Below are 43363 nucleotides of genomic sequence, written 5' to 3'. Positions count from 1 at the left end.
AATTAACAATTAACAATTAACAATTAACAATTAACAATTAACAATTAACAATTAATCATTACTAAAACACCTTATTTATCTCTGCAATAGAAATTCCCAATAATTGTTGCGTAATTTCATCCAAAGCATTTTCGTTTCCGGTGAAGTGGTATACGTTGTGGAAATGCTCCATGCTTTGGCCGGGAGAAAGAAAGGCTCCGGGAGAAACACTCTCCAATTCGTAAAACGGCCCCATCTGACTGCCATCCTCCAAGGGGCCATCATTATAGGCATTGACCGCATCCCCTTTGAAAGGATCAGCCTCGGTGTTCCACTCCTGATTAAGGTAGGGCAATTCAGATGATATATTGAAGGTAGTGATGGTCAATAATTTGTTGATATGGTCATAGCTGGCGGCCATAGGAAGCCCTCTTTCAGGGGATACGCCCACTTTGCCTCTGCTTAAGCCATCGGCCTTTAAGAACAGGTACTTATCTGTAATCGCAATTCTTTCCTCCGGAATTTCCCCAAAATAGTTGGTGGTGATCCCTTCCTTGGTTTCATTGGGCTTGAGAGGTAATACGATGGTGGTTTTCGCGCTTGGCCTAAACATGTCCAAAACCCAAAGGCAGGGGGCTCCTGTTTCTTGAGTCCATGGAAAATCGCCTGTGTTTTGAATGGAATTGATGGTGGAATAGCCTACCATTTTGATGTCAGCCACATCAGCTGTCAAAGCAGTGTTTTTTAAGATTTCCTCCTTTTCCAGAAGTGCAACAGTTCGTTGAAGCTTTAATTGAAACTCGGTACCCTGATAGTTGGTAATGGAGGTTGATTTGGCCATGGCTATTTCTCTCGGGCTGGCCTTTGTTTTCTCCCAGGGTTCGTGATCAATGGCTGCAGGGGTGTGCCAATTCTCAAAAACCATATTTTTTCCCGGTTCAAAGTACAAAGAGTACTTGTTTCCTTCCGGTCCTAGCCATAGGCGACTTTCTCCTCCATAGGCATTCATGTGTTGGTCTAATGGGCCTTCAAATGCTTTATAGTTTATCCAGCCAAAGCTTTCTCCATTTTCTCCTGCTGCGGTAGAGGTGAAAACTTTTCCTTGGTACTTAGGGGATACCAGAATTTTGGCCTGCTTGTCTTCCGTGCTTAGCTCTACAAGATTTGGATCAAATTTTTCTAAAAACGCTTTGTCATGCAAAAAGTTATTTGGACTATCTTCCGTAGCCTGATTATCTTTTTGGCCTTCTGAACAGGAAATAGTAAAGGTTAAATTGCTGAGAAAGGCAAAAGCAAGGATATATTTGTTCATCTTGGGTTAATTCTTGTGTGTTTTAACCACAATAATAGCATTAAACCTTAAAGGCTACAATTGAATTTATAAAAACAATAGATACCCAACGTATTTATAAGGAGTTATAGAAAGAGCTTTAATGTGACAGGAGTTTGGTTTATCAATGAAAGGGCTAAAATGGCAATGCTATTTGGATGGACTTTGGAAAGCTAGTAAGTTGTAATTATAACTCTCCAAACACCTCATCCAAATCCAATTCAAATCCGGGGAGAGCCTGCGACTTGACCCAATCTCCCAAGGTAAAGAGTCGGGAAGGTTGGTATTTTTCGGCTTCCAGGGTATAGATCAGCAAGGTTCGCTCGTCAGGATGGATCACCCAATATTCCTTCACTCCGGAGGCCTCGTACACTTCATATTTCAATTGTAATTCTTTTTTATTATTTCCTGGAGAGAGAATCTCTACGACCAAGTCCGGAGCACCTACACAGCCTAACTCGTCCAGCTTTTCCGGATCGCAGACCACACAGAGATCCGGCTGCACCACCGTATCAATGTCCTTATGGTTTCTGGAAGAGATCGGAAGACGCACATCAAATGGGGCGGTATACACTTTACAGTTTCCTCCTTTTAAAAATCCATGAATTCTCGTAACCAAGGCTACCGTAAGCTCTTCATGGATTCGACGAGGAGCTGCCGCCTGCCTGAATACTTTTCCCCGAATCAATTCTACCATTTCATCCAGCTGCCAAGAGAGGTAGTCTGAATAGGAATAGCTGCCATAGGTAGAAAAGGGTTCTTTGACTTTATCTTTTGTTTTTTCCATATTTTGCGCAAACCGAAGTTGACTATTAAAGATAGCAATAATTGGGCAAATCTACCAATGTAGGGGAAGGCTGTGTTGCAAAGCTCAGTAACACCAGAAAGCTACAAATTGAGTTTTTTCCGGGATTAGGTCCTATCATAGGCTATTCTTTATAAAATGGGAAAAGCCCAAGGTTTTTGGGCCTTGGGCTTATATTTTTCTAAGAACCGGCTATTCCTTGAAACGCTTATTTTTCTACCTTTTTCTTAACCACCAAGTTCATAACTCCCTCAGGTGAATTGGCCTTTCCAATTACTTTTTCACCCTTTTGTTCCAGTACCGTTTTCACCATATTTCCTTCCACATATACCTCAAAGGATAATTTCCCTTCTTTAATCTTTACATTTTTCCCTGAAACGGATTGTCCGTTTTTAAAAGTAAGCTTTACTGTGGTTGACTTGTCCTTGTTAGCAATAAGAACAGTGCCTTCGTGATAGGGGTAGGGAGCATCATAGCATTCGTATGCCCATATGCCTTCATATTTAGAAGGTATTTCAAGGGCCTTTACCTCTTGATTAAAAAATGATACAGCGAATAATAACAGTAATAATGCACTTAAATTTTTCATGATAGGATGTTTTGGTTATACATAATGAAACAAAGGTAAGTGCTGTGCAGCTGCAGTATGAAAAATAGGGTTTTAAGCCACTATTTAGGGGTGAATGACAAGTGTTAGTGTAATAAGTGATCGAACTCAGGGGTGAATTTGCGTGATACAGGGACGATTGACGCGCTTCCTTCCAGGTGAAGGCTGACTTTACCGGAAGCTTTTTTTGCCAATTTTACATTTTGCACATTGACCAGATAAGATCTATGGCACCTTTTTATGGGGTAGTTTTTAAGTTGTTCCGAAAGGGCTTTTAAAGAATTCCGAAGCATCTCTTTTTTGATTGTATCCCTGTCCTTATAGTAAATGACAGAATAGTTATCTGCCGCTTCGATAAATAAGATGTCAGAGGATTTCAAAGATAACCTGTGGTTTCCGTACTCATCTTTCAAGCTTATTATCTTATGGAAGGAGGTGATCGATTCCGGTTGATTTTGACCTTCATTTTGATTACGGAAAATGAAGATGAAACATAAAGCTAATGTATAGGGGATCAATAATCCCAGAAAAGTATATTTCAGGCTGATAAGATATTCAGAAAAGAAATTGGAACTATGGCTGCCATACAATCCATAGAAAACAAGGGCAAGGGCCAAAACTTCTAGTAATGTCCAGTAAATAAAATAAAGCACTTTAGGTTCCCTTTTTAGAATTAAAGGTTTAAAGGCGAACTGAGAAAGACTCAAAACTATTCCCCCAATAATTCCAAACCCTGAAAGTCTGATAAATTGGGACAATCCTTGGTCAGCTTCCCATTGATCTATCCTGAAAGGGGTGTAAAGATTAATGAAAAGGATAGAAAAGAGGGTGCAAAAACCAATTAAAACCAGTTTTTCCAAGTTATGGTTGAGAAGGTTAAATTCAGAATTTATAAGCTTGTTTTTCTCATTCATCGCCTTAAATTTAATCAATGGGAAGTTGAAAACCCTCATAAACTATAAGACAATTTTCTTAAAAATGGAGCAAAAGGTAATGAACAATTTTTAAGTGGGGAATTGTTAAAAAAAAGTTAATTTATTGTGTTTAACTATTATTTTATGAAGAGAAAGTAACTGAAGCGTTGAATAAAAGTAACTTAATACTTCAAAAGATCATATTAAAATAAAATGTTAACATTTATTTCAATAAATCAATTTCACCAGTCAAATGACCAAGATTCTACTGTTTGTTTTTATCATTCAATCCCTACCACCAACATGTTCTGGCGTAAAATCAGAAGCTGAGAAACCTAAAATTCACATTCCTTATTAAACCCTTAAAATGATTTTTTATAGACTTATCAATAATCCTCCAGAACCTGTAAAAGAATCTAATGCAAAAAAAGTAGGAAAAAAGTAATAATAATATTACTATTGTAGCATAAAAATACCTCTCCGCAGCAACAGAGAGGTATACCTTAAAACAAATTGCCCTCATCAAAGTGTTTTTGCTCTTCAAAGCGCCATAAGGGGGGCATAATTACATGTAAATTATCTTTCTAAATGCAGCTGGGCCGATACATTTGACCAAGCTGCATTTTTTCATGCAGCATGTCAAAAATATCCATTACAAGCTTAGCAATAGAAAGAAGAATACTAATTTCTTCTACCATTTAATCTTGATTATTTTTTAAATTACATTTTGGTTACCATCCAACTCCGTATGGGTTGTACCTCGAAGGATCAATTCTTCCTTCATTTTGTTTGTTACCCAAATTTACTAAGTATATTTTAAAATCGTCATATGACCATCATTAATATATTTAATATTATACTTGTTATAGTTTTTAAAGTACCCCCCAAGTTTTAGATGAGTTTGTTTCTTTCATAACTAACTTTGATACTACAAACCTATGCCATTTAATACATAGTTAAAAACCTGAAATTAAATTAGATAGTCAATTTCAATTAAATAGAAAATATACGCCCATCCTTCATTTTTTCAAGCAAGTGGTCAGTTTTTGATGCCTCTCATATAAATTTAAAATTTCACAAATTTTATCAATATTTCTAAATCTCTTTTAATTGATACAGATAACTTCACTTTCCCCACTCGATTTAATTTCTTTTCGTTCTCATCTCCCCAAATCAACACATTATCCTATTATTGAATTTTATCTAGTTATTTATTGATGTATAACTATTTTCTAAATGCAGCTAGGACGATAACTTTTACCTAGTTGCATTTTTTCGTGTAGCCAGTCAAGAATTTCCATCACAAGTTTAGCAAAAGAAATAATTATTTTAGTTTCTTCAATCATTTAGTTTTTTATTTAATTTAAAATTTATTTTTATAACATTTACCACCCGATTAATGATTAAGTAATCAAGGAGTAAATTCTTTTTTATTATTTTTATATATACAAATATAAAACTGTGATTTTACAATTCATTGATTTTATTAAATAATTATATAACACATAATGTGTTATGATTTATAATTTTCGAAAAGGAAACTATTTTCTATGATCCAAAGATAGTTGTATCCAAAGTAGGGTTTTGATTTGCTTATTTAAAACAAGGAATTAATAAAGCCAATATTTTCTCCAATATAAAAGCACCCTTCGAGCTTCCTGTGTCTAAATCCCATAGTTTTCAAGTCTCTAAGCCCCCACCTCCCCATTAGGTCTTGACTCAGTACAAAAGCGAGCAAACAAAGGGATTCTCGTACACCTTTTCGTTTGCCTTCAACAAGCTCATGCACCGGTACAGAAGTTCAAAAAATGGGGTCAACTCTAACAGATCCATGAATTATAAACCTCAATTAATACTTTCCCTAGGTCTTAGCATTTATTTGTTAAAAAAAGTTAATTGCTTGTATTTTTTTTCTTTCCATTTTAAAATTGAAGCCGCTATCAGAATAGCTATCATACGATAAATAGACAGAGATTTTACTTTATTAATTTAATTTATAAACTTCACTTATTTATTATTATGTCAGCCGTTTATTTACAAAAAAAAGGCCTTAGAAGAGGCAAAGAATGGTTTCTTCCATTGTTAATAGTTCTTTTGTTTCAGTTTTTTTCGTTTGCCGTTTCTGCGCAAGGTTCAAATGCTGAATCCTCATTAACAGCGCGTTTATTCAATATAGAGGCACCGGTTAATGAGACTTTTCGTTTTCAGACCACGCTAAAAAACAATTCAGACAAGACAAAAGTATACGATCTCAATGCTGAACCTCCTGAAGGTTGGAGGCTGGTTTTTAAAGCTCGAGGTAGTCAGGTCACCTCTATTAACTTGGAACCAAATAAATCAGAGAGTATTACTGTTGAGGTGAAACCGGCCCATGGTGCTAAACCTGAAAAATACATTTTCCCTATTGAAGCTACATCCGGGAATGAGACCTTGGACTTGGAACTTGAGGCAGTTGTGGAGGGTGCTTATGAGATCGAGTTAACAACTCCTTCCGGTCGTTTAAGTGAAAGTATTACTGAAGGGAAAAGTACTGAAATCCACCTGAAAGTAAAAAATACAGGTTCACTCCCTTTAAACGAAATATCACTTACTTCAAATACGCCTCCAAAATGGGAAGTGAGCTTTTCTCCTTCCGAGTTGGAAGAGCTTGCTCCAGGAAAGTCAGCGGATGTGATCGCTACTTTGTCAGTCCCAAATAAAACATTATCAGGAGATTATGTAAGTAAATTCACTGCCAAAAATGCTACAAGCACAAGTACGGCTACTTATAGGGTAACCGTCAAAACATCCCTATTGTCCGGTGGTATCGGTATTTTAATAATATTGATAGCTGTTGGTTTTGTTTATATACTGATTCGAAAGTTCGGAAGAAGATAAAAAGGTCATGGATAAGCAGGTAATAGCGTTGAGAGGGCTTACGAAAAAATATGGCACTTTCACTGCGGTTGAAAAGTTGGATCTCACCATTAACAAAGGTGAAATATTTGGCTTGCTAGGACCAAACGGGGCGGGAAAGACCACCACCATTCTGATGATGATGGGACTTACGGAACCCGGTGCAGGAACTGCTCATGTATGTGGAATCAATTCAACCAAGGATCCTATAGCCGTAAAGAAAGTCGTCGGCTATATGCCGGACAATGTTGGGTTTTATGACAGCATGTCTGCCTTGGAAAACCTGATGTTTATTGGGGAGTTGAACGGGATTCCACGAAGTGAAGTCCAAAAAGAGGCGATAGCCGTAATGGACCTTGTTGGCTTGCCGGCAGAGGCCATTCATAAAAAAACGGCAGCCTATTCAAGGGGTATGAAGCAACGTCTGGGTTTGGCAGAAGTACTTATCAAAAAACCTGAGGTTGTGGTATTGGATGAACCTACATTAGGGATTGACCCGAGTGGGGTGAAGGAGTTTCTGTCTCTAATTTTACGTCTAAGCAGGGAAAAGGGGCTTACGGTATTGCTTTCTTCCCATCACCTTCATCAGGTCCAACAAGTATGTGACCGGGTGGGGATCTTTGTCAAAGGTAAACTGCTGATAGAAGGGGATATAGCTTCGCTTTCTAATAGCTTGTTTTCAGGTAAATCCTTTGAAGTAAATGTAAGCTTTAAAAACCCTATTGACCTGCCGTGGAAGGACGAAGCAGCATTACTTCAGTTACCTACTGTTAAAGAAGTTTCGGTATATGATCATGCTATTTGGGTCTCAGGAAGCGAGGATATTACACCTGATATTGTCCGGTTTTTGGTGGAAAAAGGATATCCTATTACAGGGGTTCATAAGAAAGAGTATGGGCTAGAGGATATTTATCAAAAGTATTTTGACAACAATATAAAGGAGAATGTAAATCAATGAAAGCAATAATAAATTCCTTGGATAAACAAAGGTCTGCGGCCGACGATAATCAGCAAAATCCCTTCTGGATATTGGTAAGAAAAGAAATATCGGGTCATATTCGAAGTTGGCGGTTTATCATTTTATTGGTGCTTGTCCTGCTTACCTTTTGGGGAGCTACTGCCGTGGCAATGAATAATATTAGGGATGCCGTAGCCAAGGTCAAAGATTTGGACAGCCTTTTCTTGTACCTTAAAATACTGACTACTACTGAAGGAACATTGCCTCCATTCCATGTTTTTCTGAATTTCTTGGGGCCATTGTTAGGGATCAGCCTAGGGTTTGACGCCATTAATTCTGAACAACAAAACGGTACCTTGACGAGGATTATGGCTCAGCCCATTTATCGTGACAATTTGTTGTTATCCAAATTTGTGGGCGCGCTTATTCTTGTCGGGACATTGCTTTTTTCTCTCGCCCTGCTGATGATTGGAGGGGCGGTGGTGATTACCGGAGTAATGATAGAATTGGAAGAGCTGCTAAGAATTCTAAGTTTTATGGTGCTCTGCACTGTATATGTAGGTTTTTGGTTGGGGCTTTCTATTTTACTTTCCATTTTCTTTAAGCAGTCATCCACTTCTGCCCTTACAGCAATTGGTATCTGGTTGTTTTTTACGGTATTCTATCAGATTGTTATCAATATGCTGGTTACCGTGCTTACTCCGGATTCAGCTGAATTGAATCCAATCCAAGTAATGCACCTAAACGACTTAATATTGAACTTACTAAGACTGGCTCCCAGTCAACTCTATGCAGATGCAACAACCACCTTGTTAATGCCTTCTGTTCGGAGTTTGGGGCCTGTTACCATGGAACAAATGGCAGGGGCAATCCCTTCTCCATTGCCTTTCAAGGAAAGCCTGATGATCGTTTGGCCACAGTTAACAGGGCTAATAGCCGCTACCTTGCTCTGTTTTGCATTTTCTTATTACCTTTTTATGAGGAGAGAAATCAGAACCTAAGCAATTCATTATCCCGTGGTATATAAATCAAGCTGTTTGGAGATTTTAACCCGGATTATGTAATAGGATTCGTGATGAGTGTTGCAATCGCAAGAAAATCAGGCTGTTTGGAGATTTTAGCATAGCACCGCTATGGTGAAATTGAAAACAGCAACGAAGTGGCTGATTTTGAAGCGATTTCAGCACGTAATAGATTGTCTATTGCATATTTCGGGTTTAACTTTGCACTGCATTGATAAAATTTTCAAACAGCAATTAAATGGACAAATTTAATGGCATAACTACTGCTGTGATTGATTAATCCATGATGTATTTCTATGGTGATTATCATTTATCCTATAGGTAAACAGTCCTTTTCGGCTAGGTTTTAAAACCCAAAATAGACCATGGTTCCTTTATTACCCTGTGATCCGCCACGGCGGACAAAATAAGTCTTTCTGTTGCTATTTTTTGCTTTACCTTTTGGATAGACAAATTTACCAATGCTAAACCTTAAGTTTTCAATAGCCTTATTTTCTTTTTCCCCGCCATATTACTGATTCTGTTAAATAATTTGGGCTAAAAGATTAAGAATTCCATAACTTTGTCCAGCAAATTAACTAATGCGGAAATTTCATTTCCAATCATTTGGCATGCAGAGAATCGAACAAAAGAACAAAAAGCACCTTTTTAGCATGAGATTGGTCATAGCCATTATGCTACCCATTGTGCTGTCGCTTTCATTACTTCCTTGTTGCCCTCCCGCGGACAATTGTTCAGATGATAATGGACGAGCTTGTGCTGATGCTACTGAACAGGGAACTTTGCCCAATTCAGGATTATGTTCTCCCTTCTTTACCTGTGGCCATTGCCCGGGTTTTGTACTTCAACAAGTGGAGTTTCCACCTTTACCATTTCAGAAAGTAAGCCAAACGACTTTTAGTAAAATAACGGAATTCAAACCTTTTTCTCTGGTCAAATTATTTTTCAAGCCACCAAAGGTTTAACCTACCTATTTACATTGAGGTAATTTAAACCAGATTTCTAAGACATCGGAAAGCATCATTTTGAAGCTGATTTATATCAATGCTATTTTCATCTATCTGGCCTTATGGAAATTAGTAAAATGGATTGCTCAATGGCGTTAAGAACAAAAAAGCTGTCTGACGCCTTTTCGGCGGAGTTTTTTTTGTTTAGCCAGTGAGTATTCATTTTGCGTTAAGATTTACATACAGCCTTGATCTTGTTGGTTCGTTTTTGGATCAAGCCAAAAATGAACAGGAAGAGATATCAATAACCAGTAGCTAAAGTCTTAAAATTATTTAATACGGTTAAATATCCTTGCAATTAGATGAGATGGAAGGAATAGCCATTGCTTATTTCAGGTTTAATTACCAAATACAATTTTTCAATCAATTAACTATTAATTAATTACCGTGAAACACATTGTCTCAATACTGATTTTGCTTTGCCTTTATGGTACGGCTATGGCACAGAGCACATTTACAGCTACGATCAAGGATGAGGAATCAAAGGAAGCCCTATTTGGTGTGTCCGTTTACTTTCCGGAGTTGGAGAAAGGAGCTTCCAGTGATATCCAAGGAAAGGTTAATATAGAGGGAATCCCTAATGGGACTTATGCTATCCTAATAACGCACTTGGGATATGAAGCTATAGCATTAGAAAAATCCTTTCCCATCAATCAACAAGAGGAGCTGACCCTATTTTTGGAACATGGCCATGAAGAAATGGAAGAGATAGTCGTCTCATCCACCAGGAGTGGCAGGACCATTGAAGATATCCCTACAAGAGTAGAGGTTATTGCAGGCGAGGAATTGGCGGAAAAAGGAAACATGAAACCGGGGGATATTCGAATGCTATTGAATGAAAGCACGGGAATCCAGACCCAGCAGACCTCAGCCACCAGTTATAATTCAAGCATCCGGATCCAAGGGTTGGATGGGAAATACACCCAATTGCTTAGAGATGGTCTTCCATTGTATTCCGGTTATTCGGGGGGATTAAGTCTGATGCAGATTGCTCCCCTTGACCTCAAGCAAGTAGAAGTGATTAAAGGGGCTTCTTCTACACTCTATGGTGGAGGAGCCATTGCAGGCTTGGTAAACCTTATTTCCAAAACCCCCGGGGAAGACAGAGAATTAAATTTTATGGTCAACGGGACCTCAGCTTTAGGCTTGGATCTGAGTGGCTTCTATTCGGAAAGATACGGTAAAATTGGAACCACTGTATTTGCCTCTTACAACAAGGGGACAGCCTATGACCCCGCAGGTATTGGGCTGACAGCGATTCCTGAATTTGAGCGGTATACCATCAACCCCCGCATGTTTTGGTACCTGGATGAAGCAACGGAAATTAACCTTGGCTTTAATTTCACTACTGAAGATAGGCTAGGGGGCAATATGGATTATGTCGAAGGCAATACGGAATCAGGATATTTTGAATCCAATGAAACGGATCGCTTGTCTACCCAGTTTGATGCTACCCATCGTTTTTCCGACCATTCCCGCATTCAGCTGAAAAACAGCATTAGTTTTTTTGATAGGACCATCGCTATACCCAGCTATGTTTTTAGTGGAAAGCAGGTGTCCTCCTTTTCAGAACTGAATTATGTCACCTTCGGTGAAAAGGTGGAGTGGATTGTAGGAGGGAACCTATGGACTGAAAACTTCGATCAAAGTCAAGGCGATCCGAACAATGACCTGGGGTTTTCCAATACCACTACCGGAGCCTTTGTTCAAAACACTTGGAACATGGCTGAGCAGTGGACCTTGGAAACTGGCTTGCGAGGAGATTACCAAAGTCAATATGGAGCTTACCTGCTTCCTAGATTTTCATTTTTGTTTGAGCCAAGTGAAAGGCTTACTTTCAGGACAGGAGGGGGGCTTGGATATAAAACACCCACCCAGTTTACCGAAGATACGGAAAGGCTGCACTTCCGGAATATTCTACCCATAGACTTTTCAACAACCAGTGCAGAGCGTTCTACAGGGGTTAATTTAGATGTCAATTACAAATGGCCGGTGACAGATGAATTAAGTTTAAGTACCAATGCACTCTTGTTTTACACACAGATCGATGATCCGATGCTATTGCAGTCAAACGGAAATGGCATGTATGCGTTCACCCAACCTAAAGGCTATATCAACACCCAAGGTTTGGAAGCCAATATGAAGTGGAGTTACCATGATTTCAAACTGTTTGTGGGGTATACCTTTGCAGATGTAAACGAACATTATGACAATGAAACCACTGAATACCCTTTGGTGGCCAAACACAGGTTGAACAATGTACTGATGTATGAAAAGCATGGCAATTTCTGGATTGGAATGGAAGCTTACTATTTCAGCCCTCAAAAGCTTTCAGATGGCAGTACCGGGCAATCCTATTGGATCATGGGTATCATGTCTGAAAAGAAAATAGGGAAGTATTTTTCCCTTTTTCTAAATTTTGAAAACATGTTGGATACCCGTCAGACCAGGTTTGACACCATTTACACCGGCAATATTAGCGATCCCCAGTTCAGGGATATCTATGCTCCCGTGGATGGTTTTGTAGTCAATGGAGGCTTTAAGCTTAGTCTGTAATTGTATTTTTCCTGATAAAAGGAGGCTTGTCAAAATCAACAGACAAGTCTCCTTTTTTGTTGCCGGATCCTGGGCGCTGCTTCACCCTGCTTGAATACATTCCAACGGATCAATTCTACCATTTCGTCCAACTGCCAGGAGAGGTAATCTTCATAGGAACAGTGTCTATATGCGGAAATGAGATCTTTGACTTTTCCATGTCTTCCAAATCTATCCCCAAAGACAAAAAGGATTGCCCAGTTCCACCAGAGGTCAAAATCTTATATATTTAGTTTACGGGGTGGGTCGATGGCAATAGATATTATAGTTGTATTAATCTGGTTTACCCAGAAGTAATTAGAATAAGTTTTACAATTGAATCCTTAAAACTTTTCCAGATCGTATTTTTACAAGTGATTTAATTGGGTTTTTTTGGCAAAAAAAATCCCAAGTTGAAGGATTCAACTTGGGATTAGGACTGTTGGCCGACCAGGGCTCGAACCTGGACTCTTCTGGACCAAAACCAGACGTGTTGCCAGTTACACCATCGGCCAATCATAAGATTAAAAAAGACTTGCTCTTTTTTAGTGTCACAAATGTAACAGGACTTTTTTTTTAATGCAAATCCCCTTCAAAAGAATTTTCTCTCTAAAGCTTTAAAGTACTTATTGTCAGAAACAAATTTTACCTATTTGTTGAAATTAAATGGGTATTTATTTTCCATTACGAGATTTTGAGGTCTTTTAATGATGAATTTTTGATTTGCTCTGGAAAACGATTCCTTTAATTATCTAGGTAATTTGCCTTACAAACCCGTCATGGTCACTTTGGCATAATTGTCATTTGAATGTTATCAATTCATTGTCAATTTGCCTAAGATTTAAAATCAAGCCAATTGTTATTTCTATAATTTATTACTTCATGTCGATCAAGTCACCCCTATTTATTACCCTTCTTTTCATCCTTAGTATTTCCAGTGTTTTTGCACAACAGCAGTTCACCGGAACCATCATAGACAGTCAAACCAAAGAACCGCTGTTCGGTGCGTATGTTTTTTTAAAAAACCAGGATGGTGAAACTTTGAAATCAACCTACACAGATTTTGACGGGAAATTTAAAGTTGACAGACCTATAATGAAAGATTTTCTAATCGAACTTTCATTTATTGGTTACCAAACATTTCAAAAACAGATAACCTCCCCTGAGGGAAGTGATCTGGGCGTTTTTGAGATTGTAAGTGATGGTCAGGAACTTGAGGCCTTTGAATTGTCCGCCGACGCGCTAACCGGAGAGGTGAGAGGAGATACTGTGGCATTCAATGCAAATGCTTTTAAAACCAGGCCAGAGGCTGATGCAGATGAATTGGTGCGAAAAATGCCCGGTGTGGTGATTCAAAACGGTGTGATTGAAGTGCAGGGTGAAGAAGTGATGGAGGTTTTGGTTGATGGAAGACCTTTCTTTGGAGACAATCCTGCAGCTGCATTAAAGAACCTTCCTGCACAGGTCGTATTAAAGATTGAATTTCTGGACCAAAAAAGTGAAGAATCAAGGTTGACAGGTTTCGATGATGGGGAGACCATTAAAACAATAAATATCATAACCAAGCCCGACATGCGAGCGGGTAGGTTCGGTAAATTTTACGGAGGCTACGGTACAGACAATAATTATATTGCTGGAGGAAACATGAATTTCTTCAATGGGGCAAAAAGGCTCTCTATTTTAGGTTTGAGTAATAATATTAACCAACAAAATTTTGGAGGAGAGGAGTTGGGAAGTCTTGAAAGTAGTAGTGGAGGGTCAAATGATGGTTTAACGGTAGGTGAACTTCCTGGAATTACAAATACCAATGCCCTGGGAGCGAATTTTTCTGATGAGTACCTAGATGAGAAATTAAAGGTTTCAGGGAACTACCTTTTTAACGACAGAGACAATGTATTGAACAGAACGTCTTCCAGAGAATATATTCTACCAGATGATAGTCTTCAATTGTACAATGAGGACAGGAATTACCATACAAAAACGCAAAGCCATAGGTTTAGCGCAAGAATAGACTATGAAATTAATGAAAAACATGCTTTGGTTTTGAAGCCCAGAATAGGTTTAGACTTTAGGAATTCTGTTAACCTCAGGGATGCATACAATCTTTATGATGAGAATACCTTTATAAACAGGAATCAAAACGAGACCAGCTCTTCTAGAGAATCCATGAGTTTTGCCAATTCTTTGAATTACAGGTATAAATTTGACAAAGAGGGGAGGGCATTCTCTACCTATATTTATACAAGTAAATATAAAAGCGATAGCAATTCTGATTTGGTGGCTGTCACTACTAATTTTCAGGATGCCAGTGTAGATTCCCTTATACAATTCAAAGAAAATAAATACAATAGCTTTTACTATAATGCGGGCTTGAGTTTTTATGAGCCTATAAGTGAGAAATCAAGGCTTCGTTTTGGATACCGAGTTTCAAACAACAATTCTGACACCAACCAAGACGTAGAAATTCAGGAAGCTGAAACAGGTCTGATAGCGATCGACAGCACCTTGACCAATAGGTTTGAAAACAGTTATGTTACCCATAGGGGAGGGGCTGGATATAGTTATAAGACGGAAAAGCTTTCCATTTTCACTAACTTAAATTATGAGGCTGCATACATCGACAGCGACAGGTTATTCCCAGGTTTTGAAAATACCCAACGATCGTTTTCAAATATTCTTCCGCGAGCAGTGATTAATTACCAATTAGGGGAGTTCAGTAATATTAGAATTGATTACAATACTGATACCGACACGCCTTCTATAGGACAATTGCAAGATGTGATAAGCAATGCCAACCCTTTGCAACTTTCGACTGGTAATCCTGACCTTAACCAAGAGTACAGCCATAGACTGTTTACCAGGTATAGGATTATCAATCCTGAAACCAATCGCTCTTGGATGTTTTTCCTTTATGGAAATATCAGAAATGATTATATTGGTAATGAAACCTTTATTGCTACTCAGGATACCCTTATCCAGAATGATGTGACTTTGGCCCAGGGAGGGCAATTTACAAAGCCGGTAAACCTTGACAATTACTATGTTTTCCGGATATATGGAAGTTATGGCTTTCCGCTAAAATTCATGAAAAGTAACCTGAGTGTTAATTCTAGTTTTACCACGCGTAACCGTCCGGGAATTATCAATGGCCAATTGAACAACAATAAAAACACCTCCTACCGACAGGGAATTAACCTAAGCAGTAATATTAGTGAAAACGTTGATTTTAACCTGTCCTCACGAGGAACCTTCAATTGGGTAAGAAGCAGTTTGCAGGAAAGTTTGGAGAATAATTATTATACCCACAACACCAAAGCTGACCTATTTTGGAATTTTATTGGAGGTGTTTTTGTAGGGACTAGTGTTAACCACCAACTTTACACAGGATTGGGAGATGCGTTTGATAGAAGTATTTTGTTAACGAATATGGATATTGGATATAGAATTCCACCTAGCAATAAAACGGAGTTAAAACTCACCGTTTTCGATTTATTCAATCAGAATGCGAGCATCAATAGAAACGTAACCGATGTCTACATAGAAGACGTAAGGACACAGGTGTTAAAGCAATTTTTTATGCTAACAGTTACCTATAACCTTAGAAGGTTTGGTGGCTATGACATGGCCCTATAGACAGAATTAAATAAATATTTTAAACCCTTTCCCAATAGGCGATTCAAAACTGGGTCGTCTATTTTTTCATAGGATCAATTTTATTGATCATTGCCTGTGCCAATGCTGGAGCAGCAAGGTAGAGGCATGGGAAACGGAAGTATAAACTAGTCTTAAAAATGATGCATCTGCTGTAATTTGCAACGGATTTATATTAGTTCTCAGCCAAAAAAGGACTTTCGGGTAATGAACCCCCGATCCTAAAGGGATTGATGGATAAAAAGCTGGGCTATTTATCAAGTTTATTTTGTTTGAAAGAATATTTGGGTGAATTTTAAAATGACCAATTTTATTTATTTCCGGTTATCTTTTGGTAAATGAAAGACTTTTATGGAAAAGCTTCTTAGAGAAATCAGCGCTTGTAGGATTTGTGAAAAACATCTTCCTTTAGGTCCTCGGCCGGTTTTGTCGGCGCATTCGAAAAGTAAAATTCTAATCGTTGGGCAGGCCCCGGGAACCAAGGTGCATGCCAGCGGTGTGCCTTGGGATGATGCAAGTGGGAAGAACCTTCGGGCTTGGCTAGACGTTGACAAAGCACTTTTTTATAATCCTGAAGTTTTCGGAATAGTGCCCATGGGCTTTTGCTATCCCGGAAGGGGAAAGGGTGGGGATTTACCACCCAGGCCCGAATGTGCCCCCAAGTGGCATGGCGATTTACTGCATGAAATGCCAAAAATTCAATTGGTATTGTTGATAGGCCAATATGCGCAAAATTATTACCTTGGAAAAGAAAAGAAGAAAACCCTTACCGAAACGGTAAGGAACTACCAAAATTACCTTCCGAAGTTTTTTCCTCTGGTCCATCCCTCACCCAGAAATAGAATCTGGCAAATGAAAAACCCATGGTTTGAAGATGAAGTGGTGCCTGCCTTACAAAATGAGGTACATGCACTGCTATGATCAAAAAATACAACCCATCCGTCAATTGCTCATTAAGTCGGATAGTTTGATTTTCTAACGAGGAGACATACTATTGTCTTGTATTGAATTATTAAAATTTCGTTTGTCAGTTTGTCGAATTAACATTATTTTGAGGCATGAAAAACTTGAGACGAGATTTTTTAAAGAAATCGGTATTGGCAGCTGGTAGCCTTCTTACAATACCCACCATCATACCCGGATCAGCGCTTGGGAAAAACGGTTTTGTGGCACCCTCCGATAGGATTAACCTGGGCTTTATTGGTGCTGGGAATCAGGCGGGGAATGATGTCAAAGATTTTTTGGCAGATAAACGGGTTCAGGTTACAGCTGTATGTGATGTCAATAAAAAAAGTTCAGGATATTGGAATGGTAAAGTAGCAGGGAGAGATTATATCATGCAAGTAGTGGACGAGCACTATTCAGAAAAAAACAATTCCAATTATCAATCTGCCATTGGTTATACTGATTTTAGAGAAGTATTAGAAAATAAAGACATAGATGCTGTAGAAGTAGTCACTCCCGACCATTGGCATTCTATACCTGTGTTGATGGCTGCAGCGGCAGGTAAACACATCTATTGCCAAAAACCACTGTCACTTACTGTAGACGAAGGAAGGGCCATGAGTGATGCCGTGAAAAAATACGGAGTCACCTTCCAAACAGGCAGCCAACAAAGATCCAGTTATCATTTCAGAAGGGTTTGTGAGTTGGCGAGAAATGGGAGGTTGGGAGAGCTACATACTGTCACTTGCGGACTTCCCGGTGGGACACCTGATTTTGGAAAGACGGGTCATTTGACGGAAACCATTCCAGTGCCCAAGGATTTTGATTATGACATGTGGCTAGGTCCTGCTCCTGAAGCCCCCTATAGTCCTTGTAGAACCCATGTAAACTTTCGTTGGAACATGGACTACTCAGGTGGTAATGTCACAGATTGGGGAGGGCATCATCCCGACATTGCCCAGTGGGGAATGGGTACTGAGCTCACCGGTCCGGTAAAAATTCAAAATGCCCAAGCGGTTTGGTCAGATCATCCGGTTTGGAATACGGCTACAAGGTTTTATTTTGAGTGCATTTATGACAATGGGCTTAAGTTAATCATCCAGAGTGACAAAGATTTTGGCGTGACTTTTCAAGGTAGCGAGGGCTCTGCCTGGGCCACAAGAGGAGATCATAAAATCAACCCTGAAAACCTGAAAAACACAGTGATTGGTCCTGAAGAAACACAACTCTACGTAAGTGATAACCACTTTGAAAATTTTATAGACTGCCTATTATCTGGTGAAGAAACAGTGGCTCCAGCAGAGGTAGGCCACCGGTCTATTACCCTTGCCCATTTGGGGAATATTGCCATGATGTTGGAGCAGGACCTGATTTGGGATCCGAAAAGGGAGCAGTTTAAAGATAACTTTGCTGCCAATCAAATGCTTTCCAGGAAGATGAGAGAACCTTGGGGGGCACTCTACCGAAGTTTGAAGGTTTAGCTTTTTAAGGTGCTCAGCTTGCTTTGTTTATTTCCTGACAAAAGTCAGTTTATAAGCTGAGATAGCTAATACTTTTAGCAGCAGGATAAAGGTAATTTTGTTTTCAATCTCAAGCTTCTCCTAGGAGCTTAGCATACAATTTAAAGTTAACAAAATGGCTGTAATTCATAATTTTCATATTCCTGTTATGGGACTGGGTTTTACTGTAGACACCCCTATAAATGTTGCTCGTTTCGGCATCTCATCTGTAGTGTCCATCATGGATGACCAATTGTTGGAAGACATGCGTAGCCATTATACCAATGAGGAGGAATTTGAGCCAATAAATGAAAACGTTGATAATTCAAGACCAAAGCGGATCAAGGCCTATCTTAATTTTTTACAAAGTACTGTTGATGCCCAAGTTGAAGAAATAAAAAGTCAAAACTTTGGAGAAGGGCAGGAAATAGACAAGTACTTTAATTTATTGCCTTTTGATCATCCCCTAAGCTCTCTGTATTTAAATATGCAGCTTGCTTCAGGTAAAGAAAAACTTGGTCTCCAACAATGCTTAAGGGAGGCAATTGTCCCAGGTAATATTGATGTCAATATAATGACCAAGGTAGACAAGCTCAATTACGATAAAGAAGGAAACGCATTGCCAAGGGAGTATTCAGATGCTTTGCTTGCATTAAAAGGCTTTGCAGAGAGTAATGTGAGAGGGGGGGTGGTGTTTTCTGCTGGGATGAATCCTGCCCTATATGGCTATGCAGAGAAGTTTAAAGATTTTTTTCCTAATGAAAATGGTCTCATTAAAAAGCCGATTATTTTAAAAGTTTCGGATTACCGATCAGCTTTGATTCAAGGAAAGTTTTTAGCAAAAAAAGGATTATGGGTGGATGAATACCGAATAGAATCCGGCTTGAATTGTGGTGGTCATGCTTTTGCAACGGATGGATTTCTTGCGGGGCCTATATTAGATAGTTTTAAAAATAATAAAGAAAGTCTTAAAGAAGAATTATGGGCGATCTGTCAAGCTGCTTTGAGTAAAAAGAATCAGCCATTATTGCCAAATAATATCAAACTCAAAATCACGTACCAGGGAGGGATTGGTAATTCGGATGAAAACCGCATGTTGATGGAGAAATACGAATTGGATGGCACCGGTTGGGGCAGTCCCTTCCTTTTGGTTCCTGAAGCCACAAGTGTAGATAAAGAGACTTTTGATAAACTGCTGAAGGCCAAAAAGTCAGATTTCTACTTGAGTAGGGCCTCTCCTTTGGGCGTGCCATTCAATAACCTGAGAACAAGCACTGCTGAAGCCCAACGGAAGGAAAGAATTACAAAAGGAAGGCCCGGTAGTCCTTGCTATAAAAAGCTCCTGTCTTCCAATACTGAATTTACCGATAAGCCAATATGCACGGCATCCAGACAATACCAAAACTTAAAAGTCAAACAATGGGAGGCTGGTGATATTTCGGAATCAGTTTTGGCTGAGGTTTTAGAGAAAGATTGCCTCTGTGAAGGTTTAGGTGCTCCTGCATTGTTGAGCGCTGGGGAAACACCCAGAAGGAACCTCAAAGCTGTAACCATCTGCCCAGGCCCAAACCTGGCCTATTTCAAAGGGGCTTTTAGCTTAAAGGAAATGGTAGACCATATTTACGGCAAGGTGAACCTGACTTTAGACCCGGAACGTCCGCATGTATTTGTGAAGGAATTGCAACTCTATTTGCAGCATCTCAGAACAGACATAGAAAATGCCTTGCCTGAAAATGGAAAGAAAGTGGAGGTGTATGTCAATAAATTCAAGAAAAATTTATCTGAAGGAATAGCTTATTATCAGGATTTTAAATTTTCCTGGTCCAAGGAAAATGCCTTGGTTTTAGAAAGAGTTAAAGCCCAATTGGCTGAAATGAAATTAAATCATCAGATGGCATAAGTCTTTTTAAGCTATTCTCAATTTTTTAAACTATAGCTCCTTTTCTAGGTTTTAATTAACTGAGAAGGGGCTTTTTTTATTTTTTTATGACAATTTTACGACCATTATCTCAGAATCGGTAGGCTTTGAATTAAGTGTTTGTTTGATTTAGGGTAATTTCTCGGCAGCTTGGAATACCTGTTATTATTTCCGGGTTAAAGAGAATTTTTATTTTTGGAACTTGAAAGTCAATAGTTTAAGCCTAATATTTTAATATTTTTTCCAAATATTTTACTTAACTTAAGTCACCCTCTTAATAATAAACTAAAATTCCGATTGAAGATGGTTGATGATTTATCAAAAGAGCCATGGACAAAATCACCAGGCGACAGTCTTGTCGATAGGTTAATCGCTGAAATTGAAGCCAACATTATAAATGACCAATTCGGTGTTGATAGTCTTGCCCAGGCTGTTGGAATGAGTAGGTCAAGTCTTCATCGAAAACTGCATAAATTAAGAGGTGTCTCAACCAGCCAGTTTATAAGAGAATACCGATTAAATAGGGCAATGGAAATGTTGAAACATGAGGACCTTATTGTTTCAGAAGTTGCCTATCGTGTTGGTTTCAGTAGTGCCACTTATTTTAATACTTGTTTTCATAAGTTATACGGGTTCCCACCAGGTGAGGTAAAGACTAAAATTGCAAATGGCATCGGTAACCTGGAGCCATTAAGCGAATCGATGTCAAGGAAAACAATTGCCATGGCTTCCCAAATTTCAGAAAGAAACAATGTTGTTATTCACAGAAGGTTTTTTTGGTTGGGGGTTTTTGGAGTATTATCCTTTTCGATTTTATTCTACTATTTTAATATACTTGGCCAGGATGGAGGGAACGTTTCTCTTAAAAACACGGTGAGTTTAAAATCGATTGCAGTATTGCCCTTAAAAAACTGGACTGGAAATGACGATTTGGAATATGTAAGTTATGGGATGACAGATGCAGTTATTTCAGGTCTTTCAAAAGTTAGTGCATTTGATAAAGTAACGCCTTTCTCATCCACCATAAAGTACCAGACTACTAAAAAATCAGCTGATGAAATTAGTAAGGAATTAGAAGTAGCGAATCTATTGACAGGTAGTGTGCAGATTTCTGGGGATCACATAAAAATTAACCTGCAATTATTGGATGCGGGTCTAGATAAGCTATTGTGGTCTGAAGAATTTACAAGTGTTTGGAACGTTGATGAAATTTTTAAGATACAATCCGAAGTTGTAGAAAGAGTTGCCTCTAAAATGAATGTTTTTATTTCAGATAGTGAATTGAAGGATATTCAAAAAATTCCCACCCAAAACCAAGAGGCCTATACCTATTATTTGCATGGGGAATTTCAAAGGAACAAGGCCAATAAATTAACCTATTCAAATGCCATTTCACTTTATGAAAAAGCCATAGCGCTGGATTCAAATTTTGTAGAGGCCTACGTTGGTTTGGCCAATATTTGGAGTTTCGGTGGCCTGGTATGGGGTATTTACGATCAACAATATGCTTGGGACAATGCAAAAAAATTATTGTTAATAGCCTTTGAAATTGATTCTTCCCATGAAGGAGTGCAGGAGGAATTATACACTGGATACTTTTATTATGATTGGGATTTTAAATTGGTAGAAGAATACTACCAGCGAAAATTAACAAGTTTATTTTTTGACAACACACCGGCAATCATGGTGGACTATCCTATTAAAACCGGTAGGTATAAAGAGGCCATTTTGGCTGCAGACAAACACATTTCAATTGACCCCACTGTGGGTATTTATTTTTTGTTTAAAGCAGAGGCTTTAATGCTGTTGAACAAAACGGTAGAGGCCAAAAAAATAATGGCAAATGTTGATTCACTGTACAGCGACAACTGGTTTTTTTTAAGAGAATCTACAAAATTGTATTACTATCTTGAGGATTATGAAAGTTCCAAGAAACAGCTGAATAAATTATTAAAGCAATATCCTGATTACCCTCCAATTTTAGTTTGGTTCAATGCAGTATATGCACATATGGATGGGGAAAAAGAGGACTCCAGGCAATTTTTGGGTGAGCTGTATCAACGCTATAGGGATGGTTCATCTGGAAGTCCTGCTTGGTTTATTGCATTACACTTTTGCATTTTGGAAGATTATGGACAAGCTTTGGACTGGCTGGAAAAATCATTTGTCAGACATGAAGTGGAATTGACCTGGCTCAGGGAAGAACCGATCTTAACTCCAATAAGACACCATCCCCGGTACATAGAACTCTACGATAAAGTGGGTTTTTCAAGTATAGGTCTGCCAATAAAAGCGACAAAGGATTAAATTCTCAAAAGTAGTTTTTTCAGGTAAGCAATAATTTTTTGCACCATAATTTAAAGCCTAGTTAAAAATTTAACATTACTGCATCATACCTTCTAGGCCCAATTTTATGCTTTTACCATCTTTACTAAAATAATTTTAAGCTTAATTAAATAACGTGAAACACGCAATGTTTTATTAAAGCCAAAGAACAAATCCAAACCATTAACCAAAACACCATGAAAATTAATAAGAAGGACCTACCTACAACCATGCAAACGCCAGACACCATATTACGTGCGCAGGCTGATTTGGGAGGCATGACAGTATGCTTTAATGAATTTCCTAAAGGCACAGATTTCACTCCACTGCTACATGGCTTAACCAATGATAGCTGTCATTGTCCCCACTGGGGGTATGTGTTGGAAGGAGAAATGCTGGTTAAATACGACGATGGTACGGAGGAAGTACTGGAAGGAGGTGATGTGTTTTACATGCCTTCTGGGCATACTGTTATTGTGCAAAGAGACATTAAATTAATCGACTTTAATCCAACCAAAGAGTTCGATGAGGTGATTGCCCATGTTGGTAAAAAAATGGCGGAATTTGGTGGACAGTGATAGGATTTTAAGAAAACTAGAAATCATGTAGATAATCTTGCTGAATCATATAGGCCACTTTGGCTGATTTTTAATCCATTGTATCAGAAGTAAGGAGGATTATCTTTTTTAATTGTGGTAGTATAAAAAGTTTGGGTACTCTAAATTTATTCAACATGGATCTTTACGAAATACAAAAAGCCAATCCAGAAATCTTTCAGCAATTTTCAATGAAAGACACGCTGTTTTTATATTACAGCTGTCCACAAAGGGATAGGATCATGCAACTATATGCCAAACATTCCCAGTTTACTTTTACACTAAGCGGAGAGCGGTTATTTAGACATGGCAATGAAACTTTAATTTCTGATTCCAGAAAGGGAATGCTAATAAAGAGAACAGCTTTTTTACAGGAATTACCACCAGATTATGAAGGTTGGGATGTTTTGGTTTTCTATTTAAAGGATGATTATCTCAGATCCATATTTGACGAGTTTAGACCCCATTTAAAATTGAATGATTTACCTGAGAGTGATCCTTCTATGATGTGCACTTTTACTATAAATGATCAAACCAGAAATTGTTACAATAGTATCTTACCCTATTTTGGAAGAGACAAAGAAATGCCTGATAGCATTCTAGAGGGTAAATTTAAAGAATTGCTTTTTAATATATTTTCCCACCATGAAAACAAGCAAATTCTTTCCTATATAATGCAAATTATAGATGGCTATCCAACACCTATTTGGGAAGTAATGGAAGCAAATTATATGTATGACCTTAAAATACAAGACTTCGCAAATATTTCAAATAGAAGCTTGTCCACCTTTAAGCGTGATTTTAAGCAGTATTATAAAGTGTCACCTGGAAAATGGATAACTGAAAGACGATTGAAAAAAGCTAAATCGCTTCTGGAAACAACTTCCAAAAGTATAAGTGAAATAGTGTTCGAATCGGGCTTTAATAATGCTTCGCATTTCAGTAGGGTATTTAAAGAAAAGTTTCAAATTTCTCCATCCCTTGCTCAAAAGGTGTGAGCCAATTAGAACAGATTTTGGTCTCTTGAGGACAGTCGAAATGAAAAGTAAATCATAGCTTTATCTCATAAAATAAACCCTCTAAATTATAAGTCCATGAACTATGCCAATCTAAGTGACTCATCGGGTATTGAAGTATTAACACCTGAAAGTAAAGGGTATGACGATGCCCGGGCTGTCTACAATGCAATGATCGATAAACGACCTGCAGCCATTGCCAACTGCCAGTCAGAGGCAGATGTTATTAAAGCTGTAAAATTTGCCAGAAAAAACGATATCGAAATGGCTATTCGCAGTGGTGGGCACAATGGTGCTGGCCTGGCATTGGTGGATGGTGGGCTGGTAATAGATTTATCAAAAATGAAAGGAATAGAAATTGATGCTACCGCGAAAACTGCCGAAATTCAATCTGGATGCTTATTAAAGGAGGTGGATGAGGCAACACACGAGCATGGTTTGGCTCTGCCTAGTGGGATAATTGGTAGTACCGGAATTGGCGGGTTGACTCTTGGTGGTGGAATGGGATATTTGAGCCGCAAAGGCGGACTAACCATTGACAATTTATTGGAATGCAAGGTAGTATTGGCATCTGGTGAATTGGTCACGGCGAATAAAGATTCTCATCCTGATTTATTTTGGGCCCTACGTGGTGGTGGTGGAAATTTCGGTGTGGTTACCTCTTTTAAATTCAATTTAATTCCTATTAAAAATGTATATGCCGGACCTATGTTTTGGCCCATAGAAAAAGCCAAAGAAGCCATTCTATTTTACGATAAGCTAACCAAAAATGCATCAAATGATCTTTATGGATTTTTCGCTTTCTTAATGGTGCCTCCAGCAGCACCTTTTCCTGAAAATTTATGGAATCAAAAAGTATGCGGTGTGGTATGGAATTATACCGGACCAATAGAAGAAGCTGAAAAGGTGTTTGCACCTATACGTGAATTTGGCCCTCCAATTTTAGATTTTGTTGGAGAAATACCAATGCCTGCCTTAAATAGCATGTTCGATGCTCTTTATCCCCCAGGACTGCAGTGGTACTGGAGAGGACATTATTTCAATGAGCTGACGGATGAGGCGATTAATTTAAATATCGAATTTGGAAATGAAATTCCTAATTTCCATACGACCTCACATCTGTATCCAATTGATGGTGCTGTGCATGAAGTGTCAAATAAAGCTACTGCATGGGCCAATAGAGATGCCCGCTGGGCGCAAGTATTTGTAGGTGTAGCTCCAGAACCTGAGAATGCACAACAAATAACCGACTGGTGTAAAAATTTCTATAATGCCCTAACTCCTTATGCCATGGGAGGTGCTTATGTGAATTTCATGATGGAAGAAGGAGAGGCTAAAATAAAAGCATCCTATAAAGATAATTATGAAAGATTGGTGTCGATAAAATCCAAATATGATCCTGATAATTTTTTTCATATCAATCAGAATATCAAACCTATTAAACATTAACCAACCCAGATTCGAACCCGTCAATACCCATCCCTTTAAAGCTAATTTAGTTTGAGATTTTATCAGTATTGTTGCAGTAAAAAAGCAACATTGCTGCCAAAATCTGGCCCTGCTCATGGTCTTAAACGGAGCTACATATCCCTGACTTCATTAGTTCACCATTATGGGGTTTTTGAAATTTATTAAAAATTCACCGTCAACATTAATATAGAAAATCAATGTTGACCTACAAAGAATTAGATGGAAATAGACAATTGGTACTGCCCCTTACCAAGCTGGGATTATTCCTGAATATAAGATAAATCATCGCTGTGGCTAGAAAACCTTAAAAAGTAGAACACGTGAGAAAACATTGTATAAAATATTTGTTTGTATTGGCAATGTTGGGTTGTTTTCATACCTACGCACAGGAAACGAGCGTTAAAGGTCATGTTTACGGAGCCAGCGGGGAATTTGCCTCTTTTGGACATGTTCTCTTGTTGCAAAATGAGGACTCGCTTATGGTCATGGGAGTGTCCACCGATTCAATAGGCCAATTTGAGTTGAAGCGAATTCCTGATGGTAATTACCTACTCAATATTTCACAATTGGGATATGAGCCTTACTTCAGGTCTTTATCCATTTCAGGAAGCAATGAACTAACATTAGAGAGAATCCAACTGACCACAAAAAGCCAGCAATTGGAAACGGTTCAAGTAGTGGGGCGAAAAATGCTATTTGAACAAAAAAGTGATAGACTTATCATAAACGTTGGGTCCTTACCGACTTTTAGCGGTAACAATGCCTTACAACTGCTACAAAAAGCACCTGGAGTAACGGTTCAAGAAAATGCGAATAGCATTAGTTTAAACAACAAGGGTGAGGCATTGATAATGATAAATGATAGAATATCGCGTGTACCCACGGCCAATTTGATACAACAGCTAAAGGGGATGCGCGCAGAAAATATCGACCGCATAGAACTTATCCACCAACCTGGAGCTAAATATGATGCTGACAATGCGGCAGGAATTATACACATCGTTATGAAAGAGAACAATGCCTATGGTTTAAATGGCAGCGTAAGCCTTACTGCTGGTATGGGACAAAGAGAAAAGTTCAACGGCAGTGTCGATCTTAATTATCGAAACAATGGCTTGAATATTTATGGTAATGCTACTGGATTTAATAGCAGATCACCCAAAACATTGATTAATCATTTTCGAGAATATGATTATCAAGGGGATCGGTTTTTTTATGAGAACAATTTTCAGTTTGTAAATCCAATTAACAATTCATTGGGATTTAATCTAGGAGCTGATTTTGAAATCGATAAAAAGAGTACTATTGGAGGACTGTTCGGGTATTCAAAAAATAATTTTCTGGGACATGATTTTACCAGCCGGTCCAATGGTACCGTTAATTCAATTCCTAATACCAATTCAGAATACTTACTTGATATTGACAACCCTAACCGAAATGCATTTATTAACCTGAACTATTTTCGAAAAATTGGTGCCAATGGCTCCATAAATATTGATGTCGATAGGGTAACGCTTGATGTGCAAAATTCCTCAGAACTTTCTTATCTTAGTTCAGACGAAACCAAAGAAAAAACAGCAACTGATCGTGCGTCAAAATTTGAAATTAGTACCTTCAGAGCTGATTTTGAGTTGGATATCCGGAAGGATAGCAAAGTGGAAACCGGTATTAAGGGGACTTTCAACAACTCAAATACAAAATCCCTGATTCAGAATAGAATTGCTGGTATTTGGGAGGAGGACGAGGGCTTCACTACTGAGGACAATATTTCGGAAAAAATACTTGCAGCCTATGCCTCACATACTAAAAAATGGGGTGAGAAATGGGAAACTAATTTAGGACTTCGAATGGAGCATTATAATTATGTGCTTGATGACAGCCGAGGAGAAAACGACTTTATTCTATCATACGATAATCTTTTTCCAGTGGTAAGAACTAGTTATGCAATTGATTCTACCAACGTCCTGACCATGTCCTTTAACAGACGGATTGAGCGACCCTCTTTTCATAATTTGGCAGGATACTATGTTTTAATTGATCCTACCTTGTTTGCCAGTTCCAATACGCGCATCAGGCCGTCGTTTACCAATGCCTATAGGCTGGCTTACAACCACGGATCTTTTTTGATAGCCGTAGAAATCAATAGAACCATTGGTGCCATTGCATTTTATAATACTGTGGACAAAGAAAGAAACCTACAGATAAGTATTCCTACAAATTTTGACCGCATGGATGGCTATTTGATAAACACGAGTTTCCCTATTAAAATAGGGGAAATCTGGGACATGAACTGGAACTTGGATGTTGCCTACAAAAAAGTAATAGATGCATCTAATCGATCCCAGCCTTTTGAAAAAGGCCTCTTTACCTTCACCGCCCAGCTTACCAATGTTTTTGACCTTGGAAATTCATGGACGGCAAATATCGATGCTCGATACATGAGTCCGTTTTTAGATGGTGATCAAGTTAAATATTTACGCCATGATATTAATTTTGGAATTAACAAAAAATTCAAGAATGAGAGTATCCTTACCTTTAATGTACAGGACATCACAACAACCAGTGGTAATATCGAATGGGAGTACAATCAACCCGAGTTAGGTATTAGAACCTTTGGGGACAATGATTTCTCAGAAAGGGTTTTTCAATTGACTTTTTCCATACCATTTGGCAATCAAAAAGTGAAGGAGAAAAGAAATCGGGAAACAGGATCTCAGGAAGAACGAAACAGGATGTAATTATTAACACCATAGTTAGGGAAAAAACGAGTATAATGGAAGGAAATAAACCCATTGAAAGAGATACACAAACAAGTACAAAAATTTTTGATAGTCGAAGTTTAAAAATTGATTATCGAACACTTGAGCCTATTCTTAAAAAAGGAATGTTCGTTTTGGATGTCGGCTGTGGGACAGGGTCAATTTCTAAAGACATGGCAAAAATTGTTGGGAATTCGGGGAGTGTTATTGGGATAGACAATACAGAAAAGTTTATTGAAAGCGGTAAAGAAAGCTATAAGGATATAGGAAATTTAAATCTTATTCATTCAGATTTGTTTGATTTTGAAACCGATGAAAAATTTGACTTGATTACTTCAGCAAGAACTTTACAATGGTTAAAGAATCCGAAACAGGCCCTGTTAAAAATGAAATCATTGTTATTGCCAGGGGGGATGATTTCGATTCTGGATTACAACCACAACAAAATAGAATGGCATCCGGAACCTCCGGAAAGTATGAAAGCATTTTATTCGATTTTCTTGAAATGGAGAAAGGACGCAGGAATGAACAATGACATTGCGGATGATTTGCCTGACCTGATGAAAGAAATTGGAATGGTGGAGGTTGAGAAGATGAATTCGGATGAGCATTATGAGAAAGGAAGGTCTGATTTTAAAGCTAAAGTTGGCATTTGGGCGAAAGTAGCTGATTTAACACAAATGGTTGAGGAAGGATATTTAGATAATAATTTAAGGCTAAAGGCCATTGAAGAATACAACGAATGGATTGAAAATCAAGCGGTTTCAATGACCATGAAGCTGAATGAGGTAAGGGGGAAACTTTCAACAAAGCTCGACGCCAGGTCCAAAAATAAAAGGTCCGATAAGTAACAGCCATTCTTACCTGATTCAATCATTTTAGAATAATATTATTGCTATTTTTGATTACTGTTAGCTCCGGGGGAAAAATGCGCTAATTTTTTTTTCTATGAATTTCGGTAATAGGATTCAAGAGGGAGGAGACACGATAGTTATAAAATAATATATTAATCGATAATGAATTGCAAGGCATTTATTTTTGATATGGATGGGGTGTTGGTTGATTCTGAAGGATATTGGAAACAAGCTGAATTTGAAGTTTTCACCGCTTTAGGAGTTAAGGTTACAGACGAAGGGGCCTTATTGACCAAGTCCATGACTACGATTGAGGTGGTAAGGTTTTGGTACAACAAATTTCCTTGGGAAACTGTAGCTTTTGATACTGTAGAACAATTGGTTATCTCCAGAGTGATAGCATTTATTGAGGCAGAAGACTGTTTGATAGCGGGTGTAAAACCTTTTATAGAAAAGTTAAAGAAGGATAAATACAAAATCGGATTGGCCACCAACTCTCCCAATAGAATTATCCCCGTAGTCCTGAAAAAACTTGGTGTGTTGCATTTATTTGATGCCACATTATCCGCAGAACATGAATTAAAAGGTAAACCCGATCCGGCAATCTATCAGAGTGCTGCCGATAAATTAGGGGCCAAGCCGGAGCAATGTATTGTAATAGAAGATTCCTATTCAGGAATGTTGGCAGCAAAAAGTGCAGGCATGAAAGTAATCGCTTTTACATATAAAGGCAGCTCTATTAAATTTGAGATTGCAGACTTTCAAATCAATAGCTTTGAAGGTTGTGAAATTGATTTTTAAGCTATAATAACTACCTTTAAATATCAGCAGTTCAAACAACTGATAACAGCACAATTGAATTCATTCGAATTTCAATAGATTCCCAAAATATTACCTACCAGCCCAAATAAGATATCCGCTTTTTAAAGGGTAAGAACGAAACCTAGTTTTATCAAGGTAGCCTAATGTCAGGAAATGGTTTAATTTTTGTCCCATAGACAAGGTGTGGCCTGAAAAACAGGTGTGTAATGCCTTTCTTTTGGCAGAATATAGTAACCTTCCTTTTAGATTCCTAACCAACATTGAAGACCATAAAAGCATTGAAAATGAAAAACAGAATATTAATTTTAATCTTATTTTTAAGTAGTTATCAGTTTACCATGGCACAAAACAAAGGGCTGCAATGGTTGGATATTGAACTTTCAAATTATGAATATCCCTATTCAGTGTCCTATTTGTCGTTAAATATCCAAGAACAAGAATTAAAAATGGCCTATATGGATATAAAACCTGACCAATATAATGAGAAGAATATAGTTTTATTTCATGGGAAGAATTTCAATGGCGCTTATTGGGAAACTACAATTGACGCACTGACAAAGGAGGGTTTTCGGGTGATTGTTCCAGACCAGATAGGATTCGGAAAATCTTCTAAGCCAGCTCATTTTCATTATACTTTTCAGCAATTGGCGTTAAATACCAAAACCCTGCTAGATTCCTTAAACATTGAAAATGCTGCCATTTTGGGTCATTCTATGGGAGGAATGTTGGCTACCAGGTTTGCGCTAATGTATCCTGAAACAACCCAAAAGCTTGTTTTAGAAAATCCTATAGGCCTTGAAGATTGGAAGCTTAAGGTTCCTTATAAACCTGTTGAGTGGTGGTACCAAAATGAACTCAAAAAGAATTATGATGGCATCAAAAAGTACCAACTTGAAAGTTATTATGACAATCAATGGAAACCTGAATACGATCAATGGGTAAATCTATTGGCGGGTTGGACGCTTAATTCATCTTATGAAACCATTGCCTGGAACGCGGCACTAACCTATGATATGATTTTTACTCAGCCTGTAGTTTATGAGTTTGAAAAGATCTCTTCACCGACTTTATTGATTATTGGGACTAGAGACAGAACGGCACTTGGTAAACCTTTGGTAACTGAAGAAGTGAGGAAAACGATGGGATTGTACAGTGAATTGGGTAAAATAACGCAAGAAAGGATTCCCAACGCGCAGCTAGTTGAACTTCCAGGGATTGGCCATTTGCCTCATATTGAAGATTTCAATGGCTTTATTAATCCATTAATTACCTTTCTAAAGGATTAATTTGCACAACAAAATTTTGGAGAGATTCCATCAAGCATTAATAGGTTTATCGGAGAATTTGGCTTCACAATCTGAAGCCAATATTTATTGAGTTAATTTCCAGGGAAAGGAACTTAAAAGCCAACCAAGGTAGTTTATGTGGTGACTTATCTGATTTAATTTGCTTGATACCCAGTTTAATTAATTCACCAAATCGTTTTGTTTCTTCAGTGGATAGATTTTCTTGATTTGAGAAAAGGATTTGGTTGTTTGTGAACTAGGAAATCCGCTGTTATAGGGATGATTTTAGTAGGTACATCACAAAACATTTCATAGAGTTTTATTTCGAACGGATAAGGTGCTAAGTTCATTTATAACATAAATACACAATATTTGTTATATAGACATATCTGAAGTTTAGGGTATAAAATCCAGCTTTGGATTTTTAGGTGCAAGGTTCCTAATCAGATGATGACCTTCTGGTTGCTCTTTTGAAGATGGGGTTAGACCTGCCTACGATGGGTAATGTTGTATATTGATAATTAAAGATAAAAATGTCTTTTTATTTGGCTGTGTACTCTTTATCTTTGAATAGTTTTTAAATATTGGGCGTTTGTTCGCCTATAAAAAGTAAGCCTGTTATGGGAAAACCACTAAAGAGACATCCGGCATTTGTGCCAGTTTCTAGAGATCATCATTTTGGCTTGTTGTTAGTATGGAAGGTACGGCAGGGGCAAGAGAAAGGAATTGAACCATCAAGGTTGCATGAATATGTGAAATATTTCTTCTCAACCCATCTAGAACCTCATTTCTCCTTAGAAGAAAAGGTGATATTCTCCTATATGGCAAAAAATGATTTGCTAAGAAAAGAAGTAGAAGGACAACACAAGGAAATCAGAAAGCTATTTAAGAAACTTGACGTTCTAAAAGAAGAACAATTATCAGTGCAATTGACAGCACTTTGTTCGCTGGTTGAAGCACACATTCGTTTTGAGGAAAGGAAACTTTTCCAATATTTGCAAGTAGAATTACAAAGCAAAGAACTAGAGGAAATGGAAGAGAAGGTAGCTGAAATCCATAAACCCACCAGGGAAGAGTGGGACGACAAATTTTGGGTTAAATAAATAAAATAAAAATGTTTTCTAAAGCATGTGAATATGGAATCAGGGCAGTTATCTACATCTGGTCTCAAAATACAAAAGGTTTGAAATTAGGTGTTAAGGACATCTGCAAAGAAATAGATGCTCCTGAATTTTTTACTGCCAAAATTTTGCAATCTCTAGCCAAACAAGATTTAGTCAGTTCTACTAAAGGACCAAATGGTGGGTTTTATATTAGTGATGACCAAGAAAACATGCGTTTATTGGACCTTGTAAAAGCCATCGATGGCGACAAGCTTTTTAAAGGATGTGGTCTTGGTTTAAAGGAATGTTCAGCATCCCATCCTTGTCCCATTCATGACGACTATAAAAAAATCAGAGAAAATTTGGCAAAATTGCTTTCAGAGAAAACGATAAAGGGACTTGCACAAGAAGTTGTTTCTGGAAAAGCTACTTTGTCAACTTATATTGGATAATCTTTAATTGAATTGTAAGGTGGGGAAAGAAAAAGAAGATTTAGATTCAATAGATAAAATTAGGATGTTGGTGGATCTTTTTTACGGAAAAGTAAAGCAAGACAGCCTAATAGGGCCAATTTTTGAACAAAGAATTAAAGGCAATTGGGAGAAACACCTTGAAAAGATGTACCTATTTTGGCAGACGGTTTTACTGAAGGAACATACCTATTATGGGAGTCCCTTTCCACCACATGCTAAATTGCCGATAGATAAGCAGCATTTTGATCGTTGGTTGTTCTTATTTCAGGAAACACTCAGGGAGAATTTTCTTGGAGAAAAAACAACTGAAGCCCTCTGGAGAGCAGCAAAGATGGCCGAAATGTTTCAGATAAAAATTGCCTATTACCAAGCAAGGAATAGGAGCCCTCTAGGTTAAAATTAGAAAAACGCAAGGGGGGAATACAGTTAACTTTTTTTAATCGTTTTGAGGTTAACCATCAATTTTCAATGTTTTAAGTCTATTTATAGTTTCAAAATGGCCGGACGAACTTGGTAAAAGGGTTGTATCAACCTTGGGATTAAATTTTACTGATCTCAAGAATTTGATTAACAATCTCATCATTTTCTAAGCCTAACCCTTCCTTTTGGTATTGCAATACCCCCTCCTTGTCGAAGACACTAATTATATTGGAATGCGAAAAATCCATAGGGTTTATCTTTTTGTATTTTACGGATAGAATGTTGGCAAAATCTCTCACGCTCTCTTCCGTACCTTGAAGAAATAGCCATTGATCTTCATTCATATGATTTTCAGCCGCAAATTTCTTAAGTCTTTCAGGAGTATCAACCAATGGGTCTATACTCACCATGACATAACGGGGTTGCTTCGCTGCCTTCGTGCCCACTTTTTCTTCAATAAACCGCATATCAGCAACCAATCTTGGGCAAGCAGTCTGGCATGAAGTATAAATCATTACCACTACTAGTGGCTGCCCTTTTAGGTCTATGAAAGCTATTTGGTTGCCATCTTGTGTATTCCAGTTGCTGGGTAAATTATAAATGGACATTTCATTCAATTCCTTACCTTCTTTTGGCGTTATTTTGGTTGAAGTTGTATTTTCTTTGCACCCATGAAGAAGCAAAACAAGGGTTAATATTAAAGTGATTAATGTTTTCATGATCGTGTTAATTATGGCAGTTTTGCCGCATTAAATTTATTGTTCGATGTCTTTAGCACACCTGAAACCCAGGTTGGACATGCTGTAACGCGCCTTTAAACTTGAACGCATAGCATACCGCATGAAGGCCGCGTAGTTCATCAAATCATTGGCACCTAATGCGCCACTTGCACAAAATAAGCCTTGATCTGTATTGCCATTGTTTCTCGACTCCCCTGTGATGATGATGGAATTGAAATCAAGGGTCCACTCCCAAACCAGTCCATGTAAATCATACACTCCGTAGACATTACTTGCTTGGCTTCCAACACTCAGTAAATAGGTTTTAGGGGTTTCATAGCTTCTTAAAATCGCTAAATTATAAAGACTGTCTCCTCGGGCATCTTCTTTTACTTCATTGGCCATGGCAACATATTCCCATTCATCGACTGTAGGGAGGCGTTTGCCTTGGCAGGCACAATAAGCTTTGGCTGCAAACCAGGAAACTTGTATGACTGGACTGTTTTTCAAAACTAAAGGATAGGAAAGATCACCTTCCCAAATTTCCAGGTATCGTTTATCCGCAAATAATCCCTTTACTTTAGATTTTTGCCATTCAGGATATTCTATAACGAATTCCAAGTAGGCTTCATGTGTTACAGGTAGTGGGTCAATGTAAAAGGCACTTACATTTACTTTTTCATTTGAGTTGCCATAGAGTGGGAGGTAGGTCCCACCATCTATTTTTCTCATCGCATTTTCCTGACCAAAAGTGGAGAAATGGATCAATGCAAGTGCCCCTATCAATACCCAGTTTTTCATTGTCTCTGTGCTTTTACCATTTGTGGTGTAACGACTTTTCCATTATTGCCCCAGCTATTGTATACGTAGGTCAATACATTGGCAATCTCGCCATCATTCATTTGTTGTGCAGGCATTATACTGTTGTAGGTTTTGCCGTTTACTACAATCTCACCAGAGAGTCCGTGCAGTAGAACATCAATAGAGCGATCGACATCAGCATTTAGATAATCCGAATTAGCAAGTGGAGGGAAAGCATTTGGAATTCCTTCACCATTAGGTTGGTGACAGGCAAAGCAGGCTTGCATGTATAGGTTTTTCCCAGCAATAAGCTGTTCTTCTTTGCTTAGATTTACAGGCGCTTCCATTTCCAGTTCACTTTTAGGCATATTCTGTATTACACTGCCTTCAGGTTGATAAATTCCTTCCATAATTGCTCCTGCGAATATTGCCTTGTTTTCCTCTCCAGACACGGAGAGAATGCCTAAAGCCCCTTTATTAAATGCCCTGAAAATGCTGTGATCCACCAATACTAAATTTGAGGGGACATCGGCTACAAATTCTACAATGGCAGAGCCACCAGCGGGAACCAGGGTTGTTTGCACGTTATGGTTGAATTGTTCCCCACCTTCAAGGTATACTTTGTCAAAAATCTCCCCGATAACATGGAAGGAGGAAACTAAATTTGGGCCTCCATTACCGAAAAATATCCTGATGTTTTCACCTACTTTAGCCGTAATGCTATTGTCACCTGAAAGGCCATTTACATTTCCATTAAATACCACATAATCAGGGTTTTCATCAATGGCTTTTTGCATGCTAAATGGTTGTAATCCTTGCTGACCAAATTTTCCTTCCGTATAAAAGTCACCTTGCATTACATAGAATTCTCTGTCCACAGGAGGTAATCCGCCTTCTGGTTCAACCAATATCAGTCCATACATGCCATTGGCTATGTGCATTCCTACTGGAGCTGTAGCACAATGGTAAACAAATAAGCCTGGGTTGACAACTTTAAAAGAAAACACCTTTTCTTGGCCTGGTGCTACGAATGAAGCCTCAGCTCCACCTCCTTGTCCAGTGACGGCATGAAGGTCTATATTGTGGGGTAGTTTATTGTCTGGATGGTTGCTGATGGTAAACTCCACTACGTCTCCTACTCTGGTTCTGATAAAAGAACCTGGTACTGAGCCACCGAAAGTCCAATACATATAGGTAACCCCATCTGCCATTTCACCTTCCTTTTCCACAATTTCCATTTCCACAAATATTTTTTTTGCAGGACGATTACCTACCGGGGGAGGTACGTTTGGTGGTGCGGTAAGCGTAGCTTGTTCTTCTCCAAATACTTTAATTTTGGTATAATCTGTCACGCTTTTAGGGGTGTATCTTTTTTCATATTCATTGCTTTGGCAAGCAACAATAACAGGAATTAAAAGGATAAAAAGATAAAAATATCCTCTAATTGAATTTACTTTTTTTATATCCATTATAAATTAGTTATATAGGTTGTAATTTTTTTAAAGCTTCTATGATACCGTATTAGGTGATAAAAATAGGCATAGATTTTTCCACATGATAAAGCAAAAATTAGGTGGGACCATGACATTTATCATGTATTGTTATACTAATTTTTGAATTACCTTATATTTGGAATAAATATAAAAAATTGATATTTAAATCTGTAAAAATGTTGTAAATTATTTTAAAATTTCATTTTTTTTAAATATACCATAATAAACAAATTAAATCAGTTGCCTAGTGTTGTTTTTATTACTCATTGTCATAAAAAAAGGTTGCACGAATATTATCATGTAACCTTTTTTTATGGCCTTATATTAGTTTTTAATGCTACCCGCGTTGCTTAACAGTCTGTTTTAATTGGATGCTAAGGTTTAATTTTGTTTTAATTTCACGCTTTTATATTCTTTGAAACTTACAATAAGGGTTGCGGTTGAACTTGCTTTTATAGAGAAATTTCCATTGATATCTGTTACAGTTCCTATTGGCGCTTTTGTTTTAGGTTGCTCTATTATGATAATGGCACCTGCAAGTAGCTTTCCTTTGGAATCTTGGACCGTACCTTTCCACATTCCATTGGAATATTTAGCTTTAACTTTCAACGCATTCTTATTTGAATTAATTTCTCCATTGCTTATTTCCCCCTGAAATTCGGGTTTCATATCCAATGTGAGATTTGGGTGCTTCAACAATGGTGTATAAGTAGATGCAGGTATATTCCTTGACTGATGGGCATTGATTTTTAACGAAAATCCTGCAACTATCAGTAAGGTTGATAAACTGAAATAAACGATTCGAAGGCGCATAGTCGTTTTCTTTGAGGGTTTATTTAACATGATTAATCGGTGTTTTAGTGTGGAAGAAGATATGGCACTAATCAATGCCATAGAAGTGTTTTGAACAGTGAGTTTTAGGAGGAGTTTTTTGTATTTTATTGGATGAACAGTATTTTGAACCTCTTGGTCGGCAAGGTATTCATGGTTAAGTACCATGGCTTTCTTCACCGCAAAAACGATCGGATTGAACCAAAAAACCACTGTAAAAAACTCCATTATCGCCAAATCAATATAATGGCTTTGTTTGATGTGGGCGAGCTCATGTTTTAAGATCATTTCGGTTTTTCCGCTGTCTTCTTTATATGTGGAGGGATGCATGAAAATGAATTTGCCAAAACTAAATGGTGACAAGGCTTTTTCTGAAAGAATGAGCATTGCTCCTTTCATGGGCTTTAATGAATCCATTTTGGTCCAGTGAATTAACCTGATCAATGCACTAGATTTTATAATGAGAAGGACCATTGACACTACCAGATAAATTGTTAAAAACCAAAATAGGGGCGAGTTGGCAGTTGAGGTCGCGGAGGAATCTATAACCTGAGAGGCTTGGAATTGCTGCTGGACCTGTTGAAGGAAGCTTGTCTGTACTGCGCTTTCTAGGACAGCGATTTCCTGGGGCACAAATACTGGTATGCTAAGTAAGGGAACTACCATGGCGGCTGGAATCAAAATGATAAGCAGCCAACGGTTTAATAAAAATGTTTTCTCTTTGGCCAGAAAAAGACGAAAGAGCAGCATAAGAAATGCCGAACAAGCGATAAATTTGATCAGGTCTACCATCATTTTTTTCTCCTTTCAATTTCTGTTTCGACGAGTTTTTTTATTTCTTCCAATTCTTTTGTGCTTAGGTCAGCTTTTTTGGTGAAAAATGAGGCAAACTGAAGGGGAGAATCAGAGAAAAAATCCTTAATAATGGTTTTTACCTGTCCAGAAAAGTAATCAGGCTTCTTTACAAGTGCGTGGTATTGTCTTGAATTCCCAAACAATTTAAACCCCACATATCCCTTTTGCTGCATACGTTTCAGTAATGTTGCCACGGTGCTGGGAGCAGGTTTGGGTTCCGGAAGAACTTCCAATAGTTCTTTCATAAATATGGGCTGGTTCGACCAGATCAATTCCATCAGTTTTTCCTCGGATTTAGATAAATTCATTCTATGTTTGCTTATCGTGTTCTACAAATGTAGATAAATATTTTAAAACTCAAAATTTAAGTGGTATTTTTTTTTATAATTGTCTACTTACCATATGGTTTAACAAAATGGGGCTAGAAATTAGAGGTTATAAACTTTTAGCTTTTTCGTCTAAAATAAGGGTATAGTTTTTTATTTACCATGGTAGCGTATAAAAAGATAAAACTATCTTAATTTATAAGTAGTTTTGTTTAACATGAATCAGTGAGGTTATTGGTTAGGGCGTTGATTGTAAGAATGTCCATTTCACAAACAGTCGAAAAATGAAGAAATCCTGGATTTTAATTTCAATGCTTAATTTTTTTATTGCGGCGGTTATGGGCTTGTTGCTTAGGGCTGTTTTTGTCTGGGAATTAAACTGGCTGGAATACAAGAACATGCTACATGGTCATTCTCATGTTGCCCTTTTAGGATGGCTATACATTGGTTTCTTTTTAATGATCCACGGTAGGTTTCTTTCCAAGGAAATGGCTTCAAAACCCATCTATTCATGGCTGTTTTGGTTGACTCAAATGGCTGTAACTGGTATGATGATAGCCTTTCCTTTGCAAGGCTATGCAGGATTTTCAATATTTTTTTCTTCCCTACATATTCTTTTAAGCTACCTTTTTGTTTTCAGGGTATGGAAAGACCATAAAAAGGAAGATTTACAAATAAACCTCTTATTAAAAACCGCATTAAGCTTTCTTGTCCTATCTACACTGGGTGTTTGGGCGGTCGCTGTGATTATGGGATCTGGAGGTGGTGGTGGGATACTTTATCAGATAGCCATTCAATTTTACCTACACTTCCAGTTCAATGGCTGGCTATTGTTTGCTCTTATAACCCTCGTTTTAAAAGACTTCAATCCTGTCTTTTCATGGTCAAGTTTTCGTATTGTTTACTGGTTGACTTTAAGTAGCCAAATTTTAACTTTTGCATTGGTTTTGTTCTGGGCCTATCAGTGGAACTGGGCTTATTACATCAATGCTCTCGGGGTTCTTATTCAGTTTATTGGCTTAGTGGCAATTGTAATTTCCATTAGACAAACTGCGCTAAAATCATTATTTACTTTCTCATCACCAGCGAAACCATTTTTAATTCTGGCTTTAATAGTAGGACTTATTAGGGTGGGCTTTCAATCGCTGCTCGTAGTGCCGGTGCTAGCCGAAATGGCCGTTTTTCTTCGTGTATTTATCGTTGGTTTTATTCACCTTAATATGTTAGGGTTGTTTTCTGCATACTTGTTGTTCTCCTTTTTTAATATCCATGCTTCAGGATCTTCTGTTGGCGTATTAAAACCAGCGATTTGGCCATTTTATGTAGGGTTTATAGGTTCTGAAATGTTATTATTTTGCCAAGGTTTATACATATGGCAGAAATGGGGGGAGTTGGCCTATTTCCATGAAGGCATGTTTGTACTCAGTTGCTTTTTACCTTTAGGGATTTTTATTTATATGTACCTATTTCATCGGAGCAGTCACAATAGCGTTGAGATGAAACCAATTGAGGTATAATACTTCTCCCCTCCTTGGCATTGAAATACCTAAGTGATTTAAAGAAGGCTTATTATGAAAAAAGAACGACTTCTTCCCAATATGCTTAAAGTAATACATTATTAATAGTCCATTGGTAAATCAGTCCTATTCCTGCTCCAATTACGATGATCAGAGGGGAGGGAATTTTACTATACCTTAATAAAATATAAGTGCCTATGATAATCATTATATTGATGAAATTATTTTCCATGGGTTCAAATAAAAGGTAAGCTGCGGCAATTAACATTCCGCAACTGACAGCATTTATACCCTCTAAAGCAGCTCTTACAGGCCGGTATTTTTTCAGGGCGTCCCAAAATCGAATCACGAAAAAAATAAGAAATGTACCAGGTAAAAAGATACCTGCAGCGGCGATTAGTCCGCCAGCAATCATGCCTGTGGCTCCCCATTCCCTCATAGACAAAGCGCCTATATAGGAGCTTATACTAAAGGTTGGTCCCGGAATACTCTGAGAAATGGCATAGCCAGTCAAGAATTCTTCTGAACTTAAGTAGTTTTTAAACTCCACAAATTCCGTATAGAGGTAAGGGACTAGCACTTGTCCTCCTCCGAAAATTAGAGACCCATTTCTGTAAAAATTCTCAAATAATCTTACCGGCAAAAATCTTGTGTAATGTCCTAGAATAGCTGCAAGAATTAGCACTCCCGCCCATAAAATGAAATTAGACCAAGAAACGTTTATTTCCGATTTCTCTTCAATTATTGGTTGTTTGTTGTAGTTATGTGTGGTAATTAAACCACCTACAAGCAGCATGATGGGGAAAATAAATGGGGAGTTGTAAAAGAAGGCGATAAAGGCTGCAATCATCATTAAGATGGCAGCTTCTACCGTATGGATCATTTTTTTAATCGTGATCTGGGAAGCGTAGATAATGTATCCAATCGCCATGGGCTGAATGAATTTTGCAAAGCCCAGCTCTCCTTTGGTGTTGGACTGCAGGTACTCTATCAAAAAGGCTGTGGCGATCATTAAAATGGTAGCAGGCAGCACCCATACCAGTAAAGAAAGATAAGCTAGAAGTGGCCCACCAACTCTAAAGCCTATTGCAGATATGGTCTGTGTAGAAGTAGGTCCTGGCAATACCAAGCACAGGGCATTTAATTCCAGCAGGTCCTTCTCTGTGATAAAACCTCTTTTTTTGACCATGATATCTAAAACCATGGCCAAAAAAACTTGCGGTCCCCCAAAAGCGGTCAGAGAAAGTACGAGCACATCTTTCAGATATATATAATACCGTACCTTCCTGATGTCCGTCATAGGAGTATTTTATTTTTTCAGGCCTAACTCTTTTAATCTTTCCTCCAAAAACTCACCAGCGGTGCAATCCTCAAAGGCCTTTGGATGCTCCTCATCTATACACGAATCAAGACAACTCAAGTCCATTTCTGTGCGTGGGTGTAAGAAAAATGGAATGGAATACCTACTAGTATGCATGAGCTCTCGTGGTGGATTTACCACTCTGTGGATGGTTGATTTGAGCTTTTTATTGGTCAATCTTTCCAGCATGTCTCCGACATTTACGATCAATTGATCGGGTAAGGCTGTGATAGGGATCCATTTCCCATCTCTTCGCAAGACCTGTAGGCCGTCAGCACTGGCTCCCATCAATAAAGTGATAAAATTAATGTCTCCATGTTCGGCAGCGCGTACAGCATCTTCTGGAATTGAGTCGGTATCCTCTATAGGGAAGTAGTGAATCGAGCGTAAGATTGAATTTCCATGTTCAATTTTGCTATCAAAATAACTTTCTTTAAGTCCTAAATTTAAGGCAATGGCTTGGAGCATGATTTTCCCAGCAGCCTCCAAAGTCTGAAACGCCTTTAAAGAAGTTTCTTTAAATCCAGGGACTTCTGATGGCCAAATGTTTGGGATGTATTCTTCTTTTACGGGATCGTCATTTGAAATCATGTCAAGTGGTTGACCAACATGGTAAAATTCTTTCAAATCACCGGTGTTCCTGCCTTTTGCATGTTCTTTTCCCTTACCAGCATAGCCCCTTTGAAAGCCCATTTCTGGCTTTTCATATTTAGATTTTATCTCTTCTGGTAACAAGAAAAAATCCTTAATAGTAGCATACAAGTCATCTTGTAGGCTTTGGTCGAGGCCATGATTTTTTATAGCCACGAAACCTATGTTCTCGTAAGCTTCTCCTAGTTTCTTTACAAAGGCAGCTTTTTTACTTCTGTCGCCAGAAACAAAATCTTCCAAGTCAAGACATGGAACCTCTTCAAATAAAATTTCGCCCATTTGATTTTTAAGTTTGATGCAAGGTAATTTTTTTATTGTTAAAAATAAATACCTTTGAAGCCGGATTACGGAATAGATTTTCAATTGGTGACTGAAATTGAAAGAAATGTTAATGTTGAATGGCTAGGACCGAAGCATGTAGTATTAAAATAGGAAATAGCCCGTTTAGTAGTGTTTTCTCGAAATATTAAAATAGTTGATGTATCTTTTTCGTTAGATTTTTATGAAAAACCCAATATGAAATTTCACCATAATTGTATCGGACTAGCACTTGTAATAGTAGCCATTATTTCTTGTGATTCCTCAAGTAATAAATCAGAAAACACGAGCGACCAACAAGTCACAGATTCAATTGCCTCAGTTGAAGAAACAGTCGAAAATATTGTCTTTAAACAACTTCAAGCTGAAATGAATCCTGATGCTATGCTGGATATTTACAACCCTATAGGGAATGAAAATTTCAAGGAGGGGAAAGTTTCTTTTTCTTTTAATATTCGAAACCACGGCTTAGGTAAAGAAAATCCATTGATGTTATCAATAAATGGAGCCTCTCCAAAACCGTATAGTATGCCCAATTTCCTGATGGATTTAAATAAAGGCACCTACAGGGCAGTGGCTTTTTTACTCAATGAGCAAGGTCTGGCTTTGAAAGAATATGGTAATTTTTCTTCAAGAGATTTTACGGTGGGAGATTCCAGGCCTTTTCCTGAGGACGATGTCCCTTATCTTGTTTTACACCTTCCAGGTGAGCAACAAACTTATGCGCCAGCAGAAACGGTGGTTGTTGACTTTCTATATTTGGGGGGAGGACCAGCAAATGATGGTGTGAAAGTGAAGATTGAAATAGATGGGCAGGAGTATTTCACGCAAGAGATAGCCCCTGTGGAATTGTCAAAGCTCCCAAAAGGACCTCATAGCTTAAAAATAAGTCTGGTCAGTGCGGCCAATGACCAAGAAATAAGCGGTGTCTTTGCTAGCGAAACTCGTAATATTACAATAAATTAAGTAGTAAGGATTTATTTTAGGAGAGCAGGGTTCGTAAGACGGACAAAGATTTTATTTCTCCAAATCCGTCCATATGGATTTTATAAAATAATATCCAATCGTCTAACAATTGCCTTTTGGCATTGCCTGGAATCACTGGCGGAGTTTGGTCTTCACTTTCTAAGATTTGATCCAGAAATTGTACCTTACTGTTATAAGTCCTTCCTGATTGATCAACGGGGAGTTGTAAGTAAAAATCTGTAGCATCTTCAGGCTCAAAACCCAAATAGCGGGAAGTGCTGATCAGAAAGTATAGCGG

General features: G+C 38.0%; 35 protein-coding genes and 1 tRNA gene (1 of these 36 running past the window's edge). 23 read left to right on the top strand and 13 right to left on the bottom strand.

Translation table 11 applies throughout. The annotated features are described in order from the left end of the window. Nucleotides 1–61: 61 nt before the first annotated feature. The 4 genes from AAC073_RS22400 to AAC073_RS22385 all read right to left on the bottom strand — a co-directional run bounded on the left by AAC073_RS22400 (nucleotide 62) and on the right by AAC073_RS22385 (nucleotide 3635). A complete protein-coding gene (locus AAC073_RS22400; protein ID WP_339926056.1) occupies nucleotides 62–1291 on the bottom strand; it encodes a DUF6786 family protein in 1230 nt (409 codons plus the stop codon). A 205-nt stretch (nucleotides 1292–1496) separates the two neighbouring features. Next, nucleotides 1497–2096, bottom strand: coding sequence for a Uma2 family endonuclease (locus tag AAC073_RS22395; protein WP_339926055.1), 600 nt, complete (start codon nucleotides 2094–2096; stop codon nucleotides 1497–1499). Nucleotides 2097–2322: 226 nt separating this feature from the next. Beyond that, on the bottom strand, nucleotides 2323–2703 hold the full coding sequence (locus AAC073_RS22390) for a hypothetical protein (protein WP_339926054.1): 381 nt from the start codon (nucleotides 2701–2703) through the stop codon (nucleotides 2323–2325). Nucleotides 2704–2807: 104 nt separating this feature from the next. Then, nucleotides 2808–3635 (bottom strand): LytTR family DNA-binding domain-containing protein, encoded by an 828-nt coding sequence (locus AAC073_RS22385; RefSeq protein WP_339926053.1) that lies wholly within the window; start codon nucleotides 3633–3635, stop codon nucleotides 2808–2810. A 2019-nt stretch (nucleotides 3636–5654) separates the two neighbouring features. Between AAC073_RS22385 and AAC073_RS22380 the strand changes: the two genes are divergently transcribed. The 6 genes from AAC073_RS22380 (at nucleotide 5655) to AAC073_RS22355 (ending at nucleotide 12345) form a co-directional block, all read left to right on the top strand. Beyond that, nucleotides 5655–6512 (top strand): NEW3 domain-containing protein, encoded by an 858-nt coding sequence (locus AAC073_RS22380; protein WP_339926052.1) that lies wholly within the window; start codon nucleotides 5655–5657, stop codon nucleotides 6510–6512. Between the two features lie 7 nt (nucleotides 6513–6519). After that, nucleotides 6520–7488 carry an ABC transporter ATP-binding protein gene (locus tag AAC073_RS22375; protein WP_339926051.1) on the top strand — a complete coding sequence of 323 codons (969 nt, stop codon included), beginning with the start codon at nucleotides 6520–6522 and terminating at the stop codon, nucleotides 7486–7488. Next, nucleotides 7485–8489 carry an ABC transporter permease subunit gene (locus tag AAC073_RS22370; protein WP_339926050.1) on the top strand — a complete coding sequence of 335 codons (1005 nt, stop codon included), beginning with the start codon at nucleotides 7485–7487 and terminating at the stop codon, nucleotides 8487–8489. Before AAC073_RS22375 ends, AAC073_RS22370 begins: the two co-directional genes overlap by 4 nt. Nucleotides 8490–9121: 632 nt before the next feature. After that, the gene (locus tag AAC073_RS22365; protein ID WP_339926049.1) at nucleotides 9122–9475 is read left to right on the top strand and encodes a hypothetical protein; all 354 of its coding nucleotides are present in this window, start codon (nucleotides 9122–9124) and stop codon (nucleotides 9473–9475) included. 429 nt (nucleotides 9476–9904) lie between these two features. Beyond that, nucleotides 9905–12073 carry a TonB-dependent receptor gene (locus AAC073_RS22360; RefSeq protein ID WP_339926048.1) on the top strand — a complete coding sequence of 723 codons (2169 nt, stop codon included), beginning with the start codon at nucleotides 9905–9907 and terminating at the stop codon, nucleotides 12071–12073. Nucleotides 12074–12099: 26 nt separating this feature from the next. Next, nucleotides 12100–12345 (top strand): hypothetical protein, encoded by a 246-nt coding sequence (locus AAC073_RS22355; protein WP_339926047.1) that lies wholly within the window; start codon nucleotides 12100–12102, stop codon nucleotides 12343–12345. A 188-nt stretch (nucleotides 12346–12533) separates the two neighbouring features. On the opposite strand, the gene AAC073_RS22350 is transcribed toward AAC073_RS22355, so the two are convergent. Further along, nucleotides 12534–12606, bottom strand: a tRNA-Gln gene (locus AAC073_RS22350). A gap of 367 nt (nucleotides 12607–12973) precedes the next feature. Between AAC073_RS22350 and AAC073_RS22345 the strand changes: the two genes are divergently transcribed. The 15 genes from AAC073_RS22345 (at nucleotide 12974) to AAC073_RS22275 (ending at nucleotide 33205) form a co-directional block, all read left to right on the top strand. Then, nucleotides 12974–15724: a TonB-dependent receptor gene (locus AAC073_RS22345; protein WP_339926046.1), complete on the top strand. Its 2751-nt coding sequence runs from the start codon at nucleotides 12974–12976 to the stop codon at nucleotides 15722–15724. A 369-nt stretch (nucleotides 15725–16093) separates the two neighbouring features. Next, nucleotides 16094–16663 carry a uracil-DNA glycosylase family protein gene (locus AAC073_RS22340; RefSeq protein WP_339926045.1) on the top strand — a complete coding sequence of 190 codons (570 nt, stop codon included), beginning with the start codon at nucleotides 16094–16096 and terminating at the stop codon, nucleotides 16661–16663. Between the two features lie 137 nt (nucleotides 16664–16800). Next, on the top strand, nucleotides 16801–18168 hold the full coding sequence (locus tag AAC073_RS22335; protein ID WP_339926044.1) for a Gfo/Idh/MocA family oxidoreductase: 1368 nt from the start codon (nucleotides 16801–16803) through the stop codon (nucleotides 18166–18168). Between the two features lie 154 nt (nucleotides 18169–18322). Further along, nucleotides 18323–20086: a hypothetical protein gene (locus AAC073_RS22330; RefSeq protein WP_339926043.1), complete on the top strand. Its 1764-nt coding sequence runs from the start codon at nucleotides 18323–18325 to the stop codon at nucleotides 20084–20086. Nucleotides 20087–20407: 321 nt separating this feature from the next. Beyond that, on the top strand, nucleotides 20408–22411 hold the full coding sequence (locus AAC073_RS22325) for a helix-turn-helix domain-containing protein (RefSeq protein ID WP_339926042.1): 2004 nt from the start codon (nucleotides 20408–20410) through the stop codon (nucleotides 22409–22411). Between the two features lie 215 nt (nucleotides 22412–22626). Next, entirely contained in the window at nucleotides 22627–23007 is a 381-nt protein-coding gene (locus tag AAC073_RS22320; RefSeq protein ID WP_339926041.1) for a hypothetical protein, read from the top strand. Nucleotides 23008–23162: 155 nt separating this feature from the next. Further along, nucleotides 23163–24023 (top strand): helix-turn-helix transcriptional regulator, encoded by an 861-nt coding sequence (locus tag AAC073_RS22315; RefSeq protein ID WP_339926040.1) that lies wholly within the window; start codon nucleotides 23163–23165, stop codon nucleotides 24021–24023. A gap of 96 nt (nucleotides 24024–24119) precedes the next feature. Then, nucleotides 24120–25490, top strand: a complete 1371-nt coding sequence (locus tag AAC073_RS22310) for an FAD-binding oxidoreductase (RefSeq protein WP_339926039.1) — start codon at nucleotides 24120–24122, stop codon at nucleotides 25488–25490. Between the two features lie 341 nt (nucleotides 25491–25831). Continuing rightward, nucleotides 25832–28249 (top strand): outer membrane beta-barrel family protein, encoded by a 2418-nt coding sequence (locus AAC073_RS22305; RefSeq protein ID WP_339926038.1) that lies wholly within the window; start codon nucleotides 25832–25834, stop codon nucleotides 28247–28249. Nucleotides 28250–28284: 35 nt separating this feature from the next. After that, on the top strand, nucleotides 28285–29121 hold the full coding sequence (locus AAC073_RS22300) for a class I SAM-dependent methyltransferase (RefSeq protein ID WP_339926037.1): 837 nt from the start codon (nucleotides 28285–28287) through the stop codon (nucleotides 29119–29121). 165 nt (nucleotides 29122–29286) lie between these two features. Then, nucleotides 29287–29925 carry a hexitol phosphatase HxpB gene (gene hxpB, locus AAC073_RS22295; protein ID WP_339926036.1) on the top strand — a complete coding sequence of 213 codons (639 nt, stop codon included), beginning with the start codon at nucleotides 29287–29289 and terminating at the stop codon, nucleotides 29923–29925. Between the two features lie 305 nt (nucleotides 29926–30230). Continuing rightward, nucleotides 30231–31232 carry an alpha/beta hydrolase gene (locus tag AAC073_RS22290; protein ID WP_339926035.1) on the top strand — a complete coding sequence of 334 codons (1002 nt, stop codon included), beginning with the start codon at nucleotides 30231–30233 and terminating at the stop codon, nucleotides 31230–31232. Nucleotides 31233–31852: 620 nt separating this feature from the next. Next, a complete protein-coding gene (locus tag AAC073_RS22285; protein ID WP_339926034.1) occupies nucleotides 31853–32335 on the top strand; it encodes a hemerythrin domain-containing protein in 483 nt (160 codons plus the stop codon). A gap of 11 nt (nucleotides 32336–32346) precedes the next feature. Beyond that, nucleotides 32347–32787 carry an Rrf2 family transcriptional regulator gene (locus AAC073_RS22280; protein ID WP_339926033.1) on the top strand — a complete coding sequence of 147 codons (441 nt, stop codon included), beginning with the start codon at nucleotides 32347–32349 and terminating at the stop codon, nucleotides 32785–32787. A gap of 19 nt (nucleotides 32788–32806) precedes the next feature. Beyond that, a complete protein-coding gene (locus AAC073_RS22275; RefSeq protein ID WP_339926032.1) occupies nucleotides 32807–33205 on the top strand; it encodes a group III truncated hemoglobin in 399 nt (132 codons plus the stop codon). A gap of 142 nt (nucleotides 33206–33347) precedes the next feature. On the opposite strand, the gene AAC073_RS22270 is transcribed toward AAC073_RS22275, so the two are convergent. The 5 genes from AAC073_RS22270 to AAC073_RS22250 form a co-directional block, all read right to left on the bottom strand. Continuing rightward, a complete protein-coding gene (locus AAC073_RS22270) occupies nucleotides 33348–33947 on the bottom strand; it encodes an SCO family protein (protein WP_339926031.1) in 600 nt (199 codons plus the stop codon). Nucleotides 33948–33983: 36 nt separating this feature from the next. Continuing rightward, nucleotides 33984–34748: a formylglycine-generating enzyme family protein gene (locus AAC073_RS22265; RefSeq protein ID WP_339926030.1), complete on the bottom strand. Its 765-nt coding sequence runs from the start codon at nucleotides 34746–34748 to the stop codon at nucleotides 33984–33986. Beyond that, entirely contained in the window at nucleotides 34745–36217 is a 1473-nt protein-coding gene (nirK, locus tag AAC073_RS22260) for a copper-containing nitrite reductase (protein WP_339926029.1), read from the bottom strand. Before nirK ends, AAC073_RS22265 begins: the two co-directional genes overlap by 4 nt. A gap of 405 nt (nucleotides 36218–36622) precedes the next feature. Next, the gene (locus tag AAC073_RS22255; protein ID WP_339926028.1) at nucleotides 36623–37867 is read right to left on the bottom strand and encodes a M56 family metallopeptidase; all 1245 of its coding nucleotides are present in this window, start codon (nucleotides 37865–37867) and stop codon (nucleotides 36623–36625) included. After that, entirely contained in the window at nucleotides 37864–38235 is a 372-nt protein-coding gene (locus AAC073_RS22250) for a BlaI/MecI/CopY family transcriptional regulator (protein ID WP_339926027.1), read from the bottom strand. Before AAC073_RS22250 ends, AAC073_RS22255 begins: the two co-directional genes overlap by 4 nt. A gap of 302 nt (nucleotides 38236–38537) precedes the next feature. Here AAC073_RS22250 and AAC073_RS22245 point away from each other — a divergent pair, with 302 nt between their 5' ends. Further along, nucleotides 38538–39770 carry a hypothetical protein gene (locus AAC073_RS22245; RefSeq protein ID WP_339926026.1) on the top strand — a complete coding sequence of 411 codons (1233 nt, stop codon included), beginning with the start codon at nucleotides 38538–38540 and terminating at the stop codon, nucleotides 39768–39770. Nucleotides 39771–39855: 85 nt separating this feature from the next. Here AAC073_RS22245 and chrA read toward each other — a convergent pair whose 3' ends face one another. Next, nucleotides 39856–41070 (bottom strand): chromate efflux transporter, encoded by a 1215-nt coding sequence (chrA, locus tag AAC073_RS22240; protein ID WP_339926025.1) that lies wholly within the window; start codon nucleotides 41068–41070, stop codon nucleotides 39856–39858. Nucleotides 41071–41079: 9 nt separating this feature from the next. Further along, nucleotides 41080–42060, bottom strand: coding sequence for a 2-oxoglutarate and iron-dependent oxygenase domain-containing protein (locus tag AAC073_RS22235; protein ID WP_339926024.1), 981 nt, complete (start codon nucleotides 42058–42060; stop codon nucleotides 41080–41082). A 237-nt stretch (nucleotides 42061–42297) separates the two neighbouring features. Between AAC073_RS22235 and AAC073_RS22230 the strand changes: the two genes are divergently transcribed. Then, nucleotides 42298–43065 (top strand): hypothetical protein, encoded by a 768-nt coding sequence (locus AAC073_RS22230; protein ID WP_339926023.1) that lies wholly within the window; start codon nucleotides 42298–42300, stop codon nucleotides 43063–43065. Between the two features lie 16 nt (nucleotides 43066–43081). Here AAC073_RS22230 and recO read toward each other — a convergent pair whose 3' ends face one another. Further along, nucleotides 43082–43363 carry the final stretch of a DNA repair protein RecO gene (gene recO, locus AAC073_RS22225; protein WP_339926022.1) on the bottom strand. It continues 405 nt past the right edge of the window, so 282 of the gene's 687 nt are visible here — the last part of the coding sequence; its start codon lies off the right edge, out of view — the gene reads right to left on this strand; the stop codon is at nucleotides 43082–43084.

Source organism: uncultured Cyclobacterium sp., from assembly GCF_963977555.1.
Taxonomy (GTDB): Bacteria; Bacteroidota; Bacteroidia; order Cytophagales; family Cyclobacteriaceae; genus Cyclobacterium.
The sequence above is the reverse complement of the archived record's forward strand: the minus strand, read 5'-3'. Positions and strand labels throughout refer to the sequence as shown.

What these genes read in the sequence shown, in the direction of transcription:
- AAC073_RS22370 (WP_339926050.1), top strand. Translation starts at nt 7,485, where the DNA reads ATGAAAGCAATAATAAATTCCTTGGATAAACAAAGGTCTGCGGCCGAC.
- AAC073_RS22310 (WP_339926039.1), top strand. Translation starts at nt 24,120, where the DNA reads ATGAACTATGCCAATCTAAGTGACTCATCGGGTATTGAAGTATTAACA.
- AAC073_RS22400 (WP_339926056.1), bottom strand. Translation starts at nt 1,291, where the DNA reads ATGAACAAATATATCCTTGCTTTTGCCTTTCTCAGCAATTTAACCTTT.
- AAC073_RS22280 (WP_339926033.1), top strand. Translation starts at nt 32,347, where the DNA reads ATGTTTTCTAAAGCATGTGAATATGGAATCAGGGCAGTTATCTACATC.
- AAC073_RS22330 (WP_339926043.1), top strand. Translation starts at nt 18,323, where the DNA reads ATGGCTGTAATTCATAATTTTCATATTCCTGTTATGGGACTGGGTTTT.
- AAC073_RS22335 (WP_339926044.1), top strand. Translation starts at nt 16,801, where the DNA reads ATGAAAAACTTGAGACGAGATTTTTTAAAGAAATCGGTATTGGCAGCT.
- AAC073_RS22375 (WP_339926051.1), top strand. Translation starts at nt 6,520, where the DNA reads ATGGATAAGCAGGTAATAGCGTTGAGAGGGCTTACGAAAAAATATGGC.
- AAC073_RS22265 (WP_339926030.1), bottom strand. Translation starts at nt 34,748, where the DNA reads ATGAAAAACTGGGTATTGATAGGGGCACTTGCATTGATCCATTTCTCC.
- AAC073_RS22250 (WP_339926027.1), bottom strand. Translation starts at nt 38,235, where the DNA reads ATGAATTTATCTAAATCCGAGGAAAAACTGATGGAATTGATCTGGTCG.
- AAC073_RS22300 (WP_339926037.1), top strand. Translation starts at nt 28,285, where the DNA reads ATGGAAGGAAATAAACCCATTGAAAGAGATACACAAACAAGTACAAAA.
- AAC073_RS22255 (WP_339926028.1), bottom strand. Translation starts at nt 37,867, where the DNA reads ATGATGGTAGACCTGATCAAATTTATCGCTTGTTCGGCATTTCTTATG.
- AAC073_RS22230 (WP_339926023.1), top strand. Translation starts at nt 42,298, where the DNA reads ATGAAATTTCACCATAATTGTATCGGACTAGCACTTGTAATAGTAGCC.
- AAC073_RS22270 (WP_339926031.1), bottom strand. Translation starts at nt 33,947, where the DNA reads ATGAAAACATTAATCACTTTAATATTAACCCTTGTTTTGCTTCTTCAT.
- AAC073_RS22315 (WP_339926040.1), top strand. Translation starts at nt 23,163, where the DNA reads ATGGATCTTTACGAAATACAAAAAGCCAATCCAGAAATCTTTCAGCAA.
- AAC073_RS22340 (WP_339926045.1), top strand. Translation starts at nt 16,094, where the DNA reads ATGGAAAAGCTTCTTAGAGAAATCAGCGCTTGTAGGATTTGTGAAAAA.
- AAC073_RS22345 (WP_339926046.1), top strand. Translation starts at nt 12,974, where the DNA reads ATGTCGATCAAGTCACCCCTATTTATTACCCTTCTTTTCATCCTTAGT.
- AAC073_RS22365 (WP_339926049.1), top strand. Translation starts at nt 9,122, where the DNA reads ATGCAGAGAATCGAACAAAAGAACAAAAAGCACCTTTTTAGCATGAGA.
- AAC073_RS22320 (WP_339926041.1), top strand. Translation starts at nt 22,627, where the DNA reads ATGAAAATTAATAAGAAGGACCTACCTACAACCATGCAAACGCCAGAC.
- AAC073_RS22385 (WP_339926053.1), bottom strand. Translation starts at nt 3,635, where the DNA reads ATGAATGAGAAAAACAAGCTTATAAATTCTGAATTTAACCTTCTCAAC.
- hxpB (WP_339926036.1), top strand. Translation starts at nt 29,287, where the DNA reads ATGAATTGCAAGGCATTTATTTTTGATATGGATGGGGTGTTGGTTGAT.
- AAC073_RS22325 (WP_339926042.1), top strand. Translation starts at nt 20,408, where the DNA reads ATGGTTGATGATTTATCAAAAGAGCCATGGACAAAATCACCAGGCGAC.
- AAC073_RS22285 (WP_339926034.1), top strand. Translation starts at nt 31,853, where the DNA reads ATGGGAAAACCACTAAAGAGACATCCGGCATTTGTGCCAGTTTCTAGA.
- AAC073_RS22290 (WP_339926035.1), top strand. Translation starts at nt 30,231, where the DNA reads ATGAAAAACAGAATATTAATTTTAATCTTATTTTTAAGTAGTTATCAG.
- AAC073_RS22390 (WP_339926054.1), bottom strand. Translation starts at nt 2,703, where the DNA reads ATGAAAAATTTAAGTGCATTATTACTGTTATTATTCGCTGTATCATTT.
- nirK (WP_339926029.1), bottom strand. Translation starts at nt 36,217, where the DNA reads ATGGATATAAAAAAAGTAAATTCAATTAGAGGATATTTTTATCTTTTT.
- chrA (WP_339926025.1), bottom strand. Translation starts at nt 41,070, where the DNA reads ATGACGGACATCAGGAAGGTACGGTATTATATATATCTGAAAGATGTG.
- AAC073_RS22395 (WP_339926055.1), bottom strand. Translation starts at nt 2,096, where the DNA reads ATGGAAAAAACAAAAGATAAAGTCAAAGAACCCTTTTCTACCTATGGC.
- AAC073_RS22235 (WP_339926024.1), bottom strand. Translation starts at nt 42,060, where the DNA reads ATGGGCGAAATTTTATTTGAAGAGGTTCCATGTCTTGACTTGGAAGAT.
- AAC073_RS22245 (WP_339926026.1), top strand. Translation starts at nt 38,538, where the DNA reads ATGAAGAAATCCTGGATTTTAATTTCAATGCTTAATTTTTTTATTGCG.
- AAC073_RS22380 (WP_339926052.1), top strand. Translation starts at nt 5,655, where the DNA reads ATGTCAGCCGTTTATTTACAAAAAAAAGGCCTTAGAAGAGGCAAAGAA.